Source organism: [Mycobacterium] manitobense, from assembly GCF_025821665.1.
Classification (GTDB): Bacteria; Actinomycetota; Actinomycetes; order Mycobacteriales; family Mycobacteriaceae; genus Mycobacterium; species Mycobacterium arseniciresistens.
In genome coordinates this window covers 1-43123 of sequence record NZ_JACKSJ010000190.1, presented here as the reverse complement: position 1 = coordinate 43123, position 43123 = coordinate 1, and the positions used below count along the sequence as shown (strand labels likewise).

47 protein-coding genes are annotated in these 43123 nt (G+C 69.8%); 19 read left to right on the top strand and 28 right to left on the bottom strand.

All coding sequences use genetic code 11. The features are described from left to right. The 4 genes from H7I41_RS22345 to H7I41_RS22330 all read right to left on the bottom strand — a co-directional run. The coding region (locus tag H7I41_RS22345; protein WP_264014810.1) for an MlaD family protein at positions 1 to 1338 on the bottom strand (1338 nt) is incomplete at its 3' end. A 1-nt stretch (position 1339) separates the two neighbouring features. Further along, the gene (locus H7I41_RS22340) at positions 1340 to 2194 is read right to left on the bottom strand and encodes an MlaE family ABC transporter permease (protein WP_264014809.1); all 855 of its coding nucleotides are present in this window, start codon (positions 2192 to 2194) and stop codon (positions 1340 to 1342) included. Then, positions 2191 to 3042: an MlaE family ABC transporter permease gene (locus H7I41_RS22335; RefSeq protein WP_372503785.1), complete on the bottom strand. Its 852-nt coding sequence runs from the start codon at positions 3040 to 3042 to the stop codon at positions 2191 to 2193. The genes H7I41_RS22340 and H7I41_RS22335 overlap by 4 nt, the downstream gene beginning before the upstream one ends. A gap of 462 nt (positions 3043 to 3504) precedes the next feature. Further along, positions 3505 to 4119, bottom strand: a complete 615-nt coding sequence (locus H7I41_RS22330; protein WP_264014808.1) for a TetR/AcrR family transcriptional regulator — start codon at positions 4117 to 4119, stop codon at positions 3505 to 3507. An 80-nt stretch (positions 4120 to 4199) separates the two neighbouring features. Here H7I41_RS22330 and H7I41_RS22325 point away from each other — a divergent pair, with 80 nt between their 5' ends. Beyond that, positions 4200 to 5429 (top strand): oxygenase MpaB family protein, encoded by a 1230-nt coding sequence (locus H7I41_RS22325; protein ID WP_264014807.1) that lies wholly within the window; start codon positions 4200 to 4202, stop codon positions 5427 to 5429. A gap of 61 nt (positions 5430 to 5490) precedes the next feature. Next, positions 5491 to 6321 (top strand): oxygenase MpaB family protein, encoded by an 831-nt coding sequence (locus H7I41_RS22320; RefSeq protein ID WP_372503787.1) that lies wholly within the window; start codon positions 5491 to 5493, stop codon positions 6319 to 6321. On the opposite strand, the gene H7I41_RS22315 is transcribed toward H7I41_RS22320, so the two are convergent. The 6 genes from H7I41_RS22315 to H7I41_RS22290 form a co-directional block, all read right to left on the bottom strand. Beyond that, positions 6318 to 6950 (bottom strand): TetR/AcrR family transcriptional regulator, encoded by a 633-nt coding sequence (locus H7I41_RS22315; protein WP_264014805.1) that lies wholly within the window; start codon positions 6948 to 6950, stop codon positions 6318 to 6320. The genes H7I41_RS22320 and H7I41_RS22315 overlap by 4 nt on opposite strands. Then, entirely contained in the window at positions 6947 to 7756 is an 810-nt protein-coding gene (locus H7I41_RS22310) for an SDR family NAD(P)-dependent oxidoreductase (protein WP_264014804.1), read from the bottom strand. The genes H7I41_RS22315 and H7I41_RS22310 overlap by 4 nt, the downstream gene beginning before the upstream one ends. Before the next feature lie 133 nt (positions 7757 to 7889). Continuing rightward, positions 7890 to 9455 carry a long-chain-fatty-acid--CoA ligase gene (locus H7I41_RS22305; protein WP_264014803.1) on the bottom strand — a complete coding sequence of 522 codons (1566 nt, stop codon included), beginning with the start codon at positions 9453 to 9455 and terminating at the stop codon, positions 7890 to 7892. A gap of 30 nt (positions 9456 to 9485) precedes the next feature. Then, on the bottom strand, positions 9486 to 10790 hold the full coding sequence (locus tag H7I41_RS22300; protein ID WP_264014802.1) for a YhgE/Pip domain-containing protein: 1305 nt from the start codon (positions 10788 to 10790) through the stop codon (positions 9486 to 9488). 11 nt (positions 10791 to 10801) lie between these two features. Continuing rightward, positions 10802 to 12373: an MFS transporter gene (locus tag H7I41_RS22295; protein WP_264014801.1), complete on the bottom strand. Its 1572-nt coding sequence runs from the start codon at positions 12371 to 12373 to the stop codon at positions 10802 to 10804. Then, positions 12370 to 13974, bottom strand: a complete 1605-nt coding sequence (locus tag H7I41_RS22290; RefSeq protein ID WP_264014800.1) for an amidohydrolase — start codon at positions 13972 to 13974, stop codon at positions 12370 to 12372. Before H7I41_RS22290 ends, H7I41_RS22295 begins: the two co-directional genes overlap by 4 nt. Positions 13975 to 14148: 174 nt before the next feature. On the opposite strand from H7I41_RS22290, the gene H7I41_RS22285 reads away from it, so the two are divergent. Further along, the gene (locus H7I41_RS22285) at positions 14149 to 14619 is read left to right on the top strand and encodes a YciI family protein (protein WP_264014799.1); all 471 of its coding nucleotides are present in this window, start codon (positions 14149 to 14151) and stop codon (positions 14617 to 14619) included. 9 nt (positions 14620 to 14628) lie between these two features. Here H7I41_RS22285 and H7I41_RS22280 read toward each other — a convergent pair whose 3' ends face one another. Next, positions 14629 to 14964 carry a DUF3253 domain-containing protein gene (locus tag H7I41_RS22280; protein WP_264014798.1) on the bottom strand — a complete coding sequence of 112 codons (336 nt, stop codon included), beginning with the start codon at positions 14962 to 14964 and terminating at the stop codon, positions 14629 to 14631. Positions 14965 to 15010: 46 nt separating this feature from the next. Further along, positions 15011 to 15667, bottom strand: coding sequence for a hypothetical protein (locus H7I41_RS22275; RefSeq protein ID WP_264014797.1), 657 nt, complete (start codon positions 15665 to 15667; stop codon positions 15011 to 15013). A gap of 225 nt (positions 15668 to 15892) precedes the next feature. Here H7I41_RS22275 and fadD8 point away from each other — a divergent pair, with 225 nt between their 5' ends. The 3 genes from fadD8 (at position 15893) to H7I41_RS22260 (ending at position 19157) form a co-directional block, all read left to right on the top strand. After that, positions 15893 to 17527 (top strand): fatty-acid--CoA ligase FadD8, encoded by a 1635-nt coding sequence (fadD8, locus tag H7I41_RS22270; RefSeq protein ID WP_264014796.1) that lies wholly within the window; start codon positions 15893 to 15895, stop codon positions 17525 to 17527. A gap of 81 nt (positions 17528 to 17608) precedes the next feature. Further along, entirely contained in the window at positions 17609 to 17845 is a 237-nt protein-coding gene (locus H7I41_RS22265) for a hypothetical protein (protein WP_264014795.1), read from the top strand. 67 nt (positions 17846 to 17912) lie between these two features. Beyond that, entirely contained in the window at positions 17913 to 19157 is a 1245-nt protein-coding gene (locus H7I41_RS22260) for an RNA polymerase sigma factor (protein ID WP_264014814.1), read from the top strand. On the opposite strand, the gene H7I41_RS22255 is transcribed toward H7I41_RS22260, so the two are convergent. Genes H7I41_RS22255 through H7I41_RS22240 form a run of 4 tightly spaced genes read right to left on the bottom strand, consistent with a single transcriptional unit; the run spans position 19154 to position 22168 of the window. Next, positions 19154 to 19777, bottom strand: a complete 624-nt coding sequence (locus tag H7I41_RS22255; protein WP_264014794.1) for an SAM-dependent methyltransferase — start codon at positions 19775 to 19777, stop codon at positions 19154 to 19156. The genes H7I41_RS22260 and H7I41_RS22255 overlap by 4 nt on opposite strands. Further along, the gene (locus H7I41_RS22250) at positions 19774 to 20520 is read right to left on the bottom strand and encodes a PIG-L deacetylase family protein (protein WP_264014793.1); all 747 of its coding nucleotides are present in this window, start codon (positions 20518 to 20520) and stop codon (positions 19774 to 19776) included. Before H7I41_RS22250 ends, H7I41_RS22255 begins: the two co-directional genes overlap by 4 nt. Beyond that, positions 20517 to 21449, bottom strand: coding sequence for an acyl-CoA dehydrogenase family protein (locus H7I41_RS22245; protein WP_264014792.1), 933 nt, complete (start codon positions 21447 to 21449; stop codon positions 20517 to 20519). Before H7I41_RS22245 ends, H7I41_RS22250 begins: the two co-directional genes overlap by 4 nt. Next, the gene (locus H7I41_RS22240) at positions 21446 to 22168 is read right to left on the bottom strand and encodes a glycosyltransferase family 2 protein (protein ID WP_264014791.1); all 723 of its coding nucleotides are present in this window, start codon (positions 22166 to 22168) and stop codon (positions 21446 to 21448) included. Before H7I41_RS22240 ends, H7I41_RS22245 begins: the two co-directional genes overlap by 4 nt. 52 nt (positions 22169 to 22220) lie before the next feature. Here H7I41_RS22240 and H7I41_RS22235 point away from each other — a divergent pair, with 52 nt between their 5' ends. From H7I41_RS22235 to H7I41_RS22220, 4 genes are read left to right on the top strand one after another with little or no spacing between them, the layout of a single operon-like run. Beyond that, positions 22221 to 22907 carry an HAD family hydrolase gene (locus H7I41_RS22235; protein ID WP_372503786.1) on the top strand — a complete coding sequence of 229 codons (687 nt, stop codon included), beginning with the start codon at positions 22221 to 22223 and terminating at the stop codon, positions 22905 to 22907. Positions 22908 to 22917: 10 nt separating this feature from the next. After that, on the top strand, positions 22918 to 23370 hold the full coding sequence (locus H7I41_RS22230) for a nitroreductase family deazaflavin-dependent oxidoreductase (RefSeq protein WP_264014789.1): 453 nt from the start codon (positions 22918 to 22920) through the stop codon (positions 23368 to 23370). 11 nt (positions 23371 to 23381) lie between these two features. After that, entirely contained in the window at positions 23382 to 24293 is a 912-nt protein-coding gene (locus H7I41_RS22225) for a 1,4-dihydroxy-2-naphthoyl-CoA synthase (protein ID WP_264014788.1), read from the top strand. 34 nt (positions 24294 to 24327) lie between these two features. Then, on the top strand, positions 24328 to 25203 hold the full coding sequence (locus H7I41_RS22220; protein ID WP_264014787.1) for an SDR family oxidoreductase: 876 nt from the start codon (positions 24328 to 24330) through the stop codon (positions 25201 to 25203). A 5-nt stretch (positions 25204 to 25208) separates the two neighbouring features. On the opposite strand, the gene H7I41_RS22215 is transcribed toward H7I41_RS22220, so the two are convergent. Continuing rightward, positions 25209 to 26846, bottom strand: coding sequence for a long-chain-fatty-acid--CoA ligase (locus H7I41_RS22215; protein WP_264014786.1), 1638 nt, complete (start codon positions 26844 to 26846; stop codon positions 25209 to 25211). 110 nt (positions 26847 to 26956) lie between these two features. On the opposite strand from H7I41_RS22215, the gene H7I41_RS22210 reads away from it, so the two are divergent. After that, a complete protein-coding gene (locus H7I41_RS22210) occupies positions 26957 to 27328 on the top strand; it encodes a VOC family protein (protein ID WP_264014785.1) in 372 nt (123 codons plus the stop codon). Between the two features lie 11 nt (positions 27329 to 27339). On the opposite strand, the gene H7I41_RS22205 is transcribed toward H7I41_RS22210, so the two are convergent. Genes H7I41_RS22205 through H7I41_RS22195 form a run of 3 tightly spaced genes read right to left on the bottom strand, consistent with a single transcriptional unit; the run spans position 27340 to position 29205 of the window. Next, a complete protein-coding gene (locus H7I41_RS22205) occupies positions 27340 to 27645 on the bottom strand; it encodes a DUF3349 domain-containing protein (protein WP_264014784.1) in 306 nt (101 codons plus the stop codon). A gap of 10 nt (positions 27646 to 27655) precedes the next feature. Beyond that, on the bottom strand, positions 27656 to 27940 hold the full coding sequence (locus H7I41_RS22200) for a hypothetical protein (RefSeq protein WP_264014783.1): 285 nt from the start codon (positions 27938 to 27940) through the stop codon (positions 27656 to 27658). 20 nt (positions 27941 to 27960) lie between these two features. After that, positions 27961 to 29205: an inorganic phosphate transporter gene (locus H7I41_RS22195; protein ID WP_264014782.1), complete on the bottom strand. Its 1245-nt coding sequence runs from the start codon at positions 29203 to 29205 to the stop codon at positions 27961 to 27963. A gap of 233 nt (positions 29206 to 29438) precedes the next feature. Here H7I41_RS22195 and H7I41_RS22190 point away from each other — a divergent pair, with 233 nt between their 5' ends. Genes H7I41_RS22190 through H7I41_RS22180 form a run of 3 tightly spaced genes read left to right on the top strand, consistent with a single transcriptional unit; the run spans position 29439 to position 31537 of the window. Continuing rightward, positions 29439 to 29741, top strand: coding sequence for a DUF3349 domain-containing protein (locus tag H7I41_RS22190; protein ID WP_264014781.1), 303 nt, complete (start codon positions 29439 to 29441; stop codon positions 29739 to 29741). Between the two features lie 50 nt (positions 29742 to 29791). After that, the gene (gene menE / locus H7I41_RS22185; RefSeq protein ID WP_264014813.1) at positions 29792 to 30880 is read left to right on the top strand and encodes an o-succinylbenzoate--CoA ligase; all 1089 of its coding nucleotides are present in this window, start codon (positions 29792 to 29794) and stop codon (positions 30878 to 30880) included. Between the two features lie 42 nt (positions 30881 to 30922). Beyond that, complete coding sequence (locus H7I41_RS22180; RefSeq protein ID WP_264014780.1) at positions 30923 to 31537, top strand: MSMEG_1061 family FMN-dependent PPOX-type flavoprotein; 615 nt, start codon at positions 30923 to 30925, stop codon at positions 31535 to 31537. A gap of 5 nt (positions 31538 to 31542) precedes the next feature. Here the strand turns inward: H7I41_RS22180 and H7I41_RS22175 are convergent, their stop codons facing one another. From H7I41_RS22175 to H7I41_RS22155, 5 genes are read right to left on the bottom strand one after another with little or no spacing between them, the layout of a single operon-like run. After that, positions 31543 to 32541, bottom strand: a complete 999-nt coding sequence (locus H7I41_RS22175; protein ID WP_264014779.1) for a zinc-binding dehydrogenase — start codon at positions 32539 to 32541, stop codon at positions 31543 to 31545. Beyond that, entirely contained in the window at positions 32517 to 34118 is a 1602-nt protein-coding gene (phnE, locus tag H7I41_RS22170) for a phosphonate ABC transporter, permease protein PhnE (protein WP_264014778.1), read from the bottom strand. The genes H7I41_RS22175 and phnE overlap by 25 nt, the downstream gene beginning before the upstream one ends. Beyond that, positions 34115 to 34948: a phosphonate ABC transporter ATP-binding protein gene (gene phnC, locus H7I41_RS22165; RefSeq protein ID WP_264014777.1), complete on the bottom strand. Its 834-nt coding sequence runs from the start codon at positions 34946 to 34948 to the stop codon at positions 34115 to 34117. Before phnC ends, phnE begins: the two co-directional genes overlap by 4 nt. Positions 34949 to 34950: 2 nt before the next feature. Continuing rightward, entirely contained in the window at positions 34951 to 35928 is a 978-nt protein-coding gene (locus tag H7I41_RS22160) for a phosphate/phosphite/phosphonate ABC transporter substrate-binding protein (protein ID WP_264014776.1), read from the bottom strand. A 26-nt stretch (positions 35929 to 35954) separates the two neighbouring features. After that, positions 35955 to 36635: a phosphonatase-like hydrolase gene (locus H7I41_RS22155; RefSeq protein ID WP_264014775.1), complete on the bottom strand. Its 681-nt coding sequence runs from the start codon at positions 36633 to 36635 to the stop codon at positions 35955 to 35957. 145 nt (positions 36636 to 36780) lie between these two features. Here H7I41_RS22155 and H7I41_RS22150 point away from each other — a divergent pair, with 145 nt between their 5' ends. The 5 genes from H7I41_RS22150 (at position 36781) to H7I41_RS22130 (ending at position 41533) form a co-directional block, all read left to right on the top strand. Beyond that, entirely contained in the window at positions 36781 to 37455 is a 675-nt protein-coding gene (locus H7I41_RS22150; RefSeq protein ID WP_264014812.1) for a GntR family transcriptional regulator, read from the top strand. Between the two features lie 65 nt (positions 37456 to 37520). Then, positions 37521 to 38876, top strand: a complete 1356-nt coding sequence (locus H7I41_RS22145; protein ID WP_264014774.1) for a hypothetical protein — start codon at positions 37521 to 37523, stop codon at positions 38874 to 38876. A 48-nt stretch (positions 38877 to 38924) separates the two neighbouring features. Then, positions 38925 to 39710 (top strand): SDR family NAD(P)-dependent oxidoreductase, encoded by a 786-nt coding sequence (locus tag H7I41_RS22140; protein WP_264014773.1) that lies wholly within the window; start codon positions 38925 to 38927, stop codon positions 39708 to 39710. Between the two features lie 70 nt (positions 39711 to 39780). After that, entirely contained in the window at positions 39781 to 41043 is a 1263-nt protein-coding gene (locus tag H7I41_RS22135) for a molybdopterin-dependent oxidoreductase (protein ID WP_264014772.1), read from the top strand. A 1-nt stretch (position 41044) separates the two neighbouring features. After that, positions 41045 to 41533 carry a hypothetical protein gene (locus H7I41_RS22130; protein ID WP_264014771.1) on the top strand — a complete coding sequence of 163 codons (489 nt, stop codon included), beginning with the start codon at positions 41045 to 41047 and terminating at the stop codon, positions 41531 to 41533. Here H7I41_RS22130 and H7I41_RS22125 read toward each other — a convergent pair. The 3 genes from H7I41_RS22125 to H7I41_RS22115 all read right to left on the bottom strand — a co-directional run. Continuing rightward, on the bottom strand, positions 41514 to 42143 hold the full coding sequence (locus H7I41_RS22125; protein WP_264014770.1) for a methyltransferase domain-containing protein: 630 nt from the start codon (positions 42141 to 42143) through the stop codon (positions 41514 to 41516). The two genes, H7I41_RS22130 and H7I41_RS22125, sit on opposite strands and share 20 nt — an antisense overlap. Before the next feature lie 3 nt (positions 42144 to 42146). Continuing rightward, positions 42147 to 42788 carry a TIGR04282 family arsenosugar biosynthesis glycosyltransferase gene (locus tag H7I41_RS22120; RefSeq protein WP_264014811.1) on the bottom strand — a complete coding sequence of 214 codons (642 nt, stop codon included), beginning with the start codon at positions 42786 to 42788 and terminating at the stop codon, positions 42147 to 42149. 20 nt (positions 42789 to 42808) lie between these two features. Continuing rightward, positions 42809 to 43123, bottom strand: a 315-nt coding sequence (locus tag H7I41_RS22115) for a glycosyltransferase family protein (RefSeq protein WP_505011370.1), incomplete at its 5' end; no start/stop codon positions are given.

The following is a 43123-nucleotide window of genomic DNA, read 5'->3' as shown; positions in this document are numbered from 1 at the left end:
CGGCGGGCCGGGCGGCGGGGGCGGCGTCAGAGCGGGGTTGGCGGTGCCCGGCACCGGCGGCGCAGGCGGCATCCAGGCCGGCAGCGGCGGATTGGGGTCGGCCAGGCTGGGATTCGGGTTGATCAGCGGCGGCCCGACGGCAACCAGGTTGCCGCTCGGGCCGACGACGGTGCCGGGCGGCGGCGCCAGGTCCTTGGGCGGCTGGTAGTTCTGCGGCAGCAGGGTGTCGGGCAGTTCGGGCCGGGTCGGCACCAGCGGTGCGGTGTAGCAGCTAGGTCCCTTGAGCTCGCCGTACTGCGGGCAGTCCGCGCGGCTGTAGGTGTAGCTCGGCGTGAACGACAGGTTGACCCGCATGTTGCCGGTGTCGAGGTGCGGCATCCACACCTCGTCGAAGAACTTCTTCGACAGGCCGTCGAGCTTGACGAAGGCCGGCACCCAGTGGTGTGAGGTCTGCGCCAGGTTGCCGATCACCGGGGTGAGCTCGGAGGTGATGCGCACCAGCCGGTCGCTGTGGTTGGTCAGCGCGGTGTGGGTGGTGCCCATGGTGTGGGTGCCGCCGTCGATGAGGTCGGTGAGCTGGGCCCGCTGCTCGACGAGCACCTGCATCGGGCGCACCGCCTGGTGCAGCGCGTCGAACAGGTCCGGCGCGGTCTGCTGCAGCCCCCGGGTGGCATCGATCAGCGCCGACACCGTCGAGGGGCTGTCGATGTCGGTGGTGACGATCGTGTCGAGTTCGTCGATGAGCCGGCTCAGTTGCGCGCCGCCGGCGAGGAGTTCGACGCGGCGGTTGTCGGTGGCCGCTCCGACGGCGGCCAGCAGTCCGACGGTCTTGTCCTCGCGACCCCGGCCGGTCGCGGCGAGGATGTCGCGCAGCTTGCTGATGGTGGTCTGGAAGAGCACCGTCGGCAGCTCGACGTCCTCGGGGATGCGGGCGCCTTCGCGGATCGGGGCCGCCGGCCCGCGGTCGACGAGCTGCACCGACGACACGGCGAAGACGTTGCTCGGCACCACGCGTGCGGTCACGGTCGCCGGAATGGCCTGTGCATAAGCGGCGTTCAGCGCGATCTGTACGTGATTCGGCCTGCCGTCGGCGGCGGGGACGACGCTGTCGACTGAGCCGACGAGGACACCGTGGTACTTGACGTCGGACCGCTGCGGCAGGCCGTCACCGACGTTGACGAGATCGGCGACGACGCGGACGTAGTCCTCCAGCTTGCCGGTCGACTTGATCAACAGGACACCGGTGACCAGTGCGGCGACCACCAGCACCGCGACCCCGCTGCCGAGCAGTTGGCGGTCCGACGGTCCGCGGCCGTCGAGTTCGTAGGAGTTGGCCACCTCAACCACCGAACCTGGCGCCGGAGTCGACGCTCCACAGCGCCATCGTGAGCAGCATGTTGACCATGATCACGACCGTGATGCTGGCCCGCATGCCGTGTCCCGCAGCGACTCCCACGCCTTCGGGGCCGCCGCTGGCGTAGTAGCCGTAGTAGCACTGCACCGTCGAGGCGATCCAGACGAAGATGATCGTCTTGAGCAGCGAGTAGGCGATGTCGCGGCCGGACAGCATCAGCGAGAAGTAGTGAAGGTACGAGCCGGTCGATCCGCCGCTGATCACCTCCACCACCGCCTGAGTGGTGAGGTAGCTGACCGCCAGGCACAGGACGTAGAGCGGGATGACCGCGACGACCGAGGCCAGCAGACGCGTAGTCACCAGATACGGGATCGGGCGGATGGCCAGCGAGTCGAGCGCGTCGATCTCCTCGGCGATCCGCATCGATCCCAGCTGGGCGGTGAACCGGCACCCGCCCTGCGTCGCGAAGGCCAGCGCGGCGGCGATCGGCGCGAGTTCGCGGGTGTTGACCAGCGAGGAGATGATGCCCGTCGCGGGTCCGAGGCCGAGCAGGTTGAGGAAGTTGTAGCCCTCGATGCCGACGAGCGCGCCGACGGTGATGCCGAGCACCACCGCCACGCCCGCGGTTCCGCCGCCGACGACGAGTGAGCCGTTGCCCCAAGCGATGTCGGAGAGCAGGCGGACGAACTCCTTGCGGTACAGCCGCAGTGCGTGCGGTATCGCCAGCAGTGCGCGGACAAAGAAGACCAGCATGTGCCCGAGCCGCTGGACCGGTGCACCGGCCCGTTTGGACTGTCGGATCAGCGAACCCAGGAACGGGGTGTACGTCGACGCGGTCACAGCCCGGTCCTGGGGAAGAGCATCGCGTAGAGCTGGCTGATGGCGACGTTGACGATCATCAGCACCAGGATCGATTCGACGACGGCGGCGTTCACCGAGTTCGCGACGCCCGTGGGTCCGCCCACGGTCGACAGTCCCTTCTGGCAGGACACGATCGCGACGATCGCGCCGAACAGCACCGCCTTGATGAGGGCGAGGACCATGTCGCCTGTCGTCGCGAACGACGCGAACGTGGCCACGAAGCTGCCCGGTGCGCCGTTCTGGAAGTAGACGTTGAACAAATAGCTGGCGAGGAACCCGACGAAACAGACCACCCCGGTGAGCGCGACACCGATCATGATCGCGGCCGCGAACCGCGGCGCCACCAGGCGACGAATCACCGAGACGCCCATCACCTCCATCGCGGCGGTCTCTTCGCGCATCGTGCGGGAGCCGAGGTCAGCCGTGATTGCCGAGCCGACGGCCGCGGCCATCAGCACGGCGGCCACCAGTGACGCGGCCTGCCGGATCACGGCCAGGCCGCTGGCAGCGCCCGCCAGCGAAGTGGCGCCGACCTGTCCAGCCAGCAGGGCGAATTGGATGGACAGCGTGACACCGATCGGGAGCGCGACGAGAACCGTTGGCAGCACCGCGGTTCCGGCCATGAATGCGCCCTGACGGATGAACTCCTGCCAGCGGAACCGGCCGGTCAGCACGTCGACGACGAGGCTCTGGATGGTGCGCACGCCGAGGACGAACTGCTCGCCGACCGTGTGCAGCGACGCAAGCGGGTGCCGCCTGACGTAGCCGCCGGCCCAGTCCTCGATGACGTCGAGACCGTCGGTGCGATCGCCGCGCGCCAGTGTCAACGTCCCTCCCCCGATAGGAGACCGCGGCCGGTGTGCCGGCGTTCGACCTCGCGGCGGCACCGTCGGCAACCGCCTCGCCACGCTAAGACCAGCGATCTGACCGCGTCAACCCTTTGTCGAATATTCATTCACATAATGCCACCGGTGAGGCCGCGCCGAGCCGTCGGACCCCGTCGTCTCCGCGGCGGAGTCCACCGCTTGAGCGTAAGAGGGCAAATAGCCGGGACATGGTCGCCGACCCTGTACATGCTGGATGACTGCGGTGAACTGCGCAGAAGCGGAGTATCAACAGCGTTCGGCGCGGCCGAGGCAAGGTCGGGCGGCGCGCGGCCGGTTACATGGCGCCTTCGGCACCCAGGTCGCACCCAGCTCGGTTGTCCGCCGTGGAGATCAGTATCCGCGTTAACTTCGCCGGGCGGGGTGAAATCGTGGGCTCGGATTCCACTCGCGTTCGGGCGACAGCTACGGGAAGCAGTCCTCCGGCGGCGTCGGCCAGGGGCGCAGGTAGTTCAGCGCCATCACGGTGATCTCGTCGATGAACGTGTCCCGGTCGATGGCCGGCTGGTCGAGGATGTACCGCACACATAGGTGCTCGACCATCCGCACCAACATCCACGCCGCGGTCTCGAACGTGGCGTCGGGCCGGACGACGCCCTTGTTGATCGTCAGATACGCCACGGTCAGCTCACCGATACGCTGCTCGAACGCGAGCAACTTGCTGCCCGAGCCAAGCCGCGGCGTCTGTTCCATCACCGCCCGCAGGAAGTCGGGGTGTACGTCCAGGGCGTCGAGGAGCGCGGCGATGGACTCCCGGACGTAGTGCGGCGCCGGCTGGTCCAGCCGTTCGGAGACCCTGGCGGCCACCCGGGCGGACAGCTGGTCGCTGTAGCGGTCGATGACCGCCGCGGCGATGGCGTCCTTGTTCGGAAAGTACTGGTACAGCGATCCAGGACTGATGCCGGCGGCCGCGGCGATGCGGTTGGTGGAGGCGCCGTCGTACCCGTGGGCGATCAGCATCTCCTGCCCGGCGTCGAGGATGCGGTCCACCATGGCGCGGGACCGGTCCTGCCTGGGCATGCGCCGGGGTGCGGGAGTTGACTTCTGCGCCATCAGAATGCGAATTGAATGCGAATGATCGCTCGTGTCAGCATGAAGTCATGCTCGCACACGATGTGTCCGCCGCACACCCCCGCCGGTTCATGGAGGCACCCCGGCGCAATCGCCGCCTCGGGAGACCGCTGCGGATCCTGACCAAGACGGTGCGCCCGGACCAGGAGCTGATCGACCGGATCGGGCAGCGGCTCATGCATCGCGACGAAGTCGGCGCGGAACTGGTGGCGGCGACGCACATCACGGACGCCGGCAATCCCGACCGCGTCACCATGGGACAGTTCCGCCAGGCCCTCGACCGCGGTGTGCACACCGTCGCGGACTGTCCGCGGCCGCTGCGCGACTTCTTCGCCACGGTCGAACGCGTCCCGGCCTGGGTCGACTTCGATCTCGTCAACGAGGGCGCCGCGGCGTACCGCCGGCTGGGCACCAACGCGGCGGACGTGATGCTGCAGCTGTCCCTGATCGGCGGTTACCGGTTCGGCGGTCCGACCGACCTGCTCGTCGAGACGGGCGGGTTGACCGGCCGGAAAACCGTACGCCGCCTTGCCGAGACGCAGAAGTGGGCGGTGGCGGTGTCACAGCCGGACGCGATGCGCCGGAGCGGGGAAGGCTTCAAACTGACCGTGCACGTGCGGGCGATGCACGCGCTCGTCAACCACCAGTTCGAGACGAACGGCCGCTGGGACGTCGCCCACTGGGGCCTCCCGATCAACCAGACCGATCAGGCCGCGACCCTGGGGTTGTTCAACGGGGCGTTGCTGCTGGGCGTGCGGCTGCTCGGCGTCCGGGTCAGCGGCGCCGAGTCGCGGGCCATCATGCATCTGTGGAAGTACGTGGGCTGGCTGCTCGGTGTCGACGAGGACTGGTTGTGCGACAACGAGGCCGCACAGCACCGGCTGAACTACCACATGCTCATCACCCAGTCCGGCGTGAGCGAGGCGGGCCCGCCGCTGGCCAATGCGATCGTCGACGCGCAGCGACTCCTCCACTACCCCAACCTGGCCGGGCTGCGCGGCGCCTACCACCGCGCCCGGCTGCTGAGCATGCTGAGCTACTTCCTGCGCAGCGAAGGCATGGGTGACCTCGAACTCCCCCGCGCGCTGCCGTGGGCCGTCGCACCGGTGATCGCGAAGAACGTCGTTCGCTACCAACTTCTCTCGCGCACCCGGGCTGGCCGCGACCACCTGGAGCGGTGGGGCGTCCGTAGTAGTGAAAGGCTGCTGGCCAGATACTTCGGGGAGCAGCAGCACGGTGTCGGCGAACTCGCCGCGTGACGCCGCGGCCGCCGCGCGCGAACTCGGACCCACCTCCCTGCTGTGGCGGTGGGCGGGCGACATGCGCATCGCCTTCGAGGGCGGCACCGCCGGGCTGCTGCAGACCATGCACCCCGCGATCGGGCAGGGACTGATCGACCACTCCGACTTCTTCGACGACCCCGTCGACCGGGTGTTCCGGTCGCTACCCGGGATCCTGGGCACCGTCTACGAGGGGCCGACGGCGGAGGCGACCGGTGTGCGGGTGCGCGACTTCCACCGGGACATCAAGGGCGCGATGCCCGACGGCGGCCGCTATCACGCGCTGCAGCCGGAGACCTTCTGGTGGGCACACGCGACGTTCCAGCGCATGGTCGACCGGATCGCGTCGCACTGGGACCGGCACCGGCTGACGGCCGACGAGAGCCGGCGACTTTATCTCGAGGGGTGCGAGTGGTACCGCCGCTACGGCATGGGCGGGAGCGTCGTGCCGCCTGACCGCGCGGCCTTCGAGGACGAGGTCGAGCGCTACTGCCGGGACGAGTTGCGGCCGAATCCCGCTTCGGACTACCTGATCGAGTTCATCAACCGGCGTTCGATCCCCGACATGAGCGCGTCACCCTTCTACCCCGCGCATCCGCGCCTGCGCCCACTGACCGACGTGCTGCTGCCCAGCAAGCCGGTGCGCACCGCGCTCGCGCCCCCGATGCGGCTGGTCATCTTCGGCGGCCTGCCCGCCGTGGTCCGGCAACGGTTCGGGATCCGTTGGAGCGCAATGGACGAACGCCGCTACCGCGCGGTCCGCGCTGCCGTACGCGCGGGATGGCCCTACGTACCCGCCTCCCTGCGCTGGTATCCCGCGGCCCGCAAGGGCTGGCTGCGCGAGCTCGGCCGCGTGCCGCGTGAGCCCTAGCCGGCAGCGGCCGCGAATGCCGCGAGCGCCGCGGTGACCTCCGGCGCGAAATCGATGTCCGGGTCCAGCACTGCGGCGGTGCGCAGAGTGGCGGCCAATGCGGCCGCGGCGAGTTCGACGAGCGTCTCGGCCGGCACGTCGCCGTGGTCGATCCGGTCGATCATCATCTCGTCGAGGTGGCCGACCCACCCGTGCATCGCGGTGCGCAACACCGCGGGCACCGGCTCGGCGATGCCGAGCGCGAACAGGATCCGCTGGGCGCCGGCCCATCGGAGCCGCTCCACGGCGGCCCTGTGGTCGGCGTCGGCGCCCAGCGCTCCGCGCAGCAGTGCCACGAAACTGTCGGCGTACGAGTCGATGTAGGCGATGTGGCCGCGCAGCGCGTGCCGAAGCTGCTCCGTCAGCGGCGTGCCGTCGGGCAGTGCCGCCGACTGGACGGCGGCGATCTCGACCGCGATCTCGTTCATCACCGCCATGTACAGGCCGCGCTTGTTCTCGAAGTGGTGCGCGATCAGCCCGTAGGCCACCCCGGCGGTCTTCGCGATCTCCGACGTGGTCACCTGGTCGTAGGGCCGCGTCGCGAAGAGCCGGCGCGCGGCGTCGACGATGAGCCGGCGCCGGTCGGTCAACGCCCGCTCCGGGTGTCGATGCGACGGCTGCCCACGGCGGCCACCAGACGGCCGATGGCGGGAAACTCCAGCGGCGCCAGCGCATACCGCGGGTGCACCACCCGGCTGGTGCCCCGCTCGAGCGCGCGCACCACCGCCACCGCCGTCGTCGCCGGGGAGACGGGCGACAGGAGTCGCGGGGGCGCGCCCTTCCACGGCAGCTCGTCGACGTCGCGCAGCGCGGTGTCGGTGGAGCCGGGGATCACCTCCACCACCCGAACGGCCGTTCCGGCCAGCTCGTGCCGCAGCGACCGGGTGGCCTGCGCCAGCGCCGCCTTGGACGCCGCGTAGTAACCCAGCAGCGGCAACGGCACCGACTGGATCGTCGAGGTGACGTTGACCACCACACCGCCGCCCGCGGTGTGCATCGCAGGCAGCAGCGCCGCCGTGAGCGCCAGCGGGGACCACAGGTTCACCTCGAACAGCGCCCGGGCGGACACCGAGTCGGCGATGGCCGACTCGTGCCCGATCAGGCTGGCGCCCGCGTTGTTCACCACGACGTCGACAGTGCCGCCGAAGGCGTCGAGCGCCGCGCGGCCCAGCGCTGCGGCAGCGCCGGGTTGCGCGAGGTCGGCCGGGAGGGTGTGCGGCCGCCGGCCGCCGGTCGCGTCGATCTCACCGGCCAGCTCGTCGAGCAGGTGACCCCGCCGCGCAGCGAGCGCGAGCCATGCGCCCCGGTCGGCCAGCGCGAGCGCCAATGCCCGGCCGATGCCGCTCGATGCACCGGTGATGAGTATGCGCTTGTCCCGCAGGTCCATTCGCTGCATCGGCGCTCCTTTCGCCGTCACCAGCATGCCAGTTGACTGATAATCAGTCAACTGGCGAGACGCCGCGAGGCTACGGTTGTTGCGCGGAATCTCGGCAGAAGCGCGCAACAACCGTCGCCTCGGCGGACGTCGGTCAGACGGTCGTGCGGTCGCGGCCCTCCCAGAACGGCTTCCGCAGGTCCTTCTTCATGATCTTCCCGGTCGGGTTGCGCGGCAGTTCCTCGGTGATGTCGACACTGCTCGGGCACTTGTAGCGGGCCAGCCGCTCGCGGCACCAGGCGATCAGCTCCTCCTCGGTCGCCGATCCCTCGAGTGAGACAACGGCTTTGACGGCCTCTCCCCACTTCTCGCTGGGAACGCCGATGACGGCCACCTCCACCACCGCCGGGTGCTCGGCCAGCACCCGCTCCACCTCGATGGAGTAGATGTTCTCGCCGCCGGAGATGATCATGTCCTTGAGCCGGTCCTCCACGAAGATGTAGCCGTCGGAGTCGATGCGCCCGATGTCGCCGGTCCGGAAGAAGCCGTCGGGGGTGATGGCGTCCGCGGTGGCGTCGGGGCGGTTGTGATAGCCCTTCATCAGCTGCGGTGTGCGGAACCACAGCTCACCCTGCTCGCCCTCGGGTACGTCCTCCATGGTGTCCGGGTTCACCACCCGCAGTTCGGCATTCGGGATGAGCGTGCCCGCGCTGACCAGACGCTCCGGGTGCTCGGTGTCGCGGTGCTCCTCGGGCATCAGGTGACTGATCACACCGCACACCTCGGTCAGCCCGTAGACCTGGATGAAGTCGGTTTCGGGCCAGGCCTCCAGCGCGGCCCTCAGCAGGGGCAGCGGCATCGGTGAGGCGCCGTAGCAGTACGTCTTCAGCGCGCCGAACAATTTGACGGCATCCTCGCCGGACTCGAGCACCTTGGCCAGCACGGCGGGCACCAGGAAGGTCCGGTTGGCGCCCTTGAGGATCGCGCCGGCCAGCGATGCGCCGTCCACCTCGCGGGTCATCACGCTGGGCACGCCGTCGTGGATGCCGAACTGCACGTAGGACGATCCGCCGACGTGGAAGAGCGGCATCGACACCATGTTCTTGTCGCCGTCGTCGAAACCCCAGCCGTCGTGCGCGTTCACCGTGTGCGCGACGACGTTCGCCTGCGACAGCATCACGCCCTTGGGCCTGCCGGTGGTGCCCGAGGAGTACATCACCAGGCAGACGTCGTCGGGTTCGACGGCGTCCGCGCGTCCGGTCGGGGTGGCGGCGGCCAGCAGGGCCTCGTACTCGTCGCCGTCGGCGCCGTCGGGCGTGAGCTCGACGAGGTGCTCCACCGAGAGCCGGTCGCGGATCTTCTCGATCGCCGGCCGCAGTTCGGCGCCGACGACGAGCACCTTTGCGCCGCAGTCGTTGAGGACGAAGTCCAGTTCGTCGCCGGCCAGCCGAAAGTTGATGATCGCGTTGGCGGCGCCGAGCGAGGCGGCCGCGAGCGTCAGTTCGACACCGGCCGGGTGGTTCTTGTCGAGGAACGCCACGACGTCGCCACGTCCGACGCCGAACCCGGTGAGCGCTCCGGCGAGCCGGCGGATCCGATCGTTCCACTGGGCCCAGGTCCAGGACCGATCGAGATACACGAAGGCCTCTTCGTCCGGTTTGACCTCAGCCCAGTGTGCGGGCCGGTCGTCGAGGAAGCGCGGTGGCGGCAACTCAGGCATGGGCAAAGCGTGCCATGACAACGGTCGTTGTCAATCCTCTTTGGCCGAGTCGGGCGCGGCGGTCGCCGGGTTGTGGATGCGGCGCAGGCCCTTGCGGTCGTAGAAGCGGGTGACCACGGCACCGATCAGCAGACCGATCACCAGACCGACGGTCGTCATCACCAGCGAGTGGGTGAGCCCGGCGTCCGCGCGTCCGTCCAGATAGAGCAGCGCCCGGGCGCCGAGGAACACCTGATGCATCGGCTCGAACGTCGCCAGCCAGCCGAACACCTTGGGCGCCGCCTCCAAGGGGATCGTGGCTCCGTTCGAGGGCAGGCCGAGCATCACGAAGATGAACAGGTTGACGATCAGTCCCATCGAACCCAGTACCGACACCAGCGACGTCGCGGTGATGCCGACCGCCGCGATCGTGAACACCCCGTAGAGCCACAGCGTCAGCACATTCGGGATTGGCATCCCGAGGGCCGTCGCGATGCCGATGTAGGCGGCCGAGGTGAGCACCGCGAGGATCACCATGAACGCCCACTTGAGGACCAGGGTCCGGAACCGAGAGATGTTCACCTGTTCGGCGAACCGGTACACCGGGCCGAGCTCGGCGGGGATGTAGCCCAGCATGGAGTCGACCAGCGAGCTGACGATGATGCTGCCGGTGAACCCGGCGAGCAGCAGCAGCAGCGCGTAGTAGAACGCCGACAGCCCGTTGCCGGTGCCGCTCGGCAGCGGATTGTGGTCGTTGACCTGGATGTCGATCGGGCTGGACAGCGTCAGCGCCACACCGGCGGGCAGCGCGGCGCCACCGCCGGCCTGGGTGACCTCGGCGGTGATCTTCTTGCCGATCGTGGTGTTGGCCTCCTGCACGGCCTTGCTCAGCGCGAGACCGGCGATGCTGCCCCCGAGTTCGCCTGCCCGCGGATTCGTCGACACGGTGATCACCGGCCGGACCACCTCTCCCGGCCGGGCGGCGCCCGTCGCGAGTGCCTGCAGGCCGGCCGAGAAGTCGGCGGGTATCTGCACCACCCCGTAGACCTGCGCGGAGTCCAGCTGCCGGTCGGCTTCCTCGGCGGAGAGCACCCGGACGTCGAAGTCGTGCGAGTCGAGGCCGGACACCAGCCCGTCGGTGATCTGCTTGCCGTCGGGCCCCTGGTCCTGATCGACGACGGCCACCGGGAAGTGGTGCAGGTTCGAGGTCGGATTGAGGATCCCGCCGAGATACAGGGCGGCCAACGCCGAGAAGACCACCAGCACAACAATGATCGGTTGCAGCCAGAACCTCGGTGTCCGGATGGTGGCGAGCGGATCGGGTGCGGCGTGCCGCGCGTGCTCGAGCGAGTGCATCGGGTCTCCTGTCATCGGGACGGCGGGCGGGCGCGGTCGTGTGGGCGGGGGCGCAGCAGGATGAGGGCGAGCACGATCGCGACCACCGGGACGGCGGCCATCATCAGGCTCAGGGTGTGGATGGCGTCGATCATGGCATCGGTCGCACCCACGACGACCTCCCTCGCGCGTTGCGGGTCGAGCACGTTGCCACCACCCACCGAGGACACCGACGTGCCGTGCGCGACCTGCAGTGCCTCGCGGGCTTGGGGCTCCGTGATCCCCGAACCCGCGAGCCGCTCCATGCCGTCCCGGAGGAACAGCGTGGTGCCGACGAGCGCGAACACCGCCGGCCCGAGGGAGTATCCCGCCTGTCCGACAGCGGATTTCACCGCGGACACCGAGCCGCCGAGATCGGCTGGCGCCGCCGACATCATGATCGTGGACTGCGGTGTCTGCACCACCGCACCGCCGACGGCGTTGAGCAGCACCGCGGCGAACAGCAGCCACATCGACGTCTTCTCGCCGACCGTCGTCAGCACCAACAATCCGGCGAGCAACAACAACAGGCCGGTCACCAGCACCGCGCGCTCACCGAAGCGCGTCGCGGCCCGGCCCGAACCCGTCGCGGCGATCGCCTGCATCAGGGTCGCGGGCACCAGCAGCAGACCGAGCAACGCGGGCGACTCACCGCGCACCGACACCAGGTAGTACGCGAACAGGATCGTCGAGCCACCCGTGATGAAGTTGAACGCGGCGCCTGCGGTGACCGCGGCGTTGAACCGCCCCGACCGGAAGATGCGCAGATCGAGCGCCGGATCGGGGGCGGTCCGCTCGCGCAGCAGAAAGGCCGCGCCCGCAACGACACCCACCACGATGGCGACGACGGCGTCGGTGTTCAGTCCGCGCTGCAGCCGCGAGATCCCGTAGACGAGCGCGAGCAGCGCCGCCGCGACCAGCGTCAGGCCCGGTATGTCGAGGCGACCGGGTGCGCGCGGCGTCTCGGGCACGTACCGCAGGTGGATCACCAGCGCGATGACGGCCGCGACGGGCGCGACCAGGAAGCCCGTCCGCCAGCCCAGGTGTTCGGCCAGCAGACTGCCGATCGCGGGCATCGGTGTGGTGAGCGCGAACCCGGCGCCGAGATACAGCCCGATCGCCGCGGCTCGCCGTTCCGGCGGGAACACCGCGTTGATCGTCGCCAGCGAGAGGCCCAGCAGGAAGGCGAACGCCACCCCGGAGCCCGCGCGGGCTGCCATCAGCACCGCACCGGTCGGCGCGGCCGCGGCGAGGATGCCGAAGCCGATCGCCCCGAGCAGGCCGCCGGTGAACATCCGCTTCATGCCGTAGAGATCGCCGAGCGCACCGGCGCCGAGCACCGCCGCCGCCAGCGTCAGGGTGGCCAGGCTGGCGACGAAACTCGCCGTGCTCGGCGCCATCTCCAACCCGGCCCGGACCTCGGAGATGTTGGCCGACAGAATCGTCGGATCGGCCGCGGTGATGCTGTACCCCAGCCCCATCGCGATGACGGTCATCGTTGCCGCCAGGCCGGACACCGTCACCGGCGACTCGTCGCGCTGCGCGCCGGGCGCGGGTGAGGTCATCCCGTGTGTACCGGACGGCCTGCCAGATACGTTGTCCGGACGTCGAGATCGGCGATCTCCTCCGGCGGTACCGAGCGCGGGTCGGCCGAGAGCACCACCATGTCGGCGTACTTGCCCACCTCCAGCGAGCCGATCACGTCGTCGGAGAACAACTGCCAGGCCGCGTCGATGGTCTGGGCGCGGATCGCCTGATCGACGGTCAGCCGCTCCTCCGGCCCCAGCACCCGGCCACTCGGTGCGGTGCGGGTGACCGCGACGCTGATGTTGCGCAGCGGCTCCTCCGGCGTGACGGGCGGATCGTTGTGCAGCGAGATCCGCATACCCGTCTTGACCGCGGAACCGCAAGGCATCCAGCGGTTTCCGTGTTCGGGGCCGAAGAGTCCGTCGACGATGACGTCACCCCAGTAGTGGATCTGGTCGACGAAGATGCTGCAGGTGACCCCGAGGTCGTGGGCGCGCTGCAACTGTTCGTCACGGATCGCGCCGACATGCTCGAGCCGCAGCCGGTGATCGTCGCGCGGGTGCTTGGCCAGCAGGGCCTCGTACACGTCGAGGATGGTGTCGACGCCCGCGTCGCCCTGGACGTGACACGCCATCGGCCAGCCGAGCGGGAAGTAGGCCTCGACGATCTCGGTGAGCTGCTCGCGGCTGTAGTTGGCGTGTCCGCAGGAACCCGGGACCACGCCGATCGTGCGGGTCGCATCGGTGTCGAGATAGGGGAAGGACAGATCGATGTTGCCGATCCACGGCGATCCGTCCACCCAGATCTTGATGCCCACCTGGCGGACGACGTCGTCACCGTCTCCGGGACTGACGGCGGTGCTCATCTCCGGGTTGGAGATCTCGTAGGTGCGCAACCGGACGGTCAGGTGGTCGCGCATCTGGTCCACCAGCGGCCGGAACACCGGGTCGAACGCCATCTCCGAACAGGTGGTCAGGCCGGCCTTGTTGAGCCGGGCGCATTCCGCCAGCAGCATCTGCGGGAAGTCGGCGATCGAGGTGGCTCCCGCCATCAGCGGGAACACCGCGCCGGTCTCCTCGGCGGTGCCGTCGAGCTCGCCGTTCTCGTCGCGACCGTATTTGGCGCCTTTCGGATCCGGGGTGTCGCGGTTGATGCCGGCGTTGCGACCGGCGACGGAGTTGAAGAACGCCTTGTGCCCGGAGTTGTGGATGATCACCAACGGCGTCTCCGGCGCGATGCCGTCCAACCAGGCCAGCGTGGGCTCCGGCAGGCCGGGCTGCAGCAGCGCGTCCCAACCCACCAGGTAGGCCCCCTCGTCGCCGCGCTTGTCGACCTCCGCGCGCACCATGGCGACGATCCCGTCGGCATCTGTGACGGTGACCGGCCGGATGTCGACCATCCGGTCGGACAGCACGACCGCCTCCATCAGCGGATGGCCGTGCGCCTCGACCAGGCCCGGCATCACGCAACCGGAGCCGATGTCGACGACCTCGGTGTCCGGGCCGATCCACGCGTCGATCTCGGCGCGGTCACCGACCGCGGCGATGCGGCCGCCCGATACGGCCAGCGCCTCGGCGGTGGGCTGCGCGGGATTGACGGTGAGGACATTTCCGGTGATGACGAGGTCAGCTGCAGGCACCGGGTGATGGTAGCGGCAACGCCTTGACCTGCGGTGACGTTCATGCCCAACAGTCACCAAGAATTTGCTGAAAAATTTCTCGGCGCCATGTCGATTTTCGGGGGGTGCCGCTCGACGTATGTGCGAGGGCACGATGGAGCGGGCCCCTTCCACACCGAAGAAGGAGACGAAGAAATGGCGCGTTACATGCTGATCATGCGGTCCACCCCCGAGGCCGAGGCCGCGATGGCAGAGCTGGAGATCGACTTCAACGAGATCATCGAGTCGATGGGCCGGTTCAACGAGGAGCTCGTCAAGGCCGGCGTGCTGCTGGCCGGCGAAGGGCTGACCGGACCCGAGGAAGGCTTCGTCGTCGACTACAGCTCCGACCCACCGGTGGTCACCGACGGTCCCTACACCGAGGCCAAGGAGCTGTTCAACGGCTTCTGGATCCTCGACGTGTCGTCCAAGGAGGAAGCCAAGCAGTGGGCACAGAAGGTCCCGCTGGGCAAGGGCGTGAAGGTCGAGGTGCGCCGGGTGTCGGAGACCGACGAGTTCCCGCTGGACAATCCGTGGATCCAGAAGGAGATCCAGTGGAAGGCCGACCTGGCCGAGAAGATCGCGGCGCAGGCGCGGGCCGACGCCGACAAGTTCGCGAGCCGCTGAGAAACACGGCTATCTGGCGCGGATCCTGATGGGTCCGCGCCAGTCGGCGTCCGGGTCGAGAACCTCGCCGCGCTGGGTGATCTCGACCTCGCCCTTCCGAGCCAGGTCGCGGGCCACGGCACGGGCGTCGTCCATCCGGTCACGCCAGTGTTCACCGCCGACGGCCCGCGCCGCATCCGAGGGGCAGGTGCTGCTGGACGGGCCGCGATGCACGGCGAGTGCGCGGATCGCGGACCGCAACCGCTCACGCATCGGACCGTCTGCCAGCGCCGCGCGGGCGTGATCGGCGGCCGGCGACCCGCCGTCGGCGATGCGCGAAAGCTCCGTCCGCAACGCGTCAGTCACGCCGTCCATGATCCCCGGTGGCCGGTGGCCACCGGGAACCGGACGATCAGAAGAAGGTCTGCGTGTTGGTGACGGTGCCGTTGTCGCACTTGATGGTGACGTTCCAGTTCGCGAACTTCGGGATCGCCGGGACGATGGCCAGATCGAACGTGCCGTTGGCGGGCAGCGGGAAGCTGCGCGAGTAACCGTCGGAGTCGTAGGTGCACTGCGAGGCGACGCCGCTGCGGTCGGTGATCTTGGCGGTCAGGCCGCCCACCCGCGGCGACCAGCTGACCGTCGGGCCCTGCTTGGGCGCCTCGGGCTTCGGCGCGGGCTTCTCTTCGGGCTTGGGCGCGGGCGGGGCGGCCTTGGCCACCCGGGATGCGGCGGTGGCGTTGTCGGTGGCCGCTTCGTCGCGGACCGACGGGACGACGCACACCTTGTCCCCCGGGCTGGCCTCGCGCCAGACGAAGCCCGACTTGCACGTCGGACTCCCGGGCACCGCGTTGTCTGCGGCGGCGGCGTTCTCCGCGGCGGTGCGTGACCGGACTCCCGGCGTGACGCAGACGTGGTCGCCCGCGAATGCCTCACGCCAGACGAACCCCGGGATACAGGCATCGGGTTGGGCCGCCGCCGTGGGCGCCAGTGCGATCGCCCCGCCCGCGGCGAGCAGCGCTGCGGCCAGCGGAGCGAGAGCTACGCGCTTTGCTTGAATCGTTGACATCTTGACCTCATCTCACGGGCATGACCCTCGCCAATGCCTCTACGTCGGGAATTGTGCGCCGCTGGACTGATCTTGCGGAAGCGAACAGAACGTTACGAATTTGCTCACTTGATTACGCGAGTAGTCGAGTACTCCATCCGCGGCCGCGTGGCACTCCACTGCCGGCCGACGGCAACAACCGGGATCGCCTTCTGCATTTCTGGAACACGTTCTAGTCTGAGTGCCATGACCTCGGTTGCTGATTCCTCCCGCGAACTCTCGTCGGCCGAACGGCTGCGCCATCCGATTCACTCCGGGCACCTCACGGTGGGCGCGCTCAAGCGCAATCGGGACCGCCCGGTGCTGTTCCTCGGCGACACCACGATGACCGGCGGCCAACTCGCCGAGCGCATCAGCCAGTACATCCAGGCGTTCGAGGCGCTGGGTGCGGGCACCGGGGCGGCCGTCGGGCTGCTGTCGCTGAACCGGCCCGAGGTGCTGATGATCATCGGGGCTGGGCAAACTCAGGGCTATCGCCGCACGGCACTACACCCCCTCGGGTCGCTGGAGGATCACGCCTACGTGCTGTCCGATGCCGAGGTCACCGCGCTGATCATCGACCCCAACCCGATGTTCACCGAGCGCGCGCTGGGACTGCTGGAAAAAGTGCCGACGCTCGAGAAGATCCTCACCATCGGCCCGGTCCCAGAGGCGCTGGCGGACGTCGCGGTGGACCTCAGCGCCGAGGCAGCCAAGTACGAGCCGAGGCCACTGGTCGCCGCCGACCTGCCGCCCGACCACATCGGCGGGCTCACCTACACCGGTGGCACCACCGGAAAGCCCAAGGGCGTCATGGGCACCGTGCAGTCGATCACCACGATGACGACCATCCAGCTCGCCGAGTGGGAGTGGCCGGAGCGTCCGCGCTTTCTGATGTGCACCCCGCTGTCGCACGCCGGGGCGGCCTTCTTCGTGCCCACGGTGGTCAAGGGCGGCGAACTCATCGTGCTGACGAAGTTCGACCCGGCCGAGGTGCTGCGGGTGATCGAAGAGCAGAAGATCACCGCCACCATGCTGGTCCCGTCGATGATCTATGCGCTGATGGACCACCCGGATTCGCACACCCGTGACCTGTCGTCGCTGGAGACCGTCTACTACGGCGCCTCGGCGATGAACCCGGTACGGCTCAAGGAGGCGATCCGCCGGTTCGGGCCGATCTTCGCCCAGTACTACGGCCAGTCCGAGGCACCGATGGTGATCACCTATCTCGCCAAGGGCGACCACGACGAGAAGCGGCTGACGTCCTGCGGCAGGCCGACGGTGTTCTGCCGCACGGCACTGCTCGGCGAGGACGGACAGCCGGTGCCGCAGGGCGAGGTCGGCGAGATCTGCGTGTCCGGGCCGCTGCTGTCCGGCGGGTACTGGAAACTGCCCGACGCCACCGCGGAGACGTTCCGCGACGGCTGGATGCACACCGGCGATCTCGCCCGCGAGGACGAGGACGGCTTCTGGTACATCGTCGACCGCACCAAGGACATGATCGTCACCGGCGGCTTCAACGTGTTCCCCCGCGAGGTGGAGGACGTCGTCGCCGAACACCCGTCGGTGGCCCAGGTGTGCGTGATCGGGACACCCGACGAGAAGTGGGGCGAAGCGGTGACGGCGGTGGTGGTGCTGCGGCCCGACGCCGCGACCGACGAGGACGCCGTCGCGACGATGACCGCCGAGATCCAGGCCGCCGTCAAGGAACGCAAGGGCTCGGTCCAATCGCCCAAGCAGGTCATCGTCGTCGACTCGGTGCCGGTGACCGCACTCGGCAAGCCCGACAAGAAGGCGGTGCGCGCCCAGTTCTGGGCGGGCGCCGGCCGCGCCGTCGGGTAGCAGCCGACTTTCGGCGTTTCGCCGATACCCGGGGCGGGTAAAGAGTGGCCGACACACCATCGAGACAGGACACCTACCGCGATGACCGACCCGACCACCGCCGCAGCCGCGTCCCGCACCTCCACCCCCTCCGAGGCCCTCAGCACCTGGGCACTCTTCCTCAGCATGATCGCGATCGTCGGGTTCGCGATGAGCATCGGCGCCTTCGGCCTCGACCGCATCGGCCTGTCGTTCGGCGCCGGTCTGCTCTCGCTGACCAGCTTCGTCGCCAGCATGTTCTTCTTTCATGCCGACGCCGAGGACCCCGCCGACTCCTGACGGTCCGCGCTAGCGTGGCGGAGTGCCGGACACCGACCTCCGCGAGACCGTCGACGCCGTCTGGAGGATGGAGGCGGCCAAGATCGTCGCCACGCTGACCCGGGTGGTCGGCGACGTCGGGATGGCCGAGGACCTCGCCCAGGAAGCGCTGATCGAGGCGCTCGTCCAGTGGCCCGAAGCCGGGGTGCCGCGCAACGCAGGCGCGTGGCTCACCACCGTCGCCAAGCGCAAGGCCATCGATCAGTGGCGACGGCAGGAGTCGCTGGACGCCAAGTACGCCGTACTCGCCCGCGAGCTGGAGACCCACCTCGACGAACCGGCGTGGGACCCGGACCGCATCGACGACGACGTGCTGCGGCTGATGTTCATCTCCACTCACCCCGTGCTGTCACGGGAGAGCCAGATCGTGTTGACGTTGCGCGTGGTCGGCGGTTTGACCACCGAGGAGATCGCGCGGGCCTTCCTCACCTCGAAGGCGACGATCGCGGCGCGCATCACGCGGGCCAAGAAGACGCTGGCCGCCGCGGAGGTACCGTTCGAGGTGCCACCCCGCGACGAGTATCCGCAGCGACTGTCCGCGGTGCTCGCGGTGATCTACCTGATCTACAACGAGGGCTACTCCGCGTCCTTCGGGCAGCGCTGGATCCGCGACGAACTGTGCAGCGAGGCACTGCGACTGGGCCGAGTGCTGGCGGCGCTCACGGACACATCCCCGGGTCGCGCTGCTCCTGCCCGCCGGCCCGAACAACCCGAAGTGCACGGACTCGTCGCGCTGATGGAGTTCCAGTCCTCACGCTTCGCGGCGCGCACCGACAACGAAGGCCGGGCGATCCTGCTCGAGGACCAGAACCGGGCGAAATGGGACCGCGCGCAGATCCAGCGCGGCGTCGCGGAATTGCAAAAGGCCGCAGACGCCGTGCAGCGCAGAGGAACCGGCTGGGGACCGTACGCACTGCAGGCGGCGCTGGCCGAATGCCATGCCGTCGCGCCGACCGCCGGGGACACCGACTGGGCCCGCATCGTCACCCTGTACGACGGACTGATCCAGGTGGCCCCCTCCCCGGTCGTCGAACTCAACCGCGCGGTGGCCGTCGCGATGGCCTCCGGACCCGCCGAGGCGCTCGCCATCGTCGACGGCATCACCGGCCTCGAGGACTCCTATCTGCTGCCCAGCGTGCGCGGTGAGTTGCTGGCGCGGTCGGGCCGCCACGACGAGGCGGCCGAGGAGTTCGACCGGGCCGCGAAGCTCACCGACAACGAGCGCGAACGGGACGTGTTGACCGACAAGGCAGCTCGCGCGCGGTCGGGCTAGGCACCCGGCACGCCGGTCCTGGCCGCCACCGAATCCGCCGACGCCGTGTCGAACACGTCGATGGCGACGTCGGTGTCGCGGTAGCCGCCGATGTGGTGCAGGCCCGCGGTGGCGGCGATCACGTCGTTGGCGTGGTCGCCGCTCATCGGGTAGTCCTCGACACGGTGCCGCCAGTGCGCGGCGATCACGGTCGCGCCGTGTGACAGCAAGGGCACCTGCCGGTCGAGCACCGCCCGCAGGGTGGCCGGTTGCAGGTAGTAGCAGACCTCCGAGAGCACCACGAGATCGAATCGTGCCTGCGGCCATGGGCCGTCGATCGACTGGCGCAGCAGCGTCACCTGACGTCTGCGCTGCGCGGCGAGCAACCGACGGTGGGTGGCGTCGAGGGCACCGGTCGCGACGTCTGTGGCCGTCACGTGGTCGCACCGGCCGGTCAACAGTTCGGTGAGCACGCCGACCGAGCACCCCGGTTCGTAGGCGTGCCGGTACCGCGGATAGGGCAGCAGCGCCATCGTGATCGCGTACTTGCGGCGTTCGTACCACCTGCCCTGAAGCTGCCAGGGGTCGGCGGCACGGGCGTACAGGCGCTCGAAGTAGTCGTCAGGCAGTCGCGACGTCACCGGAACACCACCTCTCCCACCGTCAGCAACCGCGCGAGCACGTACGGCGGCAGCACCGCTTCCGGCCCATCCGGTTCGAATTGACTGTGGAAACACTGTGCCGCATCGACTTTACGCTGCGTTGCGGAGTGGGTCAGCGACGAGCGGCGGGCCCTGTGCCACGGCACCGTGGCATCGCCCGGTTCGGCCCAGTGCCACATCCACACCGGATACTCCAGCAGCACCGCACCAGTTCGGGAGGTCGCCTCGGCGGCCGCGCGGCCGACGGCCTCGTGGTCGGGGTGGCCGTCTCCGCGCCAGGTGGCCGCGCACCAGACGCCGGCCGGTTCGGCGGCCAGCACCTCGGTGAGTGCGTCGGCGACTCGGGCCTGATGAGCGGCGACGTCGCCGTCGGGCAGACCCAGCCGCATCGGTGCACCGATACCGAGTGCCGCTGCAGCGCAGCGCACCTCGTCGCGCCGGGTCTGCGCCAATGCCCTTCGCTGCGCCGCCGTCGCATCCGGGTGCGCGGCGTCGCCGTCGCTCACCGAGACCACCCGCACGGGTATTCCCCGCTCGGCCGCCGCGGCGATGGTGCCACCGAGGCCGAGGGTCTCGTCGTCCGGGTGCGGGGCCACCACCACCAGGCCCGGGCAGTGTTCCCACGTGAGTTCGGGGAACGCGAGATCGGCCGCGCGCCAGATCTCGGCCGCAGTGCCTCCTCCTGCGATCGGGCGCGCCGCGAACCGGGCCCCGTTGCTCACCGCTTCCCGGCCAACCGGCCCAGCGCTTCCAGGTCGCGTTCGGCGTGACTCTGGCGGACATAGACGGTCAGGTCCGCGACGTGGCGGGCATGGGCGGCATCCTGACTGAGCGGTGCGGGCCCCAACGCCCGGCCCGTCCGGGTGAGGACCTCCTCGACCGCGGTCTCCACGACGGCACGGCAGCGCCGGGCGGTCAGTTCGGCAGTGTTGTTCTTGTCGTCGGGGTCGGCGTCCACCTCGACCGCGGCCTGCGCCAGCGTCGCGGAGGCCGCGGTGAGCGCCGCATCCACCGCGCCGAGGTGGGCCAGCGTGTGCGGTTCCTCGCCGGTGGCGGCCGAATACAGCGGGGCGGCAACTGCTCTGGCGCCACCGAGCCAGCAGGCGGCGACCCCGATCGCCCCGTGCCAAAATCCTGGCCGGCGCAGGTACTCACCCGGTTCTCCCACGGCGATGGCCGGCACTCCGCTGAATTGCACTGAGCGGGTGTCGGATCCGGCCATCCCGGGGTTGCGCCAACTGCTCGGTAACGGCCGCACCCGATGATGGCGCAGGTCGACGGCGAACAACGCGCGGGTATCGTCGTCCACCCGCGCCGTCACCAGCGCGTGCGTGCACAGGCCTGCACCCGAACACCACACCTTGGTGCCGTGCAGTGCGAATCCGTCCCCGACCGGCTGGGCGCGCAGCACCGCGTCGCGGGATTCGGCAGCCCACACACCCCAGAGCTCGCCGGCCCGTACCTGCGGACCGTCGAGATCGGCCAGTATCGCCGCAGCGTCGCAGTGCGCTTCGGCCAGTCGCCCGGCCACCACGTCGAGTTCGGTGAGCTCGGCGAGTCGTCGCCAGCGCCGCGCTGTGTCGCCTCGGCCCGGTAGCGGCAGGTTCAGATCGCCCGCCGCCAGCCACCGCGCGAGTTGCGCCGGGATCATGCCGGCTCGCCGGTCTTGCGCCTCGGCACCGACAGGGCACGCAGATGCGAGGCGAACCCGCCCGGCGCGCGGGCGTCGCGGCGCGCGGACGTGACGACGCTCAGCGCCGCGTCGCGGCGGATGTGCCTGCCGGCCGCCTCGAACCGCTCGACGAGTTCGACGTCCTCGCCGGTCGGCAGCGCGCGGAAGCCGCCGACGGCCCAGTACGCGGCGGCGTTGAAGCCCATGTTCGCACCGTGAATGTGGCTGTGCCCGTTGCCCTTCCCGGAAATCTTGGCCTGATAGGCGCGCAGGTACCGCCGTGCCACCTCGGCGGGGAAGTGCCGCCAGTCGGGCACCCGGACCACACCGAGCACCATGTCGGCGTACGTCGCGGTCATCCGCAGCAGCCAGTCGGCGGGGACCAGGCTGTCCGCATCCGACGTGGCGTACCAGGTACGGGCCGGATCCGCCCCGCCGGACACCGACCGCGCATACTCGAATCCCGCGGCACGTGCGGCGCCGACGTTGCCCGCGTCGACCTCCACGAAATGCACGTCCGGGCCGAACCGCCCGGCCAATGCGGCACTGTCGTCGTCGCAGGCATCGAGCACCACCACCGTGAGCGCGGGCAACGGTGAGCACAGCGTCGCCGTCGCCAGAGCGCGCAGGGTCCTCGGCAAATTCGTTGCCTCGTCGTGGGCGGGTATCACCACCGCGATCTGCTCGAGCTCCGGCACCGCTGTTAATTAGCCCTTCGAGGTGTTTTCTACACCTGGCACGATGGCGGCCATGGTGCACGTGGACGCCGTCCTGTTCGACTTCTCCGGCACGCTGTTCCGGCTCGAGGAGGACGCGAGCTGGTTCGACGGCATGGTGATCGACGACCGCCGCATCGAATCCCACGCGCAGTCCGAGATCATGCGACGGCTCACGACCCCGGTGGAACTGGCGGTCCCGCTGACCCCTGAGGCGCACCACGCCTGGACGCAGCGAGACCTGGAGCCCGCGCTGCACCGCGAGGCCAACCTGCACGTGCTGCGCGCGTCGGGACTCGCCGACCACCACGCCGACGCGCTGTACGCCCGGCTGATCGACCCGGCGTGCTGGACGCCGTACCCCGACACCGCCGACGTGCTCGCCGCCCTGCGCGAACGCGGGGTCAAGACGGCGGTGGTGTCCAACATCCCGTTCGACGTCCGGCCGGCCTTCGAAGCCATCGGGGCCGTCGCCGACGAGTTCGTGCTGTCGTTCGAGGTGGGCGCCATCAAACCCGACGCCGCGATCTTCGCCGAGGCGCTCACCAGGCTGGATGTGGACGCCGCGAACACCGTCATGGTCGGCGACAGCGAGGAGGCCGACGGCGGCGCCCGCGCCCTGGGCTGCGGGTTCGTGCTCGTCGAGCCGCTGCCCACCGCGCAGCGGCCCGACGGCCTGCGCCGCGCACTGGCCGAGCACGGCCTGCCGGTCTGCGCGTAGCGTCGCGGCCATGTCAGGCAGCGAGCGAATCCGGCCGCCGTGGTGGCTGAAGTACGTGAACAAGGTGATGATCGCCGTGAACAGGACCGGCCTGCTCAAGGACGGCCCGGTGGTGCTGACGGTGACCGGCCGCAAGTCCGGCCAACCCCGGTCGACGCCGATCACCCCGTTCGAGGTGGACGGGCGTCGCTACGTCGTCGGCGGTCTCCCCGGCTCGGACTGGGTCCGAAACGCCCAGGCCAATCCCGACGCCGTGCTGCTGCGGGGCCGGACCCGCGAACCCGTGCGGATGGTCGAGCTGCCCGCCGAGGAGGCCCGGCCGCTGCTGAGGCAGTTCCCGGTGCTGGTGCCCACCGGCGTCGGCTTCATGAAGAACGCGGGCCTGGTCACCGGGCCGCACCCCGACGAGTTCGAGGCGCTGACCGGCCGCTGCCCGGTGTTCCGCCTCGATCCGGTGACGTAGCGTCTGACGCTGTGAGCGACAACCCCTTCGACCCGTCGGCCTGGCAGCCCGTGCCCGGGTTCGAGCTGTCCGACATCACCTACCACCGCCATGTCGTCGACGGCCGGCCGCAACCCACCGTGCGGGTGGCGTTCGACCGCCCCGAGGTGCGCAACGCGTTCCGGCCGCACACCGTCGACGAGCTGTACCGCGTGCTCGACCACGCCCGGATGTCACCCGACGTCGGGGTGATCCTGCTGACCGGCAACGGCCCCAGCCCGAAGGACGGCGGCTGGGCGTTCTGCTCGGGTGGCGACCAGCGCATCCGTGGCCGCACCGGCTATCAGTACGCCTCCGGCGAGACGGCCGACACCGTCGACGCGGCCAGGGCCGGGCGGCTGCACATCCTCGAGGTGCAACGGCTCATCCGCTTCATGCCGAAGGTGGTGATCTGCCTGGTCAACGGGTGGGCCGCCGGCGGTGGGCACAGCCTGCACGTGACGTGCGACCTGACGCTGGCCAGCCGGCAGCACGCGCGGTTCAAGCAGACCGACGCCGACGTCGGCAGCTTCGACGGCGGCTTCGGCAGCGCCTACCTGGCCCGCCAGACCGGTCAGAAGTTCGCGCGCGAGATCTTCTTCCTCGGCCGCGCCTACGATGCCGAGCAGATGCACGCGATGGGCGCGGTGAACGCCGTCGTCGATCACGCCGATCTCGAGGCCGAGGCGCTGCAGTGGGCGGTCGAGATCAACGGCAAGTCGCCGCAGGCGGTGCGGATGCTCAAGTTCTCGTTCAACCTCATCGACGACGGGCTGGTCGGTCAGCAGGTGTTCGCCGGTGAGGCAACGCGATTGGCGTACATGACCGATGAGGCCGTCGAGGGCCGCGATGCGTTCCTGGAGAAGCGCGACCCGGACTGGAGCGGGTTCCCCCGCTACTTCTGACGGCTGGGCTCGGCGCGCCGCCTAGACTTCGACAGTGATCAGAAGCTCGTTGCGCCGACTGTCCGAGAGCCTGCTGCTGGCCAGCATGCGGCCGCCGCTGACCGACCAGCTGATGCAGCGCGGTCCCCAGGTGAAGCTGGCGGGCAAACGGATCCTGCTGACCGGCGCATCGTCGGGCATCGGTGAGGCGGCCGCGGAGAAGCTGGCCCGACGCGGCGCCACCGTCGTCGTGGTGGCCCGCCGCCAGGACCTCCTCGACGCGGTCGCGCAACGGATCGTGGCCGCAGGCGGCGATGCCCGGGCGCGGGCCTGCGACCTGTCGGACCTCGACGCCGTCGACGAGCTGGTCGCCGAGGTGGAGCAGAAGCTCGGCGGAATCGACATCCTGATCAACAACGCGGGCAAGTCGATTCGCCGGCCGCTGGCCGAGTCCCTGGACCGCTGGCATGACGTCGAGCGCACGATGACGCTCAACTACTACTCGCCGTTGCGGCTGATCCGCGGCCTCGCGCCGGGCATGATCGAGCGCGGCGACGGCCACATCATCAACGTCTCGACGTGGGGTGTGCTGAGCGAATCGTCGCCCCTGTTCGCCGTCTACAACGCCTCCAAGGCGGCGCTGAGTGCCGTGAGCCGGGTCGTGGAGACCGAATGGGGCAGGGACGGCGTGCATTCGACGACGCTGTACTACCCGCTGGTGAAGACGCCGATGATCGCGCCGACCCGAGCCTACGACGGCCTGCCTGCGCTGAGCGCGTCCGAGGCCGCGGACTGGATGGTGACCGCCGCGCGCACCCGCCCGACCCGGATCGCGCCGCGCATGGCGGTCACCGCACACGCCGTCAACAGCTTCTCCCCCGCTGCCGTCGACGCGATCATGAAGCGCCAGCAGGTGCAACCGAACACCTGACCCGGTCAGGCCGTGGGCAGCGGGTGCTCGCGGTAGTCGTCGCGCAGCGCCTTCTTCAGCAGCTTCCCCGTTGCGGTGTGCGGCAATTCGGGAACGAACACCACGTCGTCGGGCAGCCACCACTTGGCGACCCGCTCGCTGAGGTAGGCGAGCACGCTGTCCCGGTCGACGTCGTGGCCGGGACGCCTGACCACCAGCAGCAGCGGTCGCTCCTGCCACTTCGGGTGCGGCACACCGATGATCGCGGCCTCCGCGACGCCCGGGTGATCCATCACCGCGTTCTCCACGTCGATCGAGGAGATCCATTCCCCGCCGGACTTGATCACATCCTTGGCGCGGTCGACGAGATGCAGAAAGCCGTCGGGGTCGATGGTCGCCACGTCGCCGGTGTCGAAGTAGCCCTCCTCGTCCAGCGGAGAACCGCCTTCACCCCTGTAGTAGCCGGAGGCGATCCAGGGGCCGCGGACCCGGAGATTGCCGAATGCGGTGCCGTCCCAGGGCAACGGCACTCCGTCGTCGTCGACGATCTTGAGGTCTACGCCCCAGACGCCCCGGCCCTGTTTCAATTTGACCTCGACGAGTTCGTCTCCGGAGCACTCGGCATGCTTGGGCAGCAGCTTGTTGACCACACCGATCGGGCTGGTCTCTGTCATCCCCCAGCCCTGCACCACCTCGACACCGAAATCGTTCTCGAAGCGTTCGAGCATCGCCCTCGGCACTGCCGAGCCGCCGATGCCCACTCGCGCGAGCGGCAGTGACGCCGGATCGATCTCAGGGTGATCGTCCAGATAGCCGAGCAACATCAGCCACACGGTCGGAACACCCATGGAGAACGTCACCCCCTCGTCGCGCATGAGCTCGTAGACGCTCTTGCCGTCGAGGTACGGACCCGGCATCACCACTTTGGCGCCGACCATCGCCGCCGCGTACGGCGCGCCCCAGGCGTTGGCGTGGAACATCGGAACGATGAGCATCAGCGTCTCACCGGAGTGCAGCCCGAAGGTGTCGGGCGCCAGTTCCATCAGCGAGTGCAGCACCGTCGACCGGTGAGAGTAGAGGACGCCCTTGGGATTACCTGTGGTGCCCGAGGTGTAGCAAAGCGACGACGCGGTGCGTTCGTCGAACTCCGGCCAGGTGAACTCGTCGGGCTGGCGGGCGAGGAGATCGTCGAAGGCGAGCAGGTTCGGCACATCCACCGCCGGTAGCTGATCGCCACTGCACAGCGCGACGTACGTCGTCACGGACCCCATTCGCGGCGCGAGCTTCTCGACCAGCGGCGCGAAGTCCACGTCGAACAGCAGCACCCGGTCCTGTGCGTGGTCGACGATGTACTCGATCTGTTCGGGGAAGAGCCGCGGATTCACCGTGTGTAGCACGGCGCCCGAGCCCGAGACGCCGAAGTACAGCGCGAGGTGCCGGTGGGTGTTCCAGGCCAGCGTGCCGACCCGGTCGCCGGAACCCACGCCCAGCTCCGCCAGGGCGTTGGCGACGCGGCACGCGTCCGCGCGCACGCCGCGCCAATCGGTGCGGTGCGTGCCACCCCCGGGGAGCCGCGAGACGATCTCGGTGTCCGGGTGGAAGGTTGCCGCGTGCTCGATCAGCGAGGAGATCAGCAGCGGATGCTCTTGCATCAATCCATACACGACGGTGCCCCCATCGATTGCCGTGCCGAACGGCTCGGGCAAACAATGGTGGCACCGTTGGGCGCCGTGCGGGCGGATTCGGGCTTTTGTCCGGGTGGTAGACACGACCCATGGAGATCCTGGCCAGCCGGATGCTGCTCCGCCCGGCGGACTATCAGCGGTCCTTGGCGTTCTACCGCGATGAGATCGGCCTGGCGATCGCCCGGGACTACGGCGCGGGCACGGTCTTCTACGCCGGCCAGTCACTCATCGAACTGGCCTCACACGGCGGTCCGGACGCCTGCGGGACGATGTGGCTGCAGGTCCGCGACGTCCACGCGACGCAGGCCGAACTGACCGGCCGCGGCGTGCCGATCGCCCGCGAGGCCCGCCAGGAGCCATGGGGACTGCACGAGATGCACGTCACCGACCCCGACGGCGTCACCCTGATCTTCGTCCAGGTCCCCGAAGACCATCCGCTGCGCCGCGACACCAGAGACTGACGCCGGATCGGTCAGCGTGCGGGCGCCGCCAGCGGCCATCCCACCGAGGCCAGCCGGGAGGCCACCTGGTGGATCTCCTCGGGATTGGGCTCCTTGTCGATGACGGCCTGCACTGCGGCGCGGATCTCGGCCTCGGTCACGGAGTCCGATTCGGTGGACCGGAGCACGGACTGGGCGGCCTTGACCACCTCGTCCTCCGACAGCGAGCGCTTCAGCAGCGCGAGCAGCGGGAAGTAGTCCTTCTGCGGCACCCCCTGCGGGTAGCCGTCGTGCAGCCACGCGAGCACATTGTCCAGAACGCCTTGGTTCTCTGTCATCGCTTGTGCCTCACTTAGCCGGGATGAACGGGACGGGATTGAATCCGAAGTGGTGCTCGATCGTGGTCCGGGTGATCCACAGCAGTGCGATGACGATCACCGCGGCGACCACGGTGAACAGTGCGAGGCCGAGGAACTTCAGCGCCGGGTTGGGCGCCCGGGTGGTGCCGTCCGCCTCGACGTTGCCCGCTCCGGCCGAGTAGGCCACCAGGCCGTAGGCGAAGATCGCGGGCAGACCGGCGCCGAGGATGAGACCGATCACCAACACCTTGAGGACGCTCTCCAGATAGATCATGGGGTTTCCTGTTCTCGCCGTCAGACCGTCGCGGCGGGCTTGGTGGACTCGGTCGCCTCGCGCAGCTCCGCGGGGACCACGGAGTTCGTGGTGTCGTCCCAGTCGGCGTTGACGTTGCTGTGGTCGACCTTCTGCTGCTGGGCACGCCACCACATGTAGGCGGACAGACCGACCAGGATCAGGAAGATCAGGCCGTCACCCACCAGCTGTGTGGTGAAGCCGGCGACGGTGTGGGAGATCCAGAACGACAGTGCGCCAACGAGTCCGGCCGCGGGGAGCGTGACCAGCCAGGCCAGCGCCATCCGTCCGGCGACCGCCCAGCGCACCTGGGCGCCCGGCTTGCCGACGCCGCTGCCCAGGATCGAACCGGTGGCCACGTGGGTGGTGGACAGCGCCATGCCCGCCGCGCTCGAGCTGAGGATGATCGCGGCCGACGACGCCTCGGCGGCGAAGCCCTGCGGCGACTCGATCTCCACGAGTCCCTTGCCCAGGGTGCGGATGACGCGCCAGCCACCGAGGTAGGTGCCGAGGCCGATCGCGATGGCGCAGGAGGCGATGATCCAGAACGGCAGGCCGTTCTCCTTCACGTCGCCGGTGAGGTGGCCGGTGGTGATGAGTGCGAGCGCGATGACGCCCATCGTCTTCTGCGCGTCGTTGGTGCCGTGCGACAGGGCGACGAGCGACGCGGTGGCGATCTGGCCCCAGCGGAAGCCGTCCTCGCGGCGCTTCGCGAAGACCTTCCGGGTGATCCGGTAGACCAGCCAGGTTCCGCATCCCGCGACGAGGCCGGCGATCACCGGCGCCGCGACGGCGGGGATCAGCACCTTCTGCGTGACGCCCGCCCAGTTGATGCCTGCGAGTCCGACGGCGGCCAGGCCCGCGCCGATGAGGCCGCCGAAGAGTGCGTGCGAGGAACTCGACGGAATGCCGAACAGCCACGTCAACAGGTTCCACAGGATGCCGCCGATGAGGCCGGCGAAGATGATCGTCAGGCCCATCGACGCGTCGATGTTCGGCAGCAGCGTGCCGGTCTTGCTGTCCTGGATCTTCAGCACCGAGGTGGTGACGGTGAGGGCCACCTCGACCGACAGGAACGCGCCGACGAGGTTGAGCACCCCGGCCAGCAGCACCGCCGTCTTCGGCTTCAGCGCCCGGGTCGCGATCGAGGTCGCCATCGCATTCCCGGTGTCGTGGAACCCGTTGGTGAAGTCGAACGCCAGTGCTGTTGCTATCAGCAGCACCAGGATGATCAGCTCTGAGCTCATGCCGTTGATTCTGAGGGACTCTCAGCGAAATCCGCTAACGACGCGCGCCCGTAAACCGGTGGATGAGCAGGGGCTTTACCTGATCCCGAGAGCTGTTCACCTGATGTTCATCCGGCGTCTCCCCATCGGACGCACAGCAAGCTCCCAGCTTGGGTCCGGACGCCCGATTTGCGGGTTCGGCACTACCATCGAAGCAACCGAACGTCGTCGGAAGTGACAGCCGAAGTGACACCGTGACCAAGTTCCTGGCGAAGATCGCCGCGTGGATCACCGCGGGCTATCCCGAGGGTGTGCCCGGGCCCGACCGGGTGCCCCTGCTGGCGCTGCTGCGCCGTCGTCTCTCCGACGACGAGGTCCGCACCCTCACGCAGGATCTCATCGATCGCGGCGAGTTCGACCACGTCGACATCGGAGTCCTCATCACCCAGTTCACCGACGAACTGCCCGTACCCGAGGACATCGAGCGGGTCCGGTCCCGGCTGGCCGAACAGGGCTGGCCACTCGACGATGCGCGTGACGCCGGGGAGGACGAATAGCCGTCCTGCGCGCCCTGCCGATCGGCCTTGGCGATTCGGCCACCTCGGTCCTGCCCGACGTGGCGGACGCGCTGGCAGGCCGCGGCGCCGCCCTGCTACCGGTGCCCGCTCACGACGATCGCCAGACCGCCGTGCTGACAACGGCTTTGCGTGCCGGCGAACCGATCGACGACGACGTCGCCGTGGTGGTGGCCACGTCGGGCACCACGGGCACGCCGAAGGGGGCGATGCTGACCGCCGCGGCGCTGGTCGCGAGTGCCGAGGCGACGCATCTCCGGCTGGGCGGCGCCGGTCGCTGGCTGCTCGCCCTGCCCGCCTATCACGTGGCGGGCCTGCAGGTGCTGGTCCGCAGCGTCGTCGCGGGCGCGGATCCGGTCGCGGTGCCTGCGGACGTCGATCCGGCCGACCTGCCCGCCGCGGTGCGGGCGATGGGTTCCGGCCGACGCTATGCCTCAGTGGTGGCCGTGCAGTTGGATAAGGCGCTGCGCTCACCGGCCGCGGCAGCGGCACTGGCCGAGCTGGACGGTGTCCTGGTCGGCGGTGGACCGATGCCCGCCGGCCTGGCCGAACGCGCTGCGGCCGCAGGTGTTTCGGTGGTGCGGACGTACGGCATGAGCGAGACCGCCGGCGGCTGCGTGTACGACGGCCTGCCGCTCGAGGGAGTGCGGTTGCGACTCGACGACTCGCGCGTCGTGCTGGGCGGCGCCACGGTGGCCAAGGGCTACCGCAATCCTGTGCAGCCCGACCCGTTCGCCGAGTCCGGCTGGTTCCGCACCGACGACGTCGGCGCCATCGACGACTCGGGCCGGCTTCGTGTGCTCGGCCGGGTCGACGACGCGATCAGCACCGGCGGGCTCACGGTGCTGCCGCAACTGGTGGAGTCGGCCCTCGCCACTCACGCCGCCGTCGCGGACAGCGCGGTCTTCGGCGTGCCCGACGACAGGCTGGGTCAGCGCGTTGTGGCGGCAATCGTCCTCACCGCCGGTGCTGCCCCGCCGTCGGTCGCCGACCTGCGCGAACACGTCGCACAGACACTCGACGTCACCGCAGCGCCCCGTGAGGTGCACGTCGTGGAGGACCTGCCCCGCCGCGGCATCGGCAAGCTGGACCGGCGCGCGCTGGCGGCCAGGTTCGCCTGACGGACGGCATAATCGGTTGGCGCGCTCCGGCATGATGGACGCATGCGCCGAGAAGTGACCACCGTCGACGAGCTCCGCGCGATCGTCGGACACCCCAACTCTTTCGTCGCCAATAAAGTGAGCCCCCGGCTCTCCGACGTGCACCAGAACTGGCTCAGCGCGGCGCGCCTCGGGTTCGTGGCCACCTACGACGCCGACGGCCGGGTCGACGTGTCGCCGAAGGGTGATCCGGCCGGCTTCGTGCACATCATCGACTCCTCGACGATCGCGATCCCGGAACGGCCGGGCAACAAGCGCGTCGACGGCTACCTCAACGTGCTGGAGCGGCCGCGGGTCGGCTCGGTGTTCGTCATCCCCGGTCGTGGCGACACGCTTCGCGTCAACGGCAGCGCCAGGGTGCTCGCGGACGCCGACTACTTCGACGCGCTGGCGGTGAAGGGGAAGCGGCCGATCCTCGCGCTGGAGATCGACGTCGAGGAAGTGTTCTTCCACTGCTCCAAGGCTTTTCTGCGGTCGGACGCGTGGAAGCCGGAGAGCTGGACACCCGATGTCGTGCCGTCGGTGGCGCAGCTCGCCAAGACGTTCAAGCCGACGCTGAGCCAGGAGGAGCTGGACGATTACTACAGCGAGGACAGCCTCCGCAAGATGCTCTACTGACCGACTCAGGGGGCGACGGACGCGCGCAGGATGCCCGGCGGCGCGGGCGTCAGCACCGTCGACAGCCGGTCGAGGCCGACGGGGTCGGCCACCACGTCGGCCCACGGGTAGCGGCCGCGCGTCCGCTCCAGGAACCGCACCGCCTGCTCGAGGTGCCGCGGCTCGTAGTTGTGCACCCCGGTGATCGTGAGCCACTGCCGTACAACACGTTCGGGGTCCACTTCCACAGCGGGGGCGGGTAGCACCGAGCCGGCGAGCACCAGCACTCCTCCGACGTCCAGCCTGCCGAGCGCCGCGGACACGGCGGTCGACGCACCGGAGAAGTCGATCGCCACGTCGATCCGTCCGCCTGTGTCGGGTGCTCCGCCGAAGCGCCCGGCCAGTTCCCGGCGGCGCGGGTCGATGTCGGCGACCCGCACGTCGGCGCCGGCCTCGTCGCACGCCGCCGCGGCGGCCACTCCGAGCATTCCGGCGCCGCAGATCAACACCCGGCGCCCGGCGACGGGTCCGGCGGCCTCCAAGGCCGCCATCACGGTCGCCGTCGCGCAGGCCGCGGGGGCGGCGACCCGATCGGGTATCGATTCGGGGACAACGACGATCGTCGCACCGGCCGGCAGCACGATGTGGTCGGCGTAGCCGCCCGACAGCGGCCAGTCACCGTCGAACGATTCGTGTCCGACCTTGCGCACCGATGTGCACTTCGCCGTCCGGCCGCCGGCGCAGCGCGCACACCGCCCGCATGACACGGTCACCGACCAGACGACCCGCCGGCCCGCCATGGGACCCGTGACCACGTCGCCGACCGCCTCATGACCGAGCACCGACGGACACGGCCCCGGCCGCCGGCCCGAGACGGTGTGCAGATCGCTGCCGCACACCGTCGCCAGGCACACCCGCACCAAGGTGTCGCCCGGCCCGAGGTCGGGCACAGCGACCCGCCGCAGCTCGATGCCGTCGGCCGTCCACACCGCGGCCCGCGTCACACGAGGCGCGACCGGATCCATCCGGACAGCCTCTCGATCGCGTAGACGATCACGAAGATGACGAGCACGATCGCCCCGGCGACGTCGAAGTTCAGCGTGCGGATCGACTCGAAGAGCAGGTACCCGATGCCACCGGCGCCGACGATGCCCAGGATCGTCGACGTACGCACGTTCACGTCGAGCATGTAGAGGCTCGATCCCACGATCGCCGGCATCGCCTGCGGGATCACCGCCGCGAACACCGTCTTCCACCAGCCTCCGCCCACGGCCTGCACCGCCTCCAGCGGGCCGCGGTCGATCTCCTCGACCGCATCGGCGACCAGCTTGGCCAGGAAGCCGATCGAGGCGATGGCCAGCGCGCAGGTGCCGGCGACCGGCCCCAGTCCGAGGGCGGCGACGAACACGACCGCCAGGATGAGCTCCGGGACCGCACGCACGAGAAGGATCCAGCCACGTGCCACCCAGTACACCGCCGGATGCGGAGTCACGTTGCGGGCGGCCACGATTCCCACCGGTATCGACAGCACCACCCCGATGGCCGTCGACACGACTCCGATCGCCACGGTCTGCACCGCCGCCTCCCACAGGTCGGCGCCGAGGGCGTCGAAGTTCGGCGGGATCATCCGGGTGAACACCTCGATCGACGGGCCCACCCAGCTCAGCAGCGACAGCGGGTTGATCTCCAGCACGACCAGCGAGGCGAGCGTGGTCACCACGAGCAGGCCCGAGAACACGAATCGCATCACGCGGTCGCGCCGCGGGTTGCTCTGTGTCGGCGCCAGCAGCATGCTGCGGATCCAGATCGCGATGAGCTCCATCGCCGCGATGATCACCAGGATCACCAGCACGATGCCGAGCGCGCGCGGATAGATCAGGCCGCGCAACGCGTCCTGCAGGGCGAAGCCGATGCCGCCCGCGCCGACGAAGCCCAGCACCACCGACATCCGCAGGTTGATGTCGATGCGGTAGACGAAGGTGCCGATCCACGACGGGACCACCTGTGGCACCACCGCGTTGAGCATCTCGCGGAAGTAGCCGGCACCGGTGCTGCGCACCGCCTCCCGGGGGCCGGGATCGGTCTGCTCGATGGCGTCGGCGAACAGCTTCCCCAGCATGCCGATGGAATGCAGTGCCAGCGCCAGGATTCCGGGCAGCACCCCGATGCCGAGCGCGCGCACGAACAGCACCGCGAACAGCAGATCGGGCATCGCGCGGCAGAAGGTGATGAACCCGCGCGCGACGGCGTACACCGCGGGATGGGGCGTGGTGTTGCGGGCGGCCAGGAAAGCCAGCGGCACCGAGGCGACGGCGGCCAGCACCGTGCCGAGCACCGCCATCAGCAGGGTCTCGAAGGCCAGCATCCCGATGCGGCCGGGGTCGTCGACGCGGGGCGGCAGCATTCGCTCGACGAGTGCGGCCACCTTGTCGAAGCCGGCGACCAGTGTGACCGGGTCGAAGTCGATGAACCAGGCCGACGCCAGCGTCAGGACGGCGGCGCCGATCGCCACCGTCGGCAGCAGGCCGGGCCGCGGCGTTCGGCCGCCCGCGGTGCGCGCGGGTTCCGGTTCGGTGGGGCGGTCCTGGAGCGCGGTGCTCACGGTGCGCGGCGGGCGGCCGAGGAGTCCGCGTCCACGTCGAGGGCGGGGTCGACACGCTGGTAGATGGCCATCACTTCGTCGCGGGTCATGCCGACGGCGGGGCGGTCCAGCACCTTTCGGCCGTTGCGCAGCCCCACCATGCGGTGCGCCCAGCCCAGCGCCAGGTCGACCTGGTGCAGGGTGCACACGACGGTCAGCTTCTCCTCGATACAGACCCGGAACAGCAGATCCATGACGACGCCGGCGTTCTCGGGGTCGAGCGACGCGACGGGTTCGTCGGCCAGCAGCAGGCCGGGCTTCTGCATCAGCGTCCGCGCGATGGCCACCCGTTGCTGCTGACCGCCGGACAGCGTGTCGGCGCGGCGTTCGGCGAAGTCGGCCAGGCCGACCCGGTCCAGGTGTGCCAGCGCCTCGGCCCGCATCGTCTTCGGATACGTCAGAGCGCCGTAGCGGGGCAGGCCCAGCCGCCCCAGCCCGCCGATCAAGACGTTCTCCAGGCAGCTGAGCCGCCCGACGAGGTTGAAGTGCTGGAACACGAACCCGACGTTGCGCCGCAGCGCCCGCAACTGCGACCGGCTCGCCGTGTCCACCCGGGTGCCCCCGACATCCACCGTGCCGGAGGTGACCGGATGCAGGCCGTTGAGACAGCGCAGCAGCGTGGACTTGCCCGAGCCGGAGAGGCCGAGCAGTACCAGCAGTTCGCTGCGGCGCACCTCGACGGAGACGTCGTCGAGCGCCAGCGTGTCACCGAACCGCTTGGTGACGTTGAGCGCCTCGACCACCACCGCGTCGCCTGCCACGTCGGGATGGAGCAGATCGGTGGTGCTCATCGTCAGCTCTTGCACTTCTCGGAGCCGGTGACCTCGCACACCTTGCGCACCCCGTCGTAGGCCGAGTCGTCAACGGCGACAACGCCCCAGGCCCGCTCATCGGTGATCAGGCAGCCGTCGCCCTCGCAGAACCCCTCGCTCTGCATGACCTCGGCGTTGGCTTTCTCGGTGAACAGGCTCTTGAGCTTGTCGACGGCCTCGGTGCCGAGATCGTCGTTGGCCGCGAAGACCGACCCGGCGATCATCTCGGACTTCCAGACGGTCTTGAGGTCGCCGGGCGCCAGGTCGCCCTTCTCGACCATGGTCGTGTCGACCATGCTGTCGAAGGCGAAGCCGGCGTCGCAGTCACCCGACTTGATCGACAGCGCCGACGCATCGTGGCCGCCGGCGTAGATCGGCGTCATCGCCGCCGAGATGTCGGCCTCCGAACCGGATTTGATCACACCCTCCTCGATCAGACCGGCCGACGGGTACAGGAAGCCCGAGGTGGAGCTCGGGTCGACGAAGCACACCTTCTTGCCCGCGAAGTCCTTGAGGCCGTTGACCGATGCGTTGTCCGCCTTGGCCAGGCCGTAGGACTGGTAACCCGGCTCCGCGCCCTTCTCCTCGATGACGGCGCCCAGCGGGGTGATCTTGGCCCCGTTGAGTCCGGCGACGACGTAGGCGAACGGCCCGAAGAAGGCCAGGTCGACGTTGTCGGCGATCATCCCCTCCACCACGCCGGCGTAGTCGGAGGCCTGCACGAACTCCACCTTCGCGCCGGTCTCCTTCTCCAGCAGCTTGATCAGCGGTTCATAGCTGGCCTTGAGGTCCGCGGAGTTCTCCGCGGGCACGGCGGCCAACGTCAGCGTCTCGGGGAAACCCTGTCCGGTCTTGGCGTCGGAGCCGGAGTCCGACCCCGAACAACCCGACAGCGCAAGGGCGAACGAGGAGACCACCGCGGCGGCGGTGAGGGCGGAGCGGCGGGCACGGGTCTTCATCAGGAATCCTTCGGGCTGGAGGGTGGTCAGTTGGAGAGGAGGAGGGACGGCAGGTCGGCGACCGACCGGAGCACGTGGGTGGCGCCTGCGCCGCGCAGCGCCTGCTCGTCGTGCGCGCCGGTCAGCACGCCCGCGACCAGGCCGGCGCCGGCTCGACGGCCGGACAGGATGTCGCTGGCGGTGTCACCGGCGACGGCGACGTGGGCGACGTCGTCGACCCCGGCGCGCATCAGCGCGGTGAGCACCAGGTCGGGGTGGGGCCTGCCGCGGACGCCGTCGCCGGGGGCGATGGTGAGGTCGGCGATGTCCTCCCAGCCCAGCGCCGTCAGGATCCGGTGCTGGGTGCCGGGGCTGAACCCGGTCGTCAGCGCGACCTTCACCCCGGCCGACCGCAGCTGCGAGATGGCCTCCGCCGCACCGGTGATGGGCTGCACTCCGCCGTCGACATAGTGTTCGTAGGTCTTCTCGAAGGCCGCGTTGGCCTGTTGCGCGCGCTCCTCGGCGCCGAACAGAGCGCGGAAGACCTCGATCTTCGACTGGCCCATGGTGTCCAGCACGTAGCGCCGCGCGTACTCGCGATCCGCGCCGTCGACCGGCACACCGACCTCGGTGGCCGCCTCGTCGAAGGCACGGATGACCAGCCCGTCGTCGGCCACGGTGGTTCCGGCCATGTCGAGGACTGCCAGGGCGGGTGTCTGATTCGGCACACCGACACCTTGGGCCGCGGTACGTACGGCGAGGTACCGGTGAGCGGAACGCCGGGTGAACACCCGCTGGCCATTTGGTCTAGACCATGAGTGGGTACAGTGTCGAACCGTGACGGCCGTGCAGCCCCGCATCCTCAAGCACCAGATGGTGCGCGCCCACCTCGACCGCCTGCTCGACGGGATGACCGAGGGCGAGGCGTTCCCCTCCGAACGCGACCTCGCGGAGCGGTTCGACGTCGCCCGCGAGACGGTCCGCCAGGCGCTGCGCGAACTGCTGCTCGCCGGGCGCATCGAACGGCGCGGCCGCAGCACCGTGGTGTCCCGGCCGAAACTGGTGCAGCCGCTGGCGATGGGGTCCTACACCGAAGCGGCCCGCGCCCGCGGGCTGAGCGCCGAACGGCTGCTGCTCGGGTGGACCGACCTGGAGGCCGACGACGCGCTGGCCGCCCACCTCGCCGTCGACCCCGGCGCACAGGTGTGGCAGCTCGAACGGGTACTGATCGTCGACGGCTTCCGCATCGGACTGGAGACCACCTACCTGCCGGCGCAACGCTATCCGGGACTCGTCGACGGGTTCGACAGCCGGACGTCGCTGTACGCGGAGATCACCGCGCGCGGCATCGCGTTCACCCGCACGGCCGACACCATCGAGACCACGCTGCCCGACGCCCGCGAAGCGGCGCTGCTCGCCGTGGACGCCCGCACGCCGATGTTCCTGATCAATCGCGTCTCCTACGACCAGGACGACACGCCGATCGAACGGTGCCGGTCGCTGTACCGCGGGGACCGGATGACGTTCACCACCACCATGCGGGCCTGAGCGGCCCGGCCGGCGTCACCGAATGGTCAGGCCGCCGCTCCGGCACAACCCATAGGCTGGCGGTCGTGCGGGCGTATCGCAGAGAGGCGACCTCGGTCACCGTCGGCGTGCTGCTGCTGGTGGCCGCATTCGTCGTCCCGCACCTTCACCTCGACGTGGTGACCCCACTGCTGAACGCCACCCCGGAACGGTTCCGCAGCTTCGCCGCCACGTCACCGGTGTTCGGCTGGTGGGAAGCGCACACCGGTTGGGGCACCGTGCCGGCGATCGTCATCGCGCTCGCCGCGGTGCTGTGGGGACCGGCACTCGCGCAGCGGTTGCCGTGGCGGGTCCTGACCCTCGCCGTGTGGGCGACGTCCGCGGCGTGGGCGTTCGCGCTGGCCATGGTCGACGGCTGGCAGCGCGGTTTCGCCGGCAGGCTCACCGCGCGCCACGAGTACCTGCTCGAGGTGCCGCACGTCACCGACGCACCGGAGATGGTCCGCACGTTCGCCGGACGGATCCTGGACTTCCAGCCCGACTCCTGGATCACCCACGTGTCCGGTCACCCGCCGGGCGCGCTGCTGACCTTCGTATGGCTGGACCGCGTCGGTCTCGGCGGTGGCGGCTGGGCCGGGGTGTGGTGCGTGCTGGTCGGCTCGAGTGCGGCGGCGGCGATCATCGTGGCCGTCCGCGCGCTCACCGACGAGCACACCGCGCGGCTGGCTGCGCCGTTCGTGGCGGTCGCCCCGACGGCGATCTGGATCGCGGTGTCCGCCGACGGCTACTTCGCCGGGGTGGCGGCCTGGGGCCTCGCGCTGCTGGCGCTGGCCGTCCGCCGCACCGTGCGGTGGCCGGAGGTGGCCGCACTAGCGGCGGGCACGCTGCTGGGCTGGGGCATCTTCCTCAACTACGGCCTCGGGCTGATCGCGCTGCTCGCCGTCGCGGTGCTGGTCTGTGCGGCCGACTGGCGCAGCGCCCTGCGCGCGTTCGTGCCCGCCGTGCTCGCCGCACTCGCCGTGGTCGGCGCGTTCGCCATCGCCGGCTTCTGGTGGTTCGACGGCTACCACCTTGTGCAGGAGCGCTATTGGCAGGGTATCGCCGTCGAGCGGCCGTTCCAGTACTGGGGCTGGGCCAATTTCGCGTCGGTGATCTGCGCGATCGGCCTCGGCAGCGTGGCCGGGATCGGCCGGGTCTTCGACATCGCGGCGATCCGCCGTCGCTGCGGACTGCACATCGTGCTCATCGGCGCACTGCTCGCCATCGTCTGCGCGGACCTGAGCATGTTGAGCAAGGCCGAGACCGAACGCATCTGGCTGCCGTTCACGATCTGGCTGACCGCGGCCGGGGCACTGCTTCCGCCACGCGCGCAGCGGTACTGGCTCGCGCTCAACGTGCTCGGAGCACTGGCGCTGAACCACCTCATATTCACCAATTGGTGATTCGGCCCGCGGCAGTTTGGCGGCACTGCGGCCGGGTAGCCGACCGACATGTCTGAAGCCAACACCGCGCTCATCACCGGCGCCTCCAGCGGAATCGGATTCGAACTGGCGAAGCAATTCGCCCAGCACGGCTACGACCTGGTCGTCACCGCCGAGGACGACGGCATCAACGACGTGCCGGGCCGGCTCGCCGAATTCGGCGCCGCCGTCCAGGCCGTGCAGGCGGACCTGCGCACCGCCGACGGCGTCGAGCACGTCTACCACAGCGCGATCGAAGGCGGCCGGGTGCTGTCGGCCGCGGCGCTCAATGCCGGCATCGGCCGCGGCGGCAGGTTCATCGAGACCGAACTCGCCGACGACCTGAGCATCATCGACCTCAACGTCCGGTCCACCGTGCACCTGGCCAAACTGGTGTTGCGGGACATGGCGAATCGCGAGGAGGGCAAGGTGCTGTTCACCTCGTCGGTGGCGTCGATGATGCCCGGCTCATACCAGACCGTGTACAACGCGTCGAAGTCGTTCATCCAGTCCTTCGCCGAGGCGCTGCGCGACGAGTTGCGGGACACCTCCATCACGATCACCGCGCTGATGCCCGGCCCCACCGACACCAACTTCTTCCACCGCGCCAACCTCGACGGCGCTCCCGTCGGGAAGATGAGCAAGGACGATCCCGCGCAGGTCGCCCGCCAGGGTTTCGAGGCGCTGATGCGCGGCGACCAGAAGGTGGTCGGCGGCGGGGTGTCGTCGAAGATCATGGGCACTGTCAGCCGGGTGCTGCCCGACACGGTGAAGGCCGTGGGCAGCCGGCTGATCTCCGCTCCCATCAACCGGTGAGCGGCTGACGGATCGGTGACACGCTGCAGTTGACGGAGCCGGAAGCCGCGATGTGGGCGACAATGAACCGATGGCGAAGCGGCCGGAAGGCGGCCACCGTCCCCCGCGCTGGCGCAGTCCCCTGCGGGGGCTCTGGCTGACGTCGACGCTGGGCGCCGTCCTGCTGATCGCGCTGCCGATCATCACCCTGACCGGTCTGCTGTCCTACATCGCCTACGGGCCGCAGTTCGGCCAGGCCGCACCCGCCGACGTCGGATGGCTGAAGCTGCCGACCTTCGACTGGCCCACCGACCCCTCCTGGCTGTACCGCCTCAACCAGGGCCTGCACGTCGGGCTCGGCCTGATCATCGTGCCGGTGGTGCTGGCCAAGCTGTGGTCGGTGATCCCGAAATTGTTCGTCTGGCCGCCCGCCCGCTCGATCGCCCAATTGCTGGAACGGGTTTCACTGCTGATGCTGGTCGGCGGCATCCTGTTCGAGATCGTCACCGGCGTGCTGAACATCCAGTACGACTACATCTTCGGGTTCAGCTTCTACACCGCCCACTACTTCGGCGCCTGGGTGTTCATCGCCGGCTTCGTCGTCCACGTCGCGATCAAGCTGCCCAGGATGCTGGCCGGTCTGCGGTCGATGCCGATGCGCGAGGTGTTGCGCACCAGCCGCGCCGACACCCGGCCGGAGCGCTACGACGCCGACGGGCTGGTCTCGATCGACCCCGCGCCACCGACGGTGAGCCGCCGCGGCGCGCTCGCCCTCGTCGGCGGCGGCGCCCTGCTGGTCGCCGTGCTGACGGCCGGCCAGACCCTCGGCGGTGTCACCCGTCAGGCGGCCCTGCTGCTGCCGCGCGGCCGCAGCCGTGGGGACGGGCCCAACGACTTCCAGGTCAACCGCACCGCGGCCGCCGCGCGCATCACGGCCCAGAACACCGGCGCGGCTTGGCGGCTCACACTGCGAGGCGGACCCGCACCCGTCGTCCTCGACCTGGCGGCGTTGCGTGCGATGCCGCAGCACACCGCGCGGCTGCCCATCGCCTGCGTCGAGGGCTGGTCGACCACCGAGACCTGGACCGGCGTGCGGCTGCGCGACCTGGCGCAGCGGGCGGGCGTGCCGACCCCGGCGTCGGCCAGGGTGTTCTCGGTGGAACGCCGGGGCGCCTTCAATCGTGCTGCGCTGCAAGCCAACCAGGTCACACACCCCGACGCGCTGCTGGCGCTGCGGGTCAACGGCGCCGAACTTTCGCTCGATCACGGCTATCCCGCGCGGGTCATCGTGCCGGCGCTGCCGGGTGTGCACAACACCAAGTGGGTGTCCGGCATCGACTTCGTGAGGCGCTGAGATGGTCGCCCGGTTCCGTGCGGTGTACGGCTCGCATCCGCTGCACCTGCTCACGCTGATCGCCGGTTTCACGCTCTTCGGCGCGGTGATCGCGACGATCGGCTGGCGCGCGCTGTGGAATCCGAACGTGTGGTGGCAGTCGATCGCCGTGTGGTTCGCCGCCGCGGTGATCCTGCACGACCTGGTGCTGTTCCCGCTGTACGCGCTCGCCGACCGCGTGCTCACGATGACACGGCGCATCCCGGTACCCGTTCCGGTACTGAACCACCTACGCATCCCCGCGCTCGGCGCCGGGCTGACCCTGTTGATGTTCCTACCCGGCATCATCGCCCAGGGCGGGCCCGCGTACACCGCCGCCACCGGACAGACGCAGGAACCGTTTCTCGGCCGCTGGCTGCTGCTCACCGCCGCGATGTTCGGCGCGAGCGCCGTCGTCTACGGGGTCAGGCTGGCCACCACACGTCGATCCTCTACGGCGACACCAGAATAGCGACCACCCGACGGCCGACCGGATGGATCGACGCCAACGCCAGGCCCACTTCGTCGGCCAGCGCCGCCGCACAGTCGATGCCGACCGACGCCCACCGGAACCACGGCCCGATCGTCTCGGACGACTCGAGCCGCACCATGCGCGCACACACACCCGTTGCCAACGCGTCGAACTCGACCACACAGCGGCCGTCGGGACGCAGCAGCTCTGCCGCCCGGCGCAGCACCCGCCGCGGATCGCCGCCGAGGCCGACGTTGCCGTCGGCCAGCAGCGCCGTCTGCCAGCGCCCCGTACCGGGCAATTCGCCGAAGACGTCGCGCCGCAGCGCAGGCGCGCCGTTGCGGCGGGCCAGCTCCACCGCCGTCGCCGACTGATCCACACCGAGGGCGGGGATCCCACGCTTGATCAGGTCGACCACCAGACGCCCCGGCCCGCAACCCAGGTCGATCGTCGGCCCCTCGCACAGGTCGACGATCGCCTCGTCGAATGCCTGGTCGGCATGCCTGCCGCCGAGCCAGCTGCGCACCGGCAGGGTCCGCACATCTCCATCATCGCTTCTCAGCCAACATCGTTCGCCGTCCAGGGCGCGGTCGTAGAGGTTTCCCAGCATCGGCTACAGTCCCGCCGCCGCGGTCGCGAACGGGAACCTCGCGCCGGGGTGACAACGTCGCCGGACCGCGTCGACGTCCGCCGCGGTGTCGACGTCGGCGAGTTCGTCGACCATCGTGACCTCCAGTCCCTTGTGCTGTAGCGCCTGCCGGGTGAGCGCGCCGGTGTCGGACTGCGACATCGGCACCTGACGCAGGCAGTCGGCCGACGCCGCCGATCGCACGCCGAGCACCCACCAGCCGCCGTCGACGGCCATCCCCAACAACGCCTCGGCATCGAGCAGCCGGCCGGCGCAGCGGGTCAGCAGCTCGCCGGTGACCTGCGGGGTGTCCATGCCGATCTGCAGCACCGGGGCGCCGTCCGTTGCGGCGGCCGCATCGGCGTGGGCGTTGGCTAGCCGGTCGGCGAACGTGTCACCGCGCTGCGCGATGACCGTGAAGTCGGCCAGCCGTTCCCTGATCTCGGCACTGCAGGCGGCGCTGTCGAGGTCACCAGTCAGCGCGACCACCCGTGACCGCACGCCGGCCAGGCACACCGCGTCGAGCGTGTCGAGCAGCGCCGCCGCGGCGACGACCGCGGCGAGATGGTTGCCGATCGTGTGCGCCAGCCGCGTCTTGGCCAGGCCGGGCACCGGGGCCTTGGCCATCACCAGCAGCGTCACCGGGATCACGAGATCCTCTTCCAGAAGTCGAGCCCGGCGACCACACTGCCGCGCAGCGAGCCGCTGACCTTGGACCTGCCCCCGGTGCGCGGCCCGTAGGAGACGTCGCATTCGGTCACTCGCCAGCCCGCAGCGGCAGCTCGGACCAGCAGTTCCACCGGGTACCCGGAACGCCGATCGACGACACCCAGCGCCAGCAGGGCGTCGCGGCGCGCGACCCGCATCGGCGCGATGTCGTGCACGGCCAGCCCGTGCCGCTGCCGCAGCCGCCAGCACACCGCCGCCGTTCCCAGCCGGGCGTGCCACGGCCAGCGCAGCCC

Coding starts and splice junctions, on each gene's coding strand:
- H7I41_RS22330 (WP_264014808.1), bottom strand. CDS start 4,119: ATGCCCAGGCAGGACCGGTCCCGCGCCATGGTGGACCGCATCCTCGAC.
- H7I41_RS22325 (WP_264014807.1), top strand. CDS start 4,200: ATGCTCGCACACGATGTGTCCGCCGCACACCCCCGCCGGTTCATGGAG.
- H7I41_RS22320 (WP_372503787.1), top strand. CDS start 5,491: ATGCGCATCGCCTTCGAGGGCGGCACCGCCGGGCTGCTGCAGACCATG.
- H7I41_RS22310 (WP_264014804.1), bottom strand. CDS start 7,756: ATGCAGCGAATGGACCTGCGGGACAAGCGCATACTCATCACCGGTGCA.
- H7I41_RS22305 (WP_264014803.1), bottom strand. CDS start 9,455: ATGCCTGAGTTGCCGCCACCGCGCTTCCTCGACGACCGGCCCGCACAC.
- H7I41_RS22300 (WP_264014802.1), bottom strand. CDS start 10,790: ATGCACTCGCTCGAGCACGCGCGGCACGCCGCACCCGATCCGCTCGCC.
- H7I41_RS22295 (WP_264014801.1), bottom strand. CDS start 12,373: ATGACCTCACCCGCGCCCGGCGCGCAGCGCGACGAGTCGCCGGTGACG.
- H7I41_RS22285 (WP_264014799.1), top strand. CDS start 14,149: ATGGCGCGTTACATGCTGATCATGCGGTCCACCCCCGAGGCCGAGGCC.
- H7I41_RS22275 (WP_264014797.1), bottom strand. CDS start 15,667: ATGTCAACGATTCAAGCAAAGCGCGTAGCTCTCGCTCCGCTGGCCGCA.
- fadD8 (WP_264014796.1), top strand. CDS start 15,893: ATGACCTCGGTTGCTGATTCCTCCCGCGAACTCTCGTCGGCCGAACGG.
- H7I41_RS22265 (WP_264014795.1), top strand. CDS start 17,609: ATGACCGACCCGACCACCGCCGCAGCCGCGTCCCGCACCTCCACCCCC.
- H7I41_RS22260 (WP_264014814.1), top strand. CDS start 17,913: ATGGAGGCGGCCAAGATCGTCGCCACGCTGACCCGGGTGGTCGGCGAC.
- H7I41_RS22245 (WP_264014792.1), bottom strand. CDS start 21,449: ATGATCCCGGCGCAACTCGCGCGGTGGCTGGCGGCGGGCGATCTGAAC.
- H7I41_RS22235 (WP_372503786.1), top strand. CDS start 22,221: ATGGTGCACGTGGACGCCGTCCTGTTCGACTTCTCCGGCACGCTGTTC.
- H7I41_RS22230 (WP_264014789.1), top strand. CDS start 22,918: ATGTCAGGCAGCGAGCGAATCCGGCCGCCGTGGTGGCTGAAGTACGTG.
- H7I41_RS22210 (WP_264014785.1), top strand. CDS start 26,957: ATGGAGATCCTGGCCAGCCGGATGCTGCTCCGCCCGGCGGACTATCAG.
- H7I41_RS22205 (WP_264014784.1), bottom strand. CDS start 27,645: ATGACAGAGAACCAAGGCGTTCTGGACAATGTGCTCGCGTGGCTGCAC.
- H7I41_RS22200 (WP_264014783.1), bottom strand. CDS start 27,940: ATGATCTATCTGGAGAGCGTCCTCAAGGTGTTGGTGATCGGTCTCATC.
- H7I41_RS22195 (WP_264014782.1), bottom strand. CDS start 29,205: ATGAGCTCAGAGCTGATCATCCTGGTGCTGCTGATAGCAACAGCACTG.
- H7I41_RS22180 (WP_264014780.1), top strand. CDS start 30,923: ATGCGCCGAGAAGTGACCACCGTCGACGAGCTCCGCGCGATCGTCGGA.
- H7I41_RS22175 (WP_264014779.1), bottom strand. CDS start 32,541: ATGGATCCGGTCGCGCCTCGTGTGACGCGGGCCGCGGTGTGGACGGCC.
- phnC (WP_264014777.1), bottom strand. CDS start 34,948: ATGAGCACCACCGATCTGCTCCATCCCGACGTGGCAGGCGACGCGGTG.
- H7I41_RS22160 (WP_264014776.1), bottom strand. CDS start 35,928: ATGAAGACCCGTGCCCGCCGCTCCGCCCTCACCGCCGCCGCGGTGGTC.
- H7I41_RS22150 (WP_264014812.1), top strand. CDS start 36,781: ATGGTGCGCGCCCACCTCGACCGCCTGCTCGACGGGATGACCGAGGGC.
- H7I41_RS22140 (WP_264014773.1), top strand. CDS start 38,925: ATGTCTGAAGCCAACACCGCGCTCATCACCGGCGCCTCCAGCGGAATC.
- H7I41_RS22135 (WP_264014772.1), top strand. CDS start 39,781: ATGGCGAAGCGGCCGGAAGGCGGCCACCGTCCCCCGCGCTGGCGCAGT.
- H7I41_RS22130 (WP_264014771.1), top strand. CDS start 41,045: ATGGTCGCCCGGTTCCGTGCGGTGTACGGCTCGCATCCGCTGCACCTG.
- H7I41_RS22125 (WP_264014770.1), bottom strand. CDS start 42,143: ATGCTGGGAAACCTCTACGACCGCGCCCTGGACGGCGAACGATGTTGG.
- H7I41_RS22120 (WP_264014811.1), bottom strand. CDS start 42,788: ATGGCCAAGGCCCCGGTGCCCGGCCTGGCCAAGACGCGGCTGGCGCAC.